We start from the raw sequence: 56277 nt of genomic DNA, 5'->3' as shown, positions 1-56277 counted from the left end.
ATCGCGGCAGTATCAATCTCGCCGATCCCGCCAACAAAGGCGCGGATCTGAGCCAGGTCGACTATGCCCTTCTGTGGAAGCCGGAGGCCGATCTCTTTCAGCGCGCGCCCAACCTCAAGGTCATCTTTTCCGGCGGCGCCGGCGTCGATTCGATGTTGAATATCCCCGGTCTTCCCGACATTCCCATCGTCCGCTTCGTCGACCGCAGCTTGACGGTGCGCATGACGGAATGGGTTGTGCTGCAATGCCTCATGCATCTGCGCGACGTCTTCGGTCACTTCAGGCACCAGCGCAAGCGCGTCTGGGGTCATCTTCCGGCGCCCGAGGCACGCGAAGTCACGGTCGGGGTCATGGGACTCGGCATTCTCGGCCTCGATGCCGCCGCCAAACTCAAGGTCATGGGCTTCAATGTCATTGGCTGGTCGCGGCAGAAGAAGCACATCGACGGCATGGAAACTTTCGACGCCAGCGAGCTTGATGCCTTTCTCGCGCGGACCGATATTCTCGTCGGCCTGCTGCCGCTGACGCCGGAAACGACGGGGCTTTACAACGGCTCGCTCTTTTCCAGGCTTCGTCGCGGCGGCGCCCTGGGCAAGCCGGTGTTCATCAACGCCGGACGCGGCAAGAGCCAGGTTCAGGCCGATATCGTCTCGGCGATCGAAACCGGCGTCCTTGGTGGCGCATCGCTCGATGTCTTCGATGTCGAGCCGCTGCCGATGGACGACCCGCTCTGGGGTCTGGAGAATGTCGTCATCACTCCGCATGATGCGGCGGTCTCCGAGGAGCATTCGCTGATGCGCCATATCGAAGAGCAGATCGCCCGCTTCGAACGCGGCGAGCCTCTGCAATATCTGGTGGATCGCAGCCGGGGCTACTGAGCGCCTTCGGAACCTTCCAGAGCCGCCTCCGTTTTCCAAAGAACGCCACCGCAAGGCGAATTTGGAAGGAGGCTGTCATGCCACGGAAGCTGGAAACCCATACGCATTGGGAGAATTCTGATCAGCGCCTGCATGAGGAAAAGGAATTGCCGGCGACCGAGGCCAAACAGGGGCATATGGGGCGCCGGGTATTGGCGGTGCTTCTTGTTGCGCTTGCTCTGACAGCGGTCGTCTGGGCTCTGGTGGAGCTATGGGGTAGCTACGAAGCCTCGCACACAGCACCCGTGACGGCGACCGAGAACCAGACCACGGCGCCGAAACCGCCGGTTCAAGGCAATTCCCAGCCGTAGTGAATTCGGCCATCGATCACGAGCTAGGCCCACGCTGCGGACCTCGGCAGCAGCGAGTTTAATTCAGTATCAATTTCCTTTCAGTGACTGGACTTTCGCTCAACATTTTTTGATAACAGGAGCATTATACCCGCCGCCAGCGCGCTGGCGGCGCGAAGCATGACGTCTGGGGCACAGGGAGACGGGCAGGAACGAGATGACGAAGACGGATATCGCCACCCGTGTCTATAACCATACCTGGAAGCTCGATCCGATCATCCGCAGCCTGATCGATACGGATTTCTACAAGCTTCTGATGCTGCAGATGATCTGGAAGCTTTATCCGGATGTCGACGCCACCTTCTCCTTGATCAATCGCACGAAGAGTGTCCGGCTCGCCGAAGTGATCGACGAGAAGGAACTGCGCGAGCAGCTCGATCATGCGCGCACCATCAGGCTTTCCAAGAAGGAGATGATTTGGCTGGCGGGTAACAGCTTCTACGGTCGCGCCCAGATCTTCGAGCCGGAATTCCTGGCCTGGCTGTCGAATTTCCAGCTTCCGGAATATGAGCTGTCCAAGCGTGACGGGCAGTATATTCTCGACTTCCACGGCTCGTGGAAGGAAACGACCATGTGGGAGATTCCGGCACTCGCCATCATCAACGAGCTCCGCTCGCGTGCCGCGCTGAAGGCGCTGGGTCCTTTCACGCTCGATGTCCTCTATGCACGCGCCAAGGCGAAGATGTGGGAAAAGGTCGAGCGGCTGAGGGAGCTTCCTAACCTGCGCATTTCCGATTTCGGTACCCGGCGACGCCACAGTTTCCTCTGGCAGCGTTGGTGCGTTGAAGCGCTGAAGGAGGGTGTCAGCCATGCCTTCACCGGCACCAGCAATGTTCTTCTCGCCATGGATTCAGATCTTGAGGCGGTCGGCACCAACGCGCACGAGCTGCCGATGGTGGCGGCGGCACTGGCCAAGACCGATGAGGAGCTTGGCAAAGCGCCCTACAAGGTGTTGCGCGACTGGAACCGCCTCTATGGCGGCAACCTTTTGGTGGTTCTCCCCGACGCCTTCGGCACGGCCTCTTTTCTGCGCAATGCGCCGGAATGGGTGGCCGACTGGACTGGTTTTCGCCCGGACAGCGCGCCCCCGATCGAAGGCGGCGAAAAGATCATCGAATGGTGGAAGAAGATGGGTCGCGATCCCCGCCAGAAACTTCTAATCTTTTCCGACGGTCTGGATGTCGATGCGATCATTGCGACCTATAAGCATTTCGAGGGCCGCGTGCGCATGGGCTTCGGCTGGGGCACCAACCTCACCAATGATTTCGCCGGCTGTGCGCCCACCGAAATCCATGGCCTCAACCCGATCTCGATCGTCTGCAAGGTGATCGAAGCCAATGGCCGACCGGCCGTCAAGCTTTCGGACAATCCGCAGAAGGCCACGGGCGAACCCGCCGAGGTGGAGCGCTATCTGAAATTCTTCGGCGCCGAGGATCGGGTCGATCAAGAGGTGCTGGTGTAAACATTCCCTTTGACGGGAACCAGCCGATGGTTCTTTACGCAAGGGGCTGGTACTATATTGTTGGTATCGGCGACCTCCGGAGAATTCGATGTCACCCGCTTTGAAGGCTAGTGTAGAAATTGATCCTGACGTGAACGAACGGCTTGAAAAGCTGGCTGCCAGCCGCCATCGTCAGCCGGATCGGCTGCTGAACGAAGCCGTCAGGCAGTATGTGGAGCGTGAGGAAAAGCGCGACTCTCTGTTGCAGGATGTGCGTCGTTCATTGGATGACTATCAGGCGACGGGCCTGCATGTGACGGGTGATGAAGTCATTGCATGGTTGGAGACTTGGGGCGATGAAGATGAGAAGGCCCCGCCTGAATGCCATCGGTAAGGCTGACGCAGCACGCTCTTCGTGACCTTGAGCGAATGCGGGCATTTCTGCGGTCCAAAAATGCCGCTGCTGCGAAGAAGGCATCGACAAAGATTGTTCAAACAATCCAGATGTTATCGAGCCAGCCCGATATGGGGCGGCCTATAGAAGATTCGCAGCGAGGATTACGGGAGCTTATCGTCAGATTTGGCCATGACGGCTATGTTGTTCTCTACCAATACATTGGCGAAGAAGTCCTCATAGCCGCCATCCGCCACGGCCGAGAAGACGGTTACAAATAACAAGGCCTCACTGCACGCTCCGCCCCACGGGGCGGTTCGATCTGCATGTCCGGCCGTTGGCTCCGCCGAAGAGCTTTTTCAAGAAGTTGAACACGCGATACATCCCCAAACGATATTGGCGCAAAGCGTAACGTGCCTCCGGTTCGCGTGCAATGCGGACGTCTAATTGATTGTATGACTTGCCTAAGTGCCTGCTTGTCCGCACTAAAAAGGCGTATAGTCTGCAAAAACAGGCTGATCGGGCCGATTGCGAGAAGGGCGGCGCAAATGAGTATTCTCGGGGATGGCAGGCGGTCGATTGCAGCACTACTTCTATGCCTTATTGCTTTTTCCGTGCCGGCCTTGGTCCGGGCGCAAAGTGCAGGCGCCCCATCGACGGCTGCGCCGCCGCCGGAGAAGGTCCGCGAACTCATTCAGTTGATGAATGAGCCCGACGTGAGGCAGTGGCTTGCGTCGCAGGTGAATACCAAGCCCCCTGCGGCAGACAATCCCGGGTCCGGCGGTGGCCAGATGTCGGAATTGTCCGACACGCTCGGCCATACGCGACGGCACTTGGAGATAGTGTCTGGTGCCGCAATGACATTGCCTTCCGAGGTGATGACAGCGTCCATGAGGCTTGAGAACGAAGGCGAGGCCGCCGGCCGGCTGCGCATCGGCATTCAGGCACTGGTGCTGTTTTTCTTTGGTCTCGTGGCTGAACTGGTGGTTGCGCGCCTGATCAATGCCAAACATATGCAGCATACCGAGAGGGCGGCGGGGATCGAGACCGAATTGCAGGCCGCGCGCTTCCAGTTCATGGGCGGCGTGGTGCCGGCCATCGTCCATGGCGTGGCGATACTGTTTCCGCTTCTCATCTTCGACTGGCCGCCGATCATCGAAAGTTTCGCGATCGCCTGCGTCATCGCGATCGTCTCCACCCGACTGGCGGTCTCGCTTGGCAGACTGCTGATGGAACTGATCGCGATGCGTCGGGCGAGCGATGTTCTCGATGAGGATGGCGGCGCCGGGCGGATCGCCGAGCGGCGCCGGATTGCGAAATACTGGTATAAACGAGGGACGCTGTTCGTCATCTATTTTGCCTGCGGCTGGGCGGTGATCCAGGCCATGGAACCGCTCGGCTTCTCCAACGGCGCCCGCGATCTTGTCGGTTATACGCTTGGCATCGGCCTGTTCCTGATCGCCGTCGAAGCTGTCTGGGCGCGCCCTGTACATGCTGGAGCAAATGGCAGAAAAGTCATCTCATGGCTGTTGACGATCTATTTCGCCGCGCTTTGGTGCCTGTGGGTGACCGGCTTGAATGGCCTGCTCTGGCTCGGCATCTATGCCATCCTGCTGCCGCGCGCGCTCTCGGTGTCGTCGCGGGCGGTGGAGGCGCTGCATGATGCGGCCGGCGGTGTTCTCGGCGCCGGCAAGCTTGCGTCGGTGATGCTGGACCGCGGCGTACGCGCCGTCATCATCGCACTTGCTGCCCTCTGGCTCGGCCACATGCTCGGTGTCGAGGCAGCCATGATGATGAGGCAGCCTGAATCCATGATCGACCGCGTGGCGCGCGGCATCATCGGCGGCATCGTTATCCTGCTCGCTGCCGATTTGCTGTGGCATCTGTCGAAGACCTACATCAATGCCAAACTGTCGGCGTCCGTGCCGCTCGTCAGCGACAGCGAGGAAATGAAGGCCCGGCGCGCCCGGTTGCATACGCTGCTGCCGATTTTCCGCAATATCCTTGCCGTGGTCATCGGCATCATCGCCATTATGATGGTGCTGTCCGGTCTTGGCATCGAAATCGGGCCACTGATCGCCGGCGCCGGCGTGGTCGGTGTCGCTGTCGGTTTCGGCGCGCAGACCATCGTCAAGGATGTCATCAGCGGCATCTTCTATCTCTGGGACGATGCCTTCCGCATCGGCGAATATATCGAAAGCGGCAACCACAAGGGCGTGGTGGAATCCTTCAGCCTTCGCTCCGTGAAACTTCGCCATCAGCGCGGTCCGCTGGCGACGGTTCCCTTTGGTTCGCTCGGGGCGGTCAACAACATGAACCGCGACTGGGCGATCGACAAGATCATCCTGAAAGTCACCTACGACACCGACCTGATAAAGATGAAGCGGATCATCAAGGAGATCGGCCAGCAATTGCTCGACGATCCGGAACTGGCGCCTGACATCATCCAGACGCTGAAGATGAAGGGCGTCGAGCAGTTCGGCGATTTCGCGATCGAGATTAGGCTGGCGATCACCACCAAGCCCGGCGAACTTTCCGTCATTCGCCGTACCGCCCTGGCGATGATCAAGCAGGCCTTCGATGAAAACGACATCCATTTTGCCTTCCCGACGGTGCAGGTTGCAAGCGAGAAGGATGCCGCCGCCGCGGCCGCTCGCCAGGTGATCGAGATGCGCACCGCAGGCATCGAAGGAGAGCAACAGGCGGGTTGACAGGGACGACCGGCCTCAGAAAGTTTCCTTATAGGGACGCAGGTCGATCTCCTGGGTCCAGGCGGAGGGATGCTGGCGGTGGATATGCCAGTAGGTCTCGGCGATGGCATCGATGTTGAGCAGTGCGTCGGCCTGCAACTCCGGCCGCCTTGACCGCAATCTTTCGCCGTCGATGCCGCCATCAATGATGGTGTGGGCGACATGCAGGCCGAGCGGCCCGAATTCCCGTGCCATGCTTTGGCTGATCATCCTCAAGCCCGCCTTGGCGGCAGCGAATTGCGCAAATCCGGCCTTGCCGCGCAGGCTTGCCGAAGCGCCGGTAAAGATCACCGTGCCGCGTCCGAGGGGCACGAGATGCCGTGCCGCTTCCCGCCCGACGAGGAAGCCGCCGAAACAGCCGATACGCCAGAACTCTTCGAATTCGGCAGCGGTGACATCGCGAAAGCCGATGTGACGGTTGATGCCGGCGTTGAAGACGATGAAGTCGGGCGGGTCTATATCATCCTGCGGCGCAAAGGCATGCTCGAACAGCCGCTTCACCGCTGCCTCGTCGGTCGCATCGGTTTCTATGGCTTCGGCGCTGCCGCCGGAGGCGTTGATGGCGTCGGCGACCTTGGCGATCTTTTCCAATGTCCGGCTGGCGATGAAGACGTGATAGCCCTTGTCGGCGAGCAGGCGGCAGAGGGCTGCGCCAAGACCCTGTTCTGCTCCCACTCCAACGATGATGGCGCTTGGCATACTCATTCCGCAGCCTCCCTGGCATCCAATGTCGGATAATCCGTATAGCCCTCTGTGCCGCCGCCGTAAAAGGTCGTGCGATGATAGGGATTGAGGCTCGCGCCGCGGCGAATGCGTTCCGGCAGATCGGGATTGGCGATGAACAGGCGGCCGAAGGCGATGGCGTCGGCATGACCTGCGGCAAGGGCAACCTCGGCGGTTTCGGGCTTGAAATTACCGGCGGCGATCAAGGTTCCGGACCAGGCCGGGCGGAAGAGTTCGGCCGCCGACGGCACGTTCTTGTGGTCGACTTCGGCCTGGCCCGCACCGCTGGCGCGCGGTTCGATCAGATGCAGATAGGCAAGATGCAGCCGGTCCAGCTCGCGGATGATATGGCCGTAAAGCCGCAGCGGATCATCCTCACCGCTGTCATTGGCAATGCCGAAGGGAGAGAGGCGGACACCGACGCGATCCGAACCCCAGACCCCTGACACTTCCTCGATCACTTCGAGCAACAGGCGTGTCCGGTTCTCGATCGATCCGCCATATTGGTCGGTGCGTTGGTTCGTACGGGCCTGCAGGAATTGTTCGATCAGGTAGCCGTTCGCGCCATGAATTTCGACGCCGTCGAAACCGGCCGCCTTCGCATTGGCCGCAGCCTGGCCATAGACTTCGATCAGCAGCGGCATCAGATCGGTATCGATCGCCTGAGGCGTCTCGAAGGGCACGCGCTCGAACGCTGCCGTGAAAGCATGTCCGGACGCGGCGATCGCTGACGGCGCGAATGGCAGGCCGCCGCCCGGCTGATGCGAGGAATGGGAAATGCGGCCGACATGCCAGAGCTGCAGAAAGATCCGGCCGCGCTTGGCGTGAACCGCTTCGGTGACGGCTTTCCAGCCGGCGATCTGCTCCGGCGTATGGATGCCCGGCGTTGCCGGCATGCCCTGTCCGGCCGGCGAAATCTGCGAACCCTCGGAAATGATCAACCCGCCCATCGATGCGCGTTGCGCATAATATTCGGCATTCATCGCGGAAGGCACGTTGCCCGGCTGGCTTGCCCGCATGCGCGTCAACGGCGCCATGACGACGCGATGCGCCAGCTCGTAAGGACCGACGGCAAGCGGCGAAAATAAGGTAGCTGTCATGAAATTTCCTGCCTGGAGCGGATTTGGCTCCCTGGGCGGAAGGGCCGGTCAGCGGCGGTTCGGTCTGGGGAGTATTTGAAATATGATGATCATCATTTATCTGAACAATCAGAAGCGCGCAACCAAATCCCGCACAAGCAAGATCTGGATAGATTCCGGGGTTATGCCCCGATCTTCCGAAGGAAAGTCAGCACCGCATCGTTGAACTGGGCCGGCCGCTGCAGCGGCGCGAAATGGCTGACGCCGGAAAGCACGATAAGGTCGGCGCCGGGGATGCTGCGGGCGAGATGGTCGGCGTGGTCGCGCTTGATGAATTCATCGTGCTCGCTATGGACGATTGCGACGGGTATGTGGATCGCAGCGAGATCGGCGGCGGAGTAGTTCGGCTCCGTGCGCTGCATCAGGCCGACCGCCTGGACGAAGGCATCGAATTGATCCGGCGTGGCCGACAGGGCGGCGTAGTCCTTCACATGCCGGGAAAAGCAGCGGTCGATGATTGGCGTAGGCACGAATTCTTTCGTGCCGCTGGGGTCCATGTTGCAGGCGAAATAGAAGACGCCCGCGATGCGCGCCATATTTGTCCTGCCGAGGATCAAACCGGTGCACGCCCCGTCGCTCCACCCGACGACCGCTGCTTTTTCGATGCTGAGCCTGTCCATCACCGCCAAGACGTCCGATGCCATCAGCTCATAACTATACGGCCGCAAATCGCGCGTGCTGCGCCCATGGCCACGGCTATCAATGACGATGGCCCGGTAGCCGGCATCGATCAAGGCCGGAACCTGATACCCCCAATTGCCGCTGTTCCCAAGGCCGCCATGCAGGAGGATGACCGGCATGCCGGAGCCATAGGCCGCGAACCAGATGCGGGCGCCGTCATGTTCGACAAAACCCTGGACATCCGTGGCCGGCAGCGCCGCCGCGCCTTCTGCCGCAAACTTTTCGAGATCGTCGTCCTGAAATTCCATGCTGATCCGCCTCCCTGAGGCCGCCCTTATATCGCATGACGCTGCGAACTCGAAGCCGGAAGAGGGGCTTTGCCGGCCGATGTCGCGCTAGAAGAACGGTCGAAGGGCCAGCTCCGCACCAAGTAGGATGAGGGCTATCAGAAACCATCGGCGAAATGTTGCGGGACTGACTCTTCGCCGCACCGCCTGGCCCAGCCACATTCCGAGCAGCGCCGGCGCGACCGCGAGAGAGGACATCGCCAGATTGTCGAGCTGAAAAGCACCGCGCGAGGCCAATCCGATCGCAAGCGCGATGGTCGAGATCGTGAAGGAAAGCCCGAGAGCCTGGATCAGATCGTCCTTGTTCAAACCAAGAGCCTGAAGATAGGGAACGGCGGGAATGACGAGGACGCCGGTGCCTCCAGTGACAGTGCCGGTCATCAGACCGACCACGGCCGACAGCCAGGGCTCCGCTCTCTTCGGCACGGCCACTTGCCGGGCAAACAGGGTGTAGCCGGCATAGATCATCAAGGCGATCCCGAGCGCCATCGTGGTCCATTGGGTGTTGCCGCTTGCCAGCATAGAGGAGGTGGCGACCGTACTGGCCAAGATGCCGAGCAGCATCGGCCATAGCCTTTCGGCGAGTGCGGCGAAACGCGGTCCGGCGAATAATTGCCAGACATTGGAGACGAAGGACGGCACGATCAGCAAGGCCGCCGCCGCAACCGGAGGCATGATCGCGCCCAGCAGCCCCATCGCGACCGTGGGCAAGCCCATGCCGGTGACACCCTTGACGATGCCGGCGAGGAGGAACGTCGAAACGGTGGCGAGGATCAGCCAGGAAGAATGATCGAACATGCCGTCATTTGTGGCAATTCCGCAGGCCGCCCGCAATGCGGATGATCCTAACTGAGCCTTAGGCTGTTCCGAAGGCTGGGGACATGATAGCCTTCCGGTCCATGCGTTTCGATCTCACCGACCTTCGCCTGTTCCTGCTCGTCGTCGAGGCGGGCAGCATCACCCATGGAGCAGCGCGCGCGAATCTTGCGCTTCCTTCGGCCAGCGAACGGCTGCGCGGAATGGAAGAGCTGTGCGGCCTGCGCCTGCTCGAACGAGGGCGCAGGGGAATCGCGCCGACGGCAGCCGGCGAGGCTCTTGCCCATCATGCCCGCATCATCCTTCGGCAGATCGACCATATGCAGGGCGAGTTGGGCGTCTATGCCAAGGGGCTGAAGGGCAATATCCGGCTGCTGGCGAACACGGCCGCCATTACGGAGTTTCTCCCCGAGGCGCTGGCGCCCTATCTCTCAACCCGTCCCCATATCGACATCGATCTGAATGAACGGCTGAGCAGCGAGATCGTGAAGGCGGTGGCGGGTGGTCTGGCGGAAATCGGGATTATTTCGGATGCGGTCGACGCCGGCAATTTGCAGCTTCTGCCCTTCGCCATCGATCGCCTCGTGCTCGTCGTGCCTGCCGATCATCCCCTTGCGTCGGCAAAAGCGCTTGCATTTGCGGAAATCGTCAAACAGGAATTCGTCGGTTTAACGATCGGGAGCCCCCTGCAGGAGCATATCGACGAGCACGCGGCCCGTGCGGGCCATCCCCTGAAGTTCCGCGTCCGGATGAGAACATTCGAGGGCATCTGCCGATTGGCGGCCAACGGCGTTGGCATCGGGATCGTGCCGGAAACCGCCGCAAAAAGATGGTGCCGATCGATGCCGATCCGATCCATCCGCCTGGTCGACGACTGGGCAACCCGCCGTCTCTTGCTCTGCATGCGCGCGATCGAGGAACTCTCTCCATTCGCCCGCGATTTGGTCGAGCATTTGAAGACGGTAGCCGAGGGCAAACCGGGTTCGCAGCCTGAGTTGTCGGCCTTTCCGGCCACTGCGGCAGCTCGCAAGCCATTGACGGCCCCGCAAGGGGAATAGCTCATAAAGTCGGTTATTCCCCGCTGAATTGCGACGGGCTCTGGTCCCGATGGTCGAGCCCGCCGTTTCCATATCCAGCCGTTCCACCGGGGATCAGGTTGGCCTTCATTGAACTCGTAGCAAGGAAGATCAGCACTATCGGTTTCGACGAGAACGACGCTATAGGCCCGAAAGCCTCGCGAATGGGAGTTCGCCACAACTCCGAAATCTTGTGAGTGGATTCAGCACATCTCTAACTGCCGGATGACCCGACATACCACATGCGTCTGAGCCCGCCATCGCGGCGAATGATTTGGTGGTACAGGGCCGCACCGGCATGGAACACCAGCAGTCCCACAAGCAAAAAGGCACCCAAACCATGAGGTGCCCGCGGCGGATAATTGGCGAAGTTGGGCAGCATCGCTCCAGGCGTTCCGAACACAGCAGATGCCGCGCCGCTCAAGATCATCATTCCGATGCCGCTGGCAGCCATGCCAAGAATGACGATGTAGAAGGTGATGTGAACCCCGGCTGCGACGCGCTCCTGCCAGAGAGGCGATCCCTTCGCGGGTATCGGCTTCCGATCAAGACGCCACCACCAGACAATGCGAAGTACGGTCAATCGGTAGTATCTGCCGTAGCCATCGGGCAGAATATCAAGTCATAAAGGAAAATTGATAGAATGGCGGACAGGGAGGGATTCGAACCCTCGGTACGCTTTCACGTACACACGCGTTCCAGGCGTGCGCCTTAAACCACTCGGCCACCTGTCCTTTGGCGTTTCGCAACCGGTCAGGAGGCAAATCGTCGGAACGGCCGCGATATATACCGATGAATTTCCTAGGATCAACCCGAATCTAACAGATTTTTGACTTCCCGACAGAAAACTCCAGACCTTTGGTCCATTGCGCTTGTCAGGCTCTCAACTTATCTAAGTAGAAGGATGGCGCAGAATGCGATCGGCTGCTCGTTTATGGCCGGTGGGTAATGAGTATGCGGAGGATTCGATGCGTTTCTTGTTGCGTTTTGCCAGCCTTGTTGCGCTGGTCGTCGCGGTGATCGCCGGCACCATCGATTCCATCCAGTCGGTTGCCGCCTCTGCCATCGTGGTGACGCCGATGGAGGATGCCTGGAATGATGTCAGCCCATCGTCGCTTGCGACCGTCCAGTCGCTGATTTCCTATTATATCCATCCGCGCCTTTATGATCTGGTCATACAGTGGCTATTGTTCCAGCCGGCTTTCGCGGTGTTCCTGGCGATCTCGCTGCTTCTGTGGATGATCGCCTATAAGAAGCCGCCTGTTGCAGGCCGCTTCAGCGTCTGACGCCGCCCGAATATAAAAATTAGTCACCGGAGACGGGAGAAGGACTTGCTTGATCACGACCTCGGCCCCTTCGGCATAAAGGCAGAGCGCTGGAATATCGCCGCCGGCCTTACCTACATACCGGCAACACCATTTCACCGTCTTGGAATTCATATCGGAGCGCCGGTCAACGCCTCCTGCCGATGCGACGGCCGGCAGCATCGTCGCCTTCAGGCTCATGGCGATATCGATATTGTTCCGTCGGGCCTGGACGGCGAATGGGAAGACGACGCCGACTGCACAATTCTGCGCCTCTGGATAAGCCCGGCCATCGTGCGCAGCGCGGCGAAGGATCTGGAGATCGATCCTGACAGCATTGCCGTCAGTCCGAGGTTTCAGCATCGCGATCCCGGTATCGAGCACATCGCCTTGGCGCTGGAGACACAAATGAGGACGGAGGAACCGGCTGATCGCCTGTTCGTCGAAAGCCTTGGGAAGGCGCTGGCGGTCCGGCTCATCGGTGGCCCACTCCGTCCGACCATCGCCGCCCGGCAAAAGCTTTCGTCAAGTCAGAGACGCAGGCTGATCGAGTTCATCGACTCCAATCTCGATCGGGATTTATCGCTGGCGCAATTGGCTGAGGTGGCGGCAATCAGCGTCTCGCATCTTAAGGTGCTGTTTCGCCGCTCCTTCGGGATGCCGGTTCATCAATATGTGATCCGCCGCAGGGTGGAGCACGCCAGAAGCCTGCTTGCGATCGGAGAGCTGTCGATCAGCCAGGTCGCCTTGGCCGCCGGTTTCGCCCATCAGAGCCATATGGCTCAGGCAATGAAGCGCATTCTCGGCGTGACCCCGGCTGGCATTTCGCGGTTGAGGCAATAGTCCGCGAAGGCCGACCGCTCCTTCGTCGGCACGGAAGCGATGATTTTGCTGTCCGTTTCTGCTCTTCATCGTCCGATCCTGTGCGACAGGACGTGTAAAAACAGCATGCTCTGCATCCGCAATGAAATCTTGGAGGATGAAGAGATGTTCGTAATTTTGGGTGCGACCGGAAAGATAGGGCGTGCGACGATCGCCGAGCTTCGTCGCCACGGCGCACCGGTCAGAGCCATCGTTCGGCGTCAAAACGGCGCTGATGATCTCGAGGCTATGGGCTGCGAGATTGCCGTCGCGGACATTCGGGATAATGCGGCTCTCTCTGAAAGCATGAGCGGCGCGGCCGCCGTACAGATCATCTGCCCCACAAGCATTCGAGCCGACGATGCGGCCGCAGAGATGAAGGACAGCATAAGATCAATCGTCTATGCACTCGACCGGAATAGGCCTAGCTCTGTTCTGGCAATCTCCGATTATGGCGCGCATCTCACATCCGACACCGGCATCACGCTGATTTTCCATCATCTCGAGTCGGAACTGAAAAAGCTCTCCGCCGCTTTGACCTTCCTGCGCTCCGCCGAGCATATGGAGAATTGGAGCCGCCAGATCGGATACGCGGTCGAGACCGGCGTGCTCCCAATCTTGCATCATCCGGTGTCGAAACTATTCCCCACGGTGTCGGCTCCCGATGTCGGCTTCATTGCGGGCGAATTGCTCTTATCCAACGCTCAAGCGTCTCTCCGCATCATCCATGCGGAAGGGCCAGAGCGTTATAGCGCGGAGGACGTCGCGCGGATTGCTGGAGAGCTCGCCGGCCGGAAAATTGTTGCTAGCGAGATGCCGCGTCCGGACTGGATGCCTTCGCTCGTTCGCGGAGGGCTGGGTGCAAGTTATGCCGAACTGGTTGCCGAGATGTATGACGCCCACAATGCCGGGCGGATCGATGTCGAGCGAGGGGCTGGAGAGGTTAGACGGGGCCGAACCAGTCTGCGTGAGGTTCTGGCTTCGATGACGACAAATATCTGATGTGGGAACTTCGGGCTGCGTTTCGGGCAATCGCGCTGATATAGATCACGAGGGTATCAAGACAACGGATCGCAAGCGTGGTAGGGCTCGACGCCGTTCCTGCGACCCCGATCGTCGGCCGTTGCTTGGCTAATAAAATTGCAGTTTGAGGGCGAAAATGTTCGAAAATCAGCTCCTTTGAGCGGGTTTTTGGCAATTCCCACAAATCTTTACCAACTGAAAAATTTCTCGTGAATTTTTCCTGCAGCCATGCAAGGATGCGCGCCAGCTTGACCTCGGGGGAGGTCGGCGGTTCCGCAGACATGTCCGGTCAACGGACTTGCGGGAGGACCCAACAAGATAGCAACAATAGGGCTGCAACTCATGAAAAAATCCCTTTTGACCCTTTTCGCCTTGGCTGCCATGTCGGCAACGGCGCTTGCGGCCGACATCAAGCCGGCGATCGTTTATGGCACCGGCGGCAAGTTCGACAAGTCCTTCAACGAAGCGGCCTACAACGGCGCCGAAAGGTTCAAGAAGGAAACCGGCATCGCCTATCGCGACTTCGAGCCGACCGGCGACACTCAGGGCGAACAGGCGCTGCGCAACTTCGCCAGCAAGGGCTTCAATCCGGTCATCGCCGTCTCCTTCGCCTGGACGTCCGCTCTGCAGAAGGTTGCCGCCGAATATCCGAAGACCGAATTCGTTCTGATCGACGACAGCCTCGATCTGCCGAACGTTCGCTCCGTCAAGTTCAAGGAAAATGAAGGTTCCTACCTCGCCGGCGTCATGGCTGCCATGGCTTCGAAGACCGGCAAGATCGGCTTCGTCGGCGGCATGGACATTCCGCTGATCCGCAAGTTCGAATGTGGCTATGAGCAGGGCGCCCACGCCGCCAATCCGAAGATCGAAGTCTTCCAGAACATGACCGGCACGACCGGTGCTGCCTGGAATGACCCGGTTCGCGGCGGCGAGCTCACCAAGAACCAGATCGACCAGGGTGCCGACGTGGTCTACGCGGCTGCCGGCGCCACCGGTCTCGGCGTGCTGCAGACGGCTGCCGACAATAAGAAGCTTTCCGTCGGCGTCGATAGCAACCAGAACTACCTGCATCCGGGTTCGGTCCTGACCTCCGTCGTCAAGCGCGTCGACCTCGCCGTCTATAACGCTTTCACCGACGCGAAGAACGGCAAGTTCACCGCCGGCACGCAGGAACTCGGCCTCAAGGAAGAGGGCGTCGGCGCTGCCATGGACGACAACAACAAGCCGCTCGTCACACCGGAAATGAAGGCCGCCGTCGACAAGGCGACCGCCGACATCATTGCCGGCAAGGTCAAGGTACACGACTACACGACCGACAACGCCTGCCCGAAGAGCTGATATGAAATAAGGGCGTATGACGCATTCAAAACGTCATACGCCCTTTTCTTATCCGGAAGTCTGATTTCTGGAGCTGCGTAGTGAGCCAAACGCCTGCCATCGAACTCGTGGGCATCGACAAGAAGTTCGGTGCTGTCCATGCCAACAAAGACATCAACCTGACCGTTGCCAAGGGTTCGATTCACGGGATCATCGGTGAGAACGGTGCCGGGAAATCGACTCTGATGTCGATCATCTACGGCTTCTATCATGCCGATAGCGGCGAGATCCGCATCAACGGCAACCCTATCGCCATCCGCGACAGCCAGACGGCGATTGCCGCCGGCATCGGCATGGTGCACCAGCATTTCATGCTGGTCGACAATTTCACCGTGCTCGAGAACGTCATGCTCGGCGCCGAAGGCGGTGCCCTGCTGGCCAAGGGCGTCACCGCTGCCCGCGCCGAACTCAAGCGGCTGGAGACCGATTACGGCCTCGACGTCGATCCGGACGCCTTGATCGAGGAGCTTCCCGTCGGCCAGCAGCAGCGCGTCGAGATCCTGAAGGCCATGTATCGCGGCGCCGAGATCCTCATTCTGGACGAGCCGACCGGCGTTTTGACGCCAGCCGAAGCCGACAATCTGTTCCGGATTCTCCGCGTATTGCGCGACCAGGGAAAGACCATCATTCTCATTACCCATAAGCTGCGCGAAATCATGGCCATTACCGATACGGTGTCGGTCATGCGCCGCGGCGAAATGGTTGCCACCCGCAAGACGGCGGAAACCACCGTCGAAGAGCTCGCCGAGCTGATGGTCGGCCGCCGCGTATTGCTCCGCGTCGAAAAAGGGTCTGCCCATCCGGGCGAGGTTGTACTTTCAGTCCGCAACCTGACCGTCAAGGACGGCCGTGGCGTGACCATGGTCGACAATGTTTCCTTCGAGGTCCGTGCCGGCGAGATCGTCGGCATCGCCGGTGTCGCCGGCAATGGTCAGTCGGAACTGTTGGAGGCGATCGCCGGCATCCGCAAGCCGGCCTCGGGCGAAATCTATCTGCATGGCGAGCCGATCGGCACCGCCGACCCGGCCGTTTTGCGTGAACTCGGCCTCGCCCATATCCCGGAAGACCGCCATCACATGGGTCTCGTCCTCAAGTTTGAGGAATATGAGAATTCCATGCTCGGCTATCACCGCGACACCAAATATGGGCGCGGCGGCATGCTCGATCTCGACGCCATGCGCAGGGATGCGCTGGAGAAGATCGAGAAATACGACATCCGCCCACCGAACGCGCGGCTGAAAACAGCCAATTTTTCCGGCGGCAACCAGCAGAAGATCGTCGTCGCCCGCGAGATCGAGCGCGATCCGAGGGCGCTGCTGATCGGCCAGCCGACACGCGGCGTCGATATCGGTGCCATCGAATTCATCCATCGCCGCATTATCGAGATGCGCGACGCCGGCAAGGCGATCCTGCTGGTGTCGGTGGAGCTGGATGAAATCCGCGCGCTTTCGGATCGGATCCTCGTCATGTTCGCCGGCCACATCGTCGGCGAGAAAACGGCTGACGCCGGTGAACAGACACTCGGCCTTATGATGGCCGGCATTGCCGCATGAGGCCTTGATGAGCACTGCTTCCGTTTCGCTTCCCAATTGGATCAATTACGGCCTGATCCCGGTCATCAACCTCATTATTGCCTTCCTGATTTCCGGCCTCGTCGTCTGGTTCATCGGCGAAAGCCCGCTGGATGCGCTGAACCTGCTCCTGCAGGGCGCGCTGGGCAGCGGTGAGGGCATCGGCTTCACGCTGTTCTATGCCACGAGTTTCATTTTCACCGGCCTGTCGGTGGCCGTCGCCATCCATGCCGGCCTGTTCAACATCGGCTCGGAAGGTCAGGCCTATGTCGGCGGTCTCGGCTGCGCGCTTGTGGCGCTGACGCTCGACAAATATGTGCCCTGGTACGTGACGATGCCTTTCGCGGTCATCGGTGCGGCCATTTTCGGTGCGCTCTGGGCTCTTATCCCCGCCTGGCTGCAAGCCAAACGCGGCAGCCATGTGGTCATCACCACCATCATGTTCAACTTCATCGCCTCTGCGATGATGAATTTCATCCTGGTGCATGTGCTGATCGTGCCTGGCAAGATGGCGCCGGAAACCCGCACCTTCCTCGCCGGCGGCCAGCTTCCGAAGCTGGACTGGCTGATGGGCATCTTCGGTTCGACGATCGGCGCGGCGCCCCTCAACGTCTCCTTCCTGATCGCGCTGGTCATGTGCTTCCTCGTCTGGGTGCTCGTCTGGCGCACCAAGCTCGGCTATGAAATGCGCACGCTCGGCCTCAGTCCGACGGCTGCCGTCTATGCCGGTATTCCCTACGCCCGCACGGTCATTATCGCCATGCTGCTCTCGGGCGGTCTGGCCGGCATGATGGCGCTCAATCCGGTGATGGGCGCTTCGGCCCGCCTGCAGGTCGAGTTCGTGCTCGGCGCCGGCTTCGTCGGCATCGCTGTATCGCTGATGGGCCGTAACCACCCGGTCGGCATCATCCTGGCGGCGATCCTGTTCGGCATTCTCTACCAGGGCGGTGATGCGCTTTCCTTCGACATGCCCAACATCACGCGCGACATGATCGTGGTCATCCAGGGTCTGGTCATCCTGTTTGCCGGCGCCCTCGAATATATGTTCCGGCCCGTGCTGGTGCGTACTTATCAAAAATTCGCCAGGACGTGAGGATCGGACGATGGAATATTATGAGCTCCTCATCAGCATACTTGGCTCGACCATCCGCCTGTCGATTCCGCTGATCTTCACAGCCCTTGCCGGCCTGTTTTCCGAGCGCGCCGGCATTTTCGACATCGGGCTCGAAGGCAAGATGCTGGCCTCCGCCTTCGCCGCCGCCTGCGTCGCCTCCGTCTCCGGTTCGGCCTGGGCCGGGCTCGGCGCCGGCATCGTCATATCGGTGGCCTTCGGCCTGCTGCACGGCTTCGCCTCGATCACCAATCGCGGCAACCAGATCGTCTCCGGGGTCGCGATCAACTTTTTGACCGCCGGCTTGACCATCGTGCTCGGCCAGGCCTGGTTCGGCCAGGGCGGGCGCACGCCGACGCTGCCGGCCGAGGCGCGTTTCGCCTCGATCACGCTGCCGGGCGCCAATGCCATTCATGACGTGCCCTTCATCGGGCCGCTCTATGCCAATGTCATCTCCGGCAACAATATCCTGACCTATCTCGCCTTCCTCGCCGTGCCGATTTCGTGGTGGATCCTCTATCGCACCCGTTTCGGCCTTCGCCTGCGCGCCGTCGGCGAAAATCCGGGCGCTGTCGATACGGCCGGCATCTCCGTCGAGTGGCTGCGCTATCGGTCGTTGATCGTCGCCGGCATTCTCTGCGGCTTCTCCGGCACCTATCTTGCCATCGCCCAATCGGCTGCCTTCATCAACAACATGTCCGCGGGCAAGGGCTATATCGCGCTCGCCGCGCTGATCTTCGCCAAATGGAAGCCGGTGCCGGTCATGTTCACCTGCCTGCTCTTCGGCTTCCTCGATGCTTTCGCCAATTTCATGCAGGGCAAAGCGGTGCCTGGCATCGGTGAAGTGCCGGTGCAGATTTTCCAGGCGCTGCCCTATATCCTGACCTGCATCCTGCTCGCAGGCTTCATCGGCGTCGCCAAACCGCCAAAGGCGGGCGGCGTGCCCTACACCAAGGAGCGCTGATCCATGTCGCATGATCTGTTCGAGGCCGCCCGCGGAGCGATGGCCTTTGCCCATGCCCCCTATTCGAAATTTCCTGTCGGCGCGGCAATCCGCGCCGAGGACGGCAAGATCTACGCCGGTGCCAATATCGAGAACCTGTCCTTCCCGCAGGGCTGGTGCGCCGAGCCGACCGCGATCAGCCATATGATCATGGGCGGCGCCAAGAAGATCGTCGAAATGGCCGTCATCGCCGAAAAGCTGCCGCTCTGCCCGCCCTGCGGCGGGTGCCGGCAGAAGATCGCCGAGTTCGCCAGCAAGGAAACGCGCATCTATCTCTGCGACGAAACAGGGGTGAAGAAGACCATGACGATGGACGAGATGCTGCCCTTCAGCTTCGAAACCGAGATACTCGGATGACCGCCGCCGCCGACCTCTTGGCCGCAAAGCTCGGTGATCTTCAGCCGCGCTACGCCATCATCCTCGGCTCCGGCCTTGGCTCGCTCGTCGATCAGGTGAGGGACGCCGTGCGCATGCCCTATGCCGATCTTCCCGATTTTCCCGTCAGTGCCGTCTCCGGCCATGCCGGCACTCTGGTCGCCGGTCACCTCGGCAACGTGCCGGTCATCATGCTGTCCGGCCGGGTGCATTATTATGAAAAGGGCGACGCCAACTCCATGCGCGTGCCAATCGAGACGCTGAAGGCTCTCGGCGTGGAGACGCTGATCCTCACCAATTCGGCCGGGTCGCTGCGCGAGGAAATGCCGCCGGGATCGGTGATGCAGATCACCGATCACATAAATTATTCCGGCATGAACCCGCTGATCGGCGAGGAAAGCGACAGGCGTTTCGTCGGCCTGACCAGTGCCTATGACACCGATCTGATCATGCGCATGCGCAAGGCGGCGGAAAAGGCCGAGATCAAGCTGTCGCACGGCGTCTATATGTGGTTCTCCGGCCCGAGCTTCGAAACTCCGGCGGAAATCCGCATGGCGCGCATTCTGGGCGCCGATGCCGTCGGCATGTCGACGGTGCCGGAAGTTATTCTTGCGCGTCTTTTCGACCTGAGGGTTGCAGCGGCCTCCGTCATTACTAATTATGGGGCTGGCATGACCGGCGCCGAGCTCTCGCATGAAGAGACGAAGGACATGGCCCCGGTCGGCGGCGCTCGCCTTGCCGCCATTCTGAAAGAAATGATTGCGGACGGAGGAAACGAACAATGACGAGCCATTCCCTCAGAGAAACGGCGGCCGTTGCGCTTTCCCTTCTCGATCTCACCAATCTTAAGGATGACTGCACACCGGCCCAGATCGAGACGCTCTGCGCGCGCGCCCAATCGCCCTATGGCAACACCGCCGCCATCTGCATCTGGCCGCGTTTCGTCGCCCAAGCCCGCGGCATTCTCGGAACCGACCATGCGGTAAGGATCGCGACCGTCGTGAACTTCCCGGCCGGCGACATGGAAGTGGCCGACGTCGCCGCCGAAGCGCGCGAGGCGATCGCCGACGGCGCCGATGAGATCGATCTCGTTATTCCCTATCGCGCACTGCTGGCCGGCAACGAGCAGGCCGTCACCGACATGGTCGCCGCCGTCAGGGCCGAATGCACCGGGCCGGTGTTGCTGAAGACCATTCTCGAAACCGGTGAACTCAAGGACGTGGCGCTGATCCGGCGTGCTTCGGAACTGGCAATAGAGGCCGGCTCCGATTTCATCAAGACCTCCACCGGCAAGGTCGCCGTCAACGCGACGCTGGAAGCGGCCGACATCATGTTGCGGGCGATCCGCCAGAGCGGCCGCAAGGTTGGTTTCAAGCCGGCCGGCGGCATCAGCTCCGTTGCCGATGCGGCTCTTTATCTGAGCCTTGCCGAAACCATCATGGCGCCGGATTGGGCGATGCCCTCGACGTTCCGTTTCGGCGCATCGAGCTTGCTGGACGATATCCTCAACGTGCTCGGCGGCGGGCAATCCACCGCGGCGGCCTCCGGCTACTGAGCGATGATTCCGCAAGAGATCATCCGGCGAAAGCGGGACGGCGGCACGCTTCACGTCACCGATATCGACGCCTTCATCGCCGCCCTTGCTCGCGATGAGCTGGCCGAAAGCCAGATCGGCGCCTTCGCCATGGCCGTCTGGTACAGCGGCATGACGCGTGAGGAAACCGTAGCGCTGACGCTGGCCATGGCCCGCTCCGGCGAGATGCTCTCCTGGTCGGGCATCGATAGACCGATCGCCGATAAGCACTCGACCGGCGGCATCGGTGATAACGTCTCGCTGATGTTGGCGCCAATCGCCGCTGCCTGCGGTCTTTCCGTGCCGATGATTTCCGGCCGCGGCCTCGGCCACACCGGCGGCACGCTGGATAAGCTGGAATCAATCCCTGGCTATGGCATCACCCCGCATGCGAGCCATTTCCGCAAGGTCGTGGACGAGGTGGGCTGCGCCATTATCGGCCAGACCGGGACCTTAGCGCCCGCCGACGGCAAGCTTTATGCCGTGCGCGACGTCACATCCACGGTCGATTCCGTGCCGCTGATCACTGCTTCGATCCTATCGAAAAAGCTGGCCGCTGGCCTTGAGACGCTGGTGCTGGACGTCAAGATCGGCAACGGCGCCTTCATGACCTCTCTGGAGGAGGCCGAGACGCTGGCTCGGTCGCTGGTCGAAGTGGCGAATGGCGCTGGCGTCAAGACCTCGGCTTTGATCACCGACATGAATCAGCCGCTGGCCGACGCCGCCGGCAATGTCGTCGAACTCCGCAATTGCCTGGATTTCCTGAGGGGTGGCAAGGTGAACACGCGGCTGGAAACGGTCGTGCTGGCCTTCGCCGCCGAGATGCTGACGCAGGCCGGTATCGCAAAGACATTGCTCGAGGCGGAGGCAAAAGCGCACGCAGCGCTCTCCTCCGGCAAGGCGGCCGAGCTTTTCGCCCGCATGGTCCAAGCCCTCGGCGGCCCTGCCGATCTGCTGGATCACCCGGGCAAATATCTGACCGCCGCTCCGGTGCAGAAGCCTGTTCTTGCGTCTTCGGATGGTTGGCTTGCGGCCTGCGATGCCCGTGCCATCGGCATGAGCGTCATCGATCTCGGCGGCGGTCGCCGTCATCCGCAGGACAAGATCGACCACCGCGTCGGCTTCAGCGATATTCTGCCGCTCGGAACAGAGGTCAACAAAGGCGATCGCATCGCAACCGTTCATGCCGCCGAAGAGGCAAGCGCTGAAAAGGCCGCGGCCGATCTCAGCGCAAAGTACGAGATCGGCGACGCTGCACCTGTTCTGCCGCCGGTGATCGTTGCGCGGATTTAACCGACAATTATTGCGTCAAACGCAGTGAGCCGTTTTCGGCACTGTAGGAATTGAGCTTTTTCAGGAAGCTCATGCCGATCAACGTCGTGCTCAATGCGCCGTCTTTTGCAACCACGGCGTCGACATCGCGGACCTTGATCGTGCCGATCTCAAGACGATCGAGCTTGACGAGAGCCACTTTGGATGGGCCGTTGGCTGTCTGCGTGGTGTAGCGATAATCGAGATCGTTGCCGCTGATGCCGAGACGGCGCGCTGTACTCTCATTGATCGCTACATAGGTCGCGCCCGTATCGATCATGCCATGAACCGGCCGGCCATTGACCTTGAAGTCGCCCTCGTAGTGACCGCCCGCGCCCGCTGGTAACAACACGCTTCCATATGCAGTCACCGGCGCCGCGGCTGGCTGCGGCGGCACCGCAACCTTGACTACGGGCGTCGAGCTTTCGCTGCTTGCCGTTTGCGTGCCCAGCAACGCCGGGACCTGTGTAGCCGCGGCGGCGATAATACCGGCAAAAACAAGAACGCGAACGAGCATCGGCGAGATCCCTCTTATGAGCTTCGTACGTCGAGCCCATTGATCCCTACTATTTAAAGCAGCTTCGCTGACAGGGCGCTAAACAGATCAATAAAAAGCCCAGCAGTTTGGGGGCTGCCAGGCAAAAAAAGCAATTATATCGGCAGGATTTATTTCGTGCCGTACATCCGGTCGCCGGCGTCGCCGAGCCCGGGGACGATATAGCCCTTTTCGTTCAAGTGACTGTCGATCGCCGCCGTGAAGACCGGGACATCCGGATGCGCCTTGCAGAAATTGGCGATGCCTTCCGGGGCCGCGAGCAGGCAGAGAAAACGGATATTATGGGCGCCGCGCTCCTTCAGCTTGTCGATCGCGGCGATCGAGGAATTGCCGGTTGCCAGCATCGGGTCGACGACGATGATCAGGCGCTCGGATATGTCGTCCGGTGCCTTGAAGTAATATTCGACCGGCTGCAACGTTTCATGATCTCGGTAGACACCGATATGCGAGACGCGGGCCGAGGGCACGAGGTCGAGCATGCCTTCCAGCAGGCCGTTGCCGGCGCGCAGGATCGAGGCGAAAACCAGCTTCTTGCCTTCCAGGATCGGCGCGTCCATCGGCTGCAACGGCGTCTCGATGGTCTCGATCGTCAGTTCGAGGTCGCGGGTCACTTCATAGCAGAGCAGTGTCGAAATCTCGCGCAGAAGCCGGCGAAAGCTTCCCGTCGACGTCTCCTTCTTGCGCATGATGGTCAATTTATGCTGCACGAGCGGGTGATCGATGACAGTGACGCCGTCCATGATTTCAGCCTTCCAATAATTCCGTGATATCTGATGTTTCTTCCACGGAAATCGCCTCTTGTGCAAGAAAATAGGCCGCATTTTGGAACGTCATCCCCAATCGACGACCTAAAATAATGCGGTCATAATCTGGCGAGCAGAGACGCCCGTGTCACCTCGTCCACAAACGCTGCCTCGACCGCAGTGCGGGTCATGGCATTGATCTCGTCGTCGCTGAAGCCAAAGGACGTGGATGCCAGCTCGTATTCGCGCTTCAACGAGGTGTGGAAAAAGGGCGGATCGTCGGAATTAATGGTGACGCGCACACCCGCATCGCGAAGCTGGCGCAGCGGATGCGCTGCGAAATCAGGAAAGACATTCAGAGCGACATTCGAGCCGGGGCAGACTTCCAGCACCGTGCCGAGATCGGCGAGACGTCTGACGAGGTCGGCATCCTCGATGGCGCGCACACCATGACCGATGCGCGATGGGCGGACCAACTCGACCGCATCGGCGACGCTGAAGGCGCCGCAGACTTCGCCGGCGTGGATGGTGAGGCCGAGGCCGGCTTCGCGGGCAATGTCGAAGGCACGCGCGTAATCGGCAACGCGCCCCATGCGTTCCTCACCCGCCATATTGAAGCCCGTGATCAGGGGATTGTCGCTTCTGGCGGCATATTCGGCGGCCTTGATGACGCGCTCCGGCCCGAAATGACGTTCTCCGGTAACGAGCAGCCGGGCGACGATGCCGCTCTTTTCCTGCGCCGCGCGAATGCCGGCAGAGACACCGGCCATATACGCATCCGCGCCAAGGCCGATACGGTCGCCATGATCGGGTGAGACGATCAGCTCGCTGTAGATCGAGCCGATCTCCGCAAGCTCTTCGAGATAGGTCTCGGTCAGCAGCGCGTAGTCTTCCTCGGTGCGATAGACCTCGGAAACCTTGTCGTAGCAGACGAGGAATTCGGTGAAATCCTTCCAGAGATAGATACCGTCACGCATGAAGGCGCTTGTGTCGACGTTGTATTTCCGTGCCTGTGCGAGCGTCAGCGCCGGCGGAGCAGCACCTTCCAGATGGCAGTGCAGCTCGACCTTCTTCAAATGCGATGTCACAGAAAACTCCTTCCATGCGGTCCTGCCGCAATTCCCAAATGGCGCGCGACGGTCTCGCCGATATCGGCATAGCTCTGGCGGACGCCGATCGAGCGCGAGCGGATGCCAGGCCCGTAAGCGATCACAGGCACGCGCTCCCGTGTGTGGTCCGTGCCGCGCCAGGTCGGGTCACAGCCGTGATCGGCGGTCAGGATAACGAGATCGCCGGGCTTCAGCTTCTCATGCACCTCCGGCAGCCTTGCATCGAAGGCTTCGAGCGCGGCCGCATAGCCGGCCACATCGCGGCGATGACCATAGACCATGTCGAAATCGACGAAATTCGTAAAGACGAGATCGCCATCGGCTGCCTCGTCCATAGTCCGGAGCGTCGCGTCCATCAGCTTCATGTTGCCGTTGGCCTTGATGACCTTGGAGATGCCCTGATGGGCAAAGATATCGCCGATTTTGCCAACCGCATGCACGGTACGCTCGGCTTTGACCAACCGGTCCAGCAGGGTCGGTTCTGGCGGCAACACGGAGAAGTCGCGGCGGTTGCCCGTACGCTCGAATGTGGCCTGCGTTTCGCCGATGAAAGGGCGGGCAATCACGCGGCCGATATTATAGGAATCAAGCAGGGTGCGGACGATCTGGCAGAGCGCAATCAGCCGTTCCAGGCCGAAATAATGTTCATGCGCGGCAATCTGGAAGACGGAGTCGGATGAGGTGTAACAGATCGGCTTACCGCTGCTTATATGCTCCTCGCCATATTTGGCAATGATCTCGGTGCCGGATGCGTGGCAGTTGCCGAGAATGCCGGGAAGGTCGGCCGCCTCGCAGATGGCTTCGACCAGTTCCGGCGGAAATGCATCGCCTTCGGTGGAAAAATAACCCCAATCGAACATGACGGGTGTGCCGGCAATTTCCCAGTGGCCGGATGGCGTGTCCTTGCCGCGCGACACTTCATTGGCGCAGCCATAAAGACCATAAAGCTTTTCCGGCTTCGGCATGCCGTCCGGATAACGGCCAGTAGCCGCCTTGGCGATCTCCAGCAAGCCGAGACCCGACATGTTCGGCAGCGACAACGGGCCGGAACGAAGGCCCTCGCGGTCGGCGGCGCCAGCCGCGCAGAATTCGGCGATATGGCCGAGCGTATCGGCCCCCTCATCACCATATGCGGCCGCATCCGGACCGCCGCCGACACCGAAGGAATCAAGAACGAAGAGAAAGGCGCGCGCCATGGTCCACCCGATAGGATTGCTCAACGCGCGACGCCCAGCGTCGAGCGCATTGAACGTCACCCATATAACGGCGACGTCAACTTGGCAATTTTCTGTTCAGCCTGGCAATATAGCAGGAATTCACAGGGATTCTGTTCAACAATCGCTGCAGGTAATCGCAGTTTCGGTGCGTGGGCGATAGAAATATTCGCGGCCGATGGTGATCTGGCTGCTGCCGGCCGGCAGGAAATCCGAGCCGAAACTAATGAGCTGATATGGAATGGCGAGCTCGGTGCGCACCAGAAACGTGCTTGGCTGATCAATGTCGCTGGGAACGGTGACGGCGCTGCCGGTCGAATACGGCTTGCTGCCATCCTGTGCCCAGGACCAGGCAACGGTGGCGTTGCTGCTTGCATCGAGCTGAATGCCGGTGATTTTTAGCGTCAGGCCGGTCGTGTCGTAGGGCGCGAAAATGGCGCCGGCAACCGAAGGCATGGTGGCGAGCACCGTCTTGCTGACGCTCGATTGGTGCGTCAGGATATCAGCAATGGATCCGGCCGACCGGCTGGCTCGTTTTTCGACGCTGAGCGCTACGGTAAGCTCGAAAGCGCCGAGATAGAGCATCAGCAGCACCGGGAACAGAATGGCGAATTCGATCGCGCCGATGCCCCGCTCGTCTCGGGCAAGGCGCCGCAGGGGAGCGCAAAACCTAGCCATCAGCTTCTTCCGACCCATCGCGACCCTTCTCACGGATAATTCTCGTTTTGGAAGGCCGATGTCGCGACGATGAGATAGGTCGTCGGCATCGAACCGTCAGATGGACGTATGGTGGTGAGATAAGGCCGCAGCAGATCGGTCATCACTTGCCAGCGATAGTAGGCACGCACCATGTTCTTCGACTCGGCACCGCCGGGCGCAAAAGTGAAGCCCGTCGTGTTCAGATCGGAATAAGGATCTGACGAGGTGCGCGGCACGGTTGTCGGCATAGCGGCGAAGGTCGCGTAGCTTTCGACATCGAGATAGAGATTGGTGGGCGTCGCCAGCTCAGCCGCCGAGCAGACGATGATCACCGAGATCTCGTTGCAGAAGGCCTGGCGAAACTGCGCCGCGGTCATGTCGGTCGTCGCGTTGTGATTATAGGTGATCTGCCCGGTTCTGATCTCGCGCGACACTGTATCGACCGCATTGGAAACCACTTGCTCGGCCGTGAAGGCAACGAAGGTTTCCAAAATTGCGAAGATGATCAGGAAATAGGGGATCGCCAGCAGAGCGAATTCGATGGCCGCAGTCCCGTCGCGAGAACGCACGAATTCGCGCAAGCGTCCGCAAGCACGTCGCTGTGCAAAAATCCTGCCCCCAAGAAGATCGTCATCTGGTGTCATACCGGAATCCGCGGCGATTTAAGTGGGGTAAGGCTAGAACTGCTTTCTTGATAATCCGTTTCGCATCTCTCTTCATATTGAAGGGATGCTTGGAATTATTTAAAAAAAAGAAACCTTATAAAGTATAGCTGAATATAGGGCGGGACCGAGGGCGCCACCGCTATGGAGTGGCGGATGCGGCGGCCGCGGTGTTGTTCTGTTGGGCGTGCTGCTCGCAGTTGGGCGTGCAGGACAGCACCGAACGGCTGGTCTGACGGTAGACGCGGACGGTATTGCCCTCATCGATCGAAACCAGGACACGTTCGTCGACGATCGCATTGCCGTCGGAATCGAGCAGGACGATGTTCGTGGTGCCGAAACTGCGGCCGGTCAGCACGATGGTCTTCGGATCGGCGACCGTTGCGTCGGCAACCTGCGAGTTGCCGACGATGACCTTGCTGACTGGACGATCAAGCTTCAATACGCGCGCATGATCCATATAGACACGCAGCATGCCGTCGTCGGCGGCGTGCGAAAACTGCGGCACTAAGCCCACTGTTGCGGCGACGCAGGCAAAGAATGCGATTCTGCCGCGGGTCGGCATGGTTTGGCCTCGTTAAGCTGATGGCAAAAATGATTGCCAGATAGAATGAGAAAGAATGGTGAATGAATAATTAAGAGAAGGGCTATTCGTTCAATTCCGGTGCAGCGCCGCCTCTTCCTCTTCCATTTTGGGATTTCCCTACGGGAGTTGCAATATACTGGGACAATTCCCGTTCATTGCTAATACATAAACCCCTAAACATTGCGAAGAGGCTGAAGATTTTCTTTAAAAATGCTCAGAAAGACATGAATTGACGTTAACTAGTCTATTTCCGCTTCGGAGTTTTCGATCTGTTAACCCACTTCCTTAAAGCGATGGAAACGGCCAGCAGCTACCGTGCAACTCATCCGATCAACGGCGAACAGTTGGCGGACGTGCTGTCAACAAAGTGAGTGGAGTTAACTTATGACCAAGCTTTTTTCGCGTTTCCTGAAAGATGAATCCGGTGCGACCGCAATTGAATATGGCCTGATCGCAGCGCTGATCTCCGTCGCCATCATTGCCGGCGCCACGACCCTGGGCAACTCGCTCAGCACCGTTTTCAATCGTATTTCGAGCAATATGACCACCGCTTCCACCGCACATTAATTAATTGCGGGTGCTGCGAAGACATGTCTTAGGCGAAAACCGCTCAGTATCATGAGCGGTTTTTGATTTTTATAGTTGAGTTGGGGATGTTTGATGCTTGAAGCCGCGACATTGCTGATCTTCCCACTGTGTCTGGCGGTCGCAGCCCTCACTGACCTGCTTACGATGACGATCCCGAATCGGGTATCGCTCATATTGGCCTGCTCCTTCATCGTGCTTGCGCCGCTCGTCGGCCTGACATGGCCTGACATCGGCATGCACTTCGCCGGCGCGGCCATTGTTTTCGGCACCTGCTTTGCGCTCTTCGCGTTGAACGTCATGGGCGGCGGCGATGCCAAGCTGCTGGCAGCTTCCGCACTCTGGTTCGGCTTCGATCCGTCGCTTCTCGCCTTTCTCATTTATGTCGCCTTCCTCGGCGGCGTGGTGACGATCGTCATCCTGATGATACGCTCCCAGTCGAATGCCATCATGGCGATGGGCCTGCCGCTGCCGAACTCGCTGATGATCGCCAAAAAGATCCCTTATGGCATTGCCATCGCTATCGGCGGCTTCCTGGCTTTTCCCTCGTCGCCCATGGTCGCCGCAGCGTCATCGCATATTATCTAAATTAGATATTTCTAAGTATTAACGGTATATTGCTCGTTTTATATTTTGTGTGACTTTGATCGCCATGATTAAGTAACTGTAAATGTAATATACCATTAACCATAATTACACCAATTGCAGGGCATTCTGCGGGGCGAAGAGTCGTATTCCCCAAGGAATGATCATGAAACCCGCTCGCTTAATGATACTCGCGGTGGCAGTCGTCGCGGCAGGACTTGCCGGACTGCTGGCGATGCGTTTGGCCGGCTCACGCAATGTCGTGCCGCATATCGAAGCAGTGGTAGAGAAAGAGGCGACGATCAATGTACTCGTCGCAGGCGCCAATCTTCCTGTCGGCTCGCGCCTGAATGACAAGTCGATCCACTGGATCGCCTGGCCGCAAAGCGGTGTCGTCAAGGGTTTCATCACCCAAACCGATCGCCCCGATGCGCTGAAAGACTTGAGCGGCGCAGTCGTGCGTCTGCCGATCTTTGAAGGCGAACCTATCCGCGAAGAGAAGGTCGCCGATTCCAACAGCCACATTCTTTCCTCGCTGCTGCCCTCCGGCAAACGCGCAGTCTCCACCGAAATCTCCGTTGCGACGGGTGCCGGCGGCTTCATTCTTCCCAATGATCGGGTCGATGTGATCATGGTGCGCAAAGGCGATACTCAGAAATTCGTGACCGAGACGGTGCTCAGCAATGTCCGCGTGCTCGCCATAGATCAGCAGGTCGAGGAAAAGCAGGATGGTACCAAGTCCGTCGTCGGCACGACCGCGACGCTTGAGCTGACGCCGGATCAGACAAAGGTGCTTGCGGTCGCCCAGCAGTTGGCGGACCGGCTGACGCTGGCGCTTCGCTCCGTCGCCGACGCCCAGCAGCCGGACACGACCGCCGCCGATTACCTGCTGGCCGGGGACAACGGCGGCGCCGTCGTCCAGGTCATCAAATCGGGCGCGATCGTCACCAATGGCGCAACCGCAGCCAAGACGCCATGAGAAGGGGCGGGACCATGTTCAAGACCAGCACACCGATCGGCCTCCTCTCGCTTGCGGCTCTCTCCTTTTCGGCCGCTTTCATCGGTCTGCCTTTCGCTGAGGCTCCCGCCTTCCTGCGGATGGCGACGGCCAAGGCCGACGGTGCCGACAGCATCGTTACGATTGCCGGCCTCGGCACCAAGCGCACGCTGAAGCTCGGCCTCAACAAGGCGCTGGTGGTCGACTTGCCGGCGGATGCCCATGATATTCTCGTCTCCGATCCCAAGATGGCCGATGCCGTGACGCGTACCTCGCGTCGCATCTATCTCTTCGGCAAGACGGTCGGCCAGACCAATATCTTCGTCTTCGGCGCCGACGGGAAGGAGATCGTCAGCCTCGACCTCCAGATCGAGCGCGACATTTCCACTCTTCAGGCCAATATCAAGCGCTTCATCCCGGACTCCGACATCAATGTCGAGATCGTCTCCGACAACATTGTCATGACCGGCACGGTGCGAACGCCGCAGGATTCGTCGCGCGCCGAACAGCTTGCCGAGGCCTTCCTCAAGGGCGGTGAGGCGACGACCCGCACCGAAACTGCAAGCGCCAGCGGCGGCGACAATTCCGTCGCCCTCTTCGCGGAATCACGCCAGACTTCGCAGATCGTCAATCTGCTGCAGATCGAAGGCGAGGATCAAGTGACGCTCAAGGTCACCGTCGCCGAGATCAAGCGCAGCGTGCTGAAGCAGATCGGCTTCGACAATCTTGTCAGCAATTCCTCCGGTGGGCAGTTGGTTGCCCAGCTCGGCAGTCCTGGCGCGGATGGGATTGCGGCAGCCGGCGGCGGCGGTCTGGCCAGCTTGTTCAAAACCGCCATCGGCAAGTACAATATCAGTACTTATCTCAATGCTCTTGAGCAGGCTGGCGCCGTCCGTACGCTGGCTGAGCCGACGTTGACGGCGATCTCCGGCCAGGCCGCTACCTTCAATTCGGGCGGTCAGACGCTATACGCCGTCACGAACAAGGACGGGACCGTCACGGTCACACCCTTCACCTATGGCATCAGTTTGGCCTTCACGCCTGTCGTGCTGTCTGCCGGACGAATCGCCTTGCATGTGCAGACTCAGGTTTCCAATCCTGTTGGCACGGCTAACGCCGGCACGGCAACCTACAACCAGCGCGCCGCCGACACTTCGGTGGAGTTGCCATCCGGCGGCTCGATCGCTTTGGCCGGTCTCCTGAGCGATTCCATCCAGCAGACCACCAATGGTACGCCGGGCGCCTCGAAGATTCCGATCCTTGGTGCTCTATTCCGTCAAAAGAGCTTTCAGCGCGACGAAACCGAGCTGGTCATCATCGCGACACCTTATCTGGTGCGGCCGGTGGCCCGTAGCCAGCTTGCTCGCCCGGACGACAATTTCTCCCCGAGCAACGATATCAGCGGCTTCTTCATGAACCGTGTCAACAAGATCTACGGGCACAAGGACGGGCCGCCGGTCGCCGATGCCGATTTCCACGGCACTGTCGGCTTTATCTACAAGTGAGGGGAGACGGACCATGACGCATCCCTTTTTAACCGGAACAACGAGAGACCAAAAAATGGCCAGCCTCGATCGCAATGCGCCCCGTATCACTAGGCCGCGATTTGCCGCCCTGGCCTTGATCATGATGGCTTCCGCCGTTACCGGATGTGCGGGTTCGCCGGATGGCATGACAACCAGCGCCGTTTCCGACGACTATCGTCAGCGCCACCCCATCGTGCTGACTGAGAAGGAACATCATGTCGACATTCCCGTCATTGCGGGCGACCGCCGTATAACGACCGGCGCTCGCGACACGGTTCGCGGCTTCGTGCAGGATTATAAGGCGCATGCTTCCGGCACTGTCGAGATCCTGGCGCCCGGCGGTTCGGCCAACTCGCCTGGGATTTCCGCAGTGCGCCGGCAGATCCGGCAGGAGCTTGTAGCAAGCGGTATCCCATCAGCGCGTATTGTCGAGAACTATTATCAAACCAGCGGTCCCGGCGATGCCGCGCCGATCCGTTTGCGCTTCATGGCGACGACGGCGACCACCAATGCCTGCGGCCAGTGGCCGGAAGATCTGTCGGCCAACGCCTTCGACAATCAGAATTACTACAATTTCGGCTGCGCCACCCAGAACAACCTCGCAGCGCAGGTCGCCAATCCAACCGACCTCATCGCGCCGCGCGCTGCGACGCCGATCGATGCCGACCAGCGCAGCAAGGTGATCGACAATTACCGCAGCGGCTCCGTCCCGACCAGCACGGCGACGATCGGCGGCTTTAGCAGCGGTTCCTGAGCATGAGGATAACCGGCCGGCGGAACAGGATAGAATCATGAGCGCTATCAACTACGATATCAGAAAGCCCGAGGTGGAGGCCGAGGACGCGCCCCGCACGGGCGATCTCGAGAACATGCGGCCATTGCCGCGCATCTCCGTGCATGCCTTTTGCGAAAGCGAGCAGTTGCAGCAGGTGATGGACCGATGCGCCAATGATCGGCGCATGTCCAAGGTCAGCCTGAGAATCACCAGCGGCAGCACGGCGGCGGCGGCAAACATGTTCGCCTCGACGCCGACGCCCAATCTGATCATTCTGGAAACCCGGGCCAATCCCGGCAATCTGCTGGCAGAACTTGCGCCGCTCGCCGCCGTCTGCGATCCCAGCACCAAGGTGGTGATCGTCGGCCATCACAATGATATCGGCCTCTATCGCGAACTGATCCGCAACGGTATTTCCGAATATATGGTCCAGCCGGTCGCCATGACCGATGTCATGGCGGCGATGACGGCGATCTTCGTCGATCCCGATGCCGAGCCGCTCGGCCGCAGCGTCGCCTTCATCGGCGCCAAAGGCGGGGTAGGGGCGTCAACCATCGCCCATAATTGCGCCTTCGGCATCTCGAACCTGTTTTCCACCGAGACGATTCTCGCCGATCTCGACCTGCCGTATGGCACCGCCAATATCGATTTCGATCAGGACCCGGCGCAAGGCATTGCGGAGGCGGTCTATGCGCCGGAGCGTCTCGACGAGGTTTTCCTCGACCGCCTGCTGACCAAATGTTCGCAACACCTGTCGCTGCTCGCCGCCCCCTCCATGCTCGATCGCGCTTATGATTTCGACGGTCAGGCCTTTCAGCCCGTGCTCGACGTTCTGCAGCGCAGCGCGCCGGTGAGCGTGCTCGACGTGCCGCATCTCTGGACGGAATGGACGCGCTCCGTGCTTTCGGCCGTCGACGAAGTCGTGATTTGCGCGGCACCCGACCTTGCCAATCTGCGCAACGCCAAAAACATGCTGGATGCGCTGCGCAAACTCCGCCCCAACGACAAGACCCCGCATCTCATCCTCAATCAGGTCGGTATGCCGAAGCGCCCGGAAATCGGTCCCTCGGAGTTCTGCGAGCCGCTGGAGATCGACCCGATCGCCATCATTCCCTTCGATATCAACCTGTTCGGCAATGCCGCCAACAGCGGCCGCATGATTTCGGAGACCGATCCGAAATCACCGGTCGCCGAGACCTTCTCGCAGATATCGCACATCGTTACCGGGCGCATTGCGCTGAAGAAGGCGAAGAAGGGCGGCCTGCTGGGTCTCCTCAAGCGGAAGTAATTGTTTGATGTCGCGTGATCTCGTTCGAAGGCCGGTTCGTGTTTTTGAGATCATGCTCTAGCGTAGAATTGGATCGACGGCATGTTTGGCAGACGCGGAAATGAAGGTCCTGCAAAGAGCGGCGGCGTGACGCCTCCGCCGTCGTCGCCGCGCGCACCGTCTGCTCCTGCGCCTGCGGCATCGACCGTGCTGGTGGAGCCGGCGCGCGAGGGATCGCAACAACGCCAGCAGGTGGCGCCGCCTTCGATGCAGACGCCGACACGCCGCCGGCCGGCGCGCACCGAAGAATATTACGACACCAAGTCGCAGGTGTTTTCCGCTCTGATCGATACGATCGACCTGTCGCAGCTCGCCAAGCTCGATGCCGAGGCGGCGCGCGAGGAAATCCGCGACATCGTCAATGACATCATCACCATCAAGAATTTCGCGATGTCGATCTCCGAGCAGGAAGAGCTGCTCGAGGATATCTGCAACGACGTGCTCGGTTACGGTCCGCTCGAGCCGCTGCTTGCCCGCGACGATATCGCCGACATCATGGTCAACGGCGCCGGCCAGACGTTCATCGAAGTGGGCGGCAAGACGGTGGAATCGGAAATCCGCTTCCGCGACAATGCCCAGCTCCTTTCGATCTGCCAGCGTATCGTCAGCCAGGTCGGCCGCCGCGTCGACGAATCCAGTCCGATCTGCGATGCCCGCCTGCCGGACGGATCGCGCGTCAACGTCATCGCACCGCCGCTGTCGATCGATGGCCCGGCGCTCACCATCCGCAAATTCAAGAAGGACAAGCTGACGCTCGACCAGCTCGTCCGCTTCGGCGCCATCACGCCGGAGGGCGCCACGCTGTTGCAGATCATCGGCCGCGTTCGCTGCAATGTCGTCATTTCCGGCGGTACCGGCTCGGGCAAGACAACGCTTTTGAACTGCCTGACCAATTACATCGACCGCGACGAGCGCGTCATCACCTGCGAAGACACAGCCGAACTGCAATTGCAGCAGCCGCATGTCGTCCGCCTGGAAACCCGCCCTCCGAACATCGAAGGCGAGGGTGAGATCACCATGCGCGATCTCGTCAAGAACTGCCTGCGTATGCGTCCTGAACGCATCATCGTCGGCGAAGTGCGCGGACCGGAAGTCTTCGATCTGTTGCAGGCGATGAATACCGGCCATGACGGCTCGATGGGCACGATCCACGCCAATACGCCGCGCGAGTGCCTGAGCCGTATGGAATCGATGATCGCCATGGGCGGCTTCAGCCTGCCGGCAAAGACGGTGCGCGAGATCATCTCCACCTCTGTCGACGTGGTCATCCAGGCCGCCCGCTTGCGCGACGGTTCGCGCCGCATCACACAGATCACCGAGGTGATGGGCATGGAAGGCGATGTGATCATCACGCAGGACCTGATGCGCTACGAGATCGAAGGCGAAGATGCTGGCGGCAAGATCATCGGACGGCATATGTCGACCGGTATCGGCAAGCCGAACTTCTGGGACCGCGCCCGCTATTATAACGAGGAAAAGCGTCTGGCGGCCGCCCTCGACGAAATGGAAAACAAGTCGAAATAGGACTTTCCCGATGTTCGGTGTCGATCCGGTGGTGCTTCTGATTGTCGTGCTCGCAGCCGTCTCCGCGGCCGCTGTCTGTTACGGTATTCTCTATTCCCGGATCGAAGCGCAAAAAAAGGCCGACAGTCGCGTCAACCGGATCAAATCGGCCGAGACCGACCGCGTGAAGGTCAAGGCGGCGCGCGACCGCGTGCAGGAAATGTCGAAACGGCGCAAATCGGTGCAGGATTCGCTGAAGGATCTGGAAAAGCGCCAATTGGAGAACACCAAGCAGAAGCAGTCGCTAAAGATGCGCCTCGGGCAGGCCGGCCTACCGGTGACACCAGCGCGCTTCTATCTCTTCAGCGTGCTGTTCGGCTTTTTCGTCATGTTTGTCGTCTTCCTGGTTGGCGCGCCGCTTGCCGTCGTCGCCGGCCTTCCTTTCGCCGCGGCCTTTGGCCTGCCGCGCTGGGTCATCGGTTTCCTCATCAAGCGCCGGCAGAACAAGTTCCTGGATGAATTCCCCAATGCGCTCGATCTCATCACCCGCTCGATCCGCTCGGGCCTGCCGCTCAATGACGCCGTGCGGCTCGTGGCGAGCGAGGCGCGCGAACCGGTAAAATCCGAGTTCCGCCGCGTCGTCGAAGCCCAACAGGTCGGTCTCAGCATGCCCGATGCCTGCGCGCGCATGAGGAACCATATGCCGTTGCAGGAGGTGAACTTCTTCTCGATCGTCATCGCCATCCAGGCGCAGGCCGGCGGCAACCTGTCCGAAGCGCTGGGCAACCTCGCGCGCGTGCTGCGCGAGCGCAAGAAGATGAAAGCCAAGGTCACCGCCCTGTCGATGGAAGCAAAGGCTTCGGCCGTCATCATCGGCTCGCTGCCCTTCATCGTCGCGACGCTCGTCTATCTGACCTCGCCGCAATACATGATGATCCTCTTCACCGATCCGCGCGGCCATTTGATCCTGGGGGCCGCCGGCATCTGGATGTCCTTCGGCATCTACATCATGCGCAACATGGTCAATTTCGAGATTTGACCGAAGGAGACGCCGAGCCATGTCCTCCGATTTCGCCAGTAGATTGACCGATCCCGGGACGATTCTCGCCGTCTTCGTCGCGATTGCCGTCTTCGCCACCTTCTACACGATTGCCGTGCCCTTCCTGGAGCGCGGCGATCTCAACAAGCGCATGAAGGCTGTGTCCACCGAGCGCGAACAAATCCGCGCCCGGGAACGCGCCCGCTTGAGCGCCGACAGCGGCAAGGCCTCGCTGCGCAGCCAGAACAACCGCAATGTCCGTCAGATCGTCGAGCGCTTCAATCTGCGCAATGCTCTCGTCGATGCCAATACGGTCAACCGACTGCGAGCCGCCGGGCTGCGCTCGGAAAATGCACTGAACATGTTCCTGGTGGCGCGTTTTCTGTTGCCGTTCCTGTTTTTGATGGTTGCCGTCATTTTCGTTTTCGTCCTCGGCTACTTCGCCGCCAAGCCGTTCGCGATCCGCCTTCTCGGCGTTATCGGCACTGCCTATCTCGGTTTTTATGCACCGAATATCTATATTTCCAATCGCGTGACCAAACGGCAGAAATCCATCAAACGTGCCTGGCCGGATGCGCTCGACCTGATGCTGATCTGTGTGGAATCGGGCATTTCCATCGAAGCCGGCATGCGCCGCGTCTCCGAGGAAATGGCGGAACAATCGGCGCCCCTTGCCGAAGAAATGGTGCTGACCACCGCGGAGCTCTCCTTCCTGCAGGATCGCCGCATGGCTTTCGACAATCTCGCCAGCCGCACGCAGATCGAAATCGTCAAATCGGTGACGCAGGCTCTGATCCAGGCCGAGCGCTACGGCACACCTATCTCGCAGGCGCTACGCGTGCTGGCACAGGAAGGCCGCGACGAACGCATGAACGAGGCGGAAAAGAAGGCGGCCGCCCTGCCGCCGAAGCTGACCGTGCCGATGATCGTCTTCTTCCTGCCTGTCCTCATGGCCGTTATCCTTGGCCCGGCGGCTATTCAGGTGATGGATAAATTCTGAGATAGAAAACTTGCCGCCGGCGTAGGAGGTGGCTAGTTTCCAATCCTGCGTCACGGGCGACGAGGTGCATGGTATCGGCGCGGGAGGAAAGCGCCGCTCGCCTCGGCGCTAGGTCGGGAGGATCTGCATGTCGTCCATAGCCATCTTTTTCAGCATCGTTGCTGCCGTTTTCATCGGGGCGGTCAGTCCCGGTCCGAGTTTCGTTCTTGTGTCCCGCATCGCCGTTTCCCGCTCGCGCAAGGCCGGCCTTGCCGCCGCTCTCGGTATGGGCGTGGGCAGCGTCACCTTTGCGACTTTGACCCTTTTCGGTTTGAACGCGCTGCTGATGCAGGTCGAATGGCTGTATCTTACCCTGAAGGTCGCCGGCGGCCTGTATCTGATCTATATCGGCATCCGCATTTGGCGGAGCGCCGCCCATGATCTCGCTCTCCACGCCCCGGCCACGCCGACCGGCAGCAGCATTGGGCGCAATTTTTTGTTCGCGCTGGGAACGCAACTCAGTAATCCAAAAACGGCCATTTTCTACGGCAGCATTTTTGCAGCGCTTCTCCCGGCCGAACCCGCTCCCGGGCTGATGCTCGCGGTGCCGCTGGCGGTCTTCGCCGTCGAGGTGAGCTGGTACACGGTGGTGACGATCGCCTTTTCGTCGAACCGTCCGCGCGCGCTCTATCTCGGCGCCAAGCGCTGGATCGACAGGATTGCCGGCGCGGTCATAGGCGCGCTCGGGGCTAGGCTCGTAGCGGAGGGCCTGCCGCGGCATATCTGGCGGTGAAGACTTAGTTGACGGCTTTCTTGGCGTCGCGGGCGGCGAGTTTCTGCCAGGAATTCTGCTGTGCCAGCATGGCGCGCAGATAGGCGACATTGGCGTTCGCCTGCTGCGGTGTCAACTCCTGGCGGGCGATCTGCTCGGCTTCGGGAAAGCGGCCCTGCAGCCCCACCACGAGAGCCAGGTTCTGGCGGACGCGGCTGTCGGCTGCCGGCTGGCTGACGGCGGAGCGAAGATAGGTCTCGGCCGACTTCAGATCGCCGGTCAGCACATAGGACATGCCGAGATTGGAAAGGATCGACGGCTCGTTCGGCTGCAACACCAGGGCGTCGCGATATTTGCCGCGCGCCTCTGTCGAGCGCCCGAGCTGATCGAGAATCGCGCCTTCGGCCGAAACCAGCCGCCAATCCGGCCGATCCGGCGTCTGTGCGCGGTCGATGGTCGAAAGCGCGTCCTGAAGCTGCCCCGCGGCGGCCTGCGCCTTGCCATAGGCAGCCAGCACGCCACGGTCATCGGGATGCGCGATCGCCACCTGCTGCATGACCGCAAGTGCCTGATCGTTGCGGCCGCTCATGCGCAGCGCATTGGCGTAATTGATGCCGGTGTCCCGGTCTTTCGGATTGGCGTCATAGGCCTTACCAAGGGTAAGGGTCGCCTGCGCGAGATCCGCACCGTTCATCGTGTCGACCGGCTTCGACATCGTCGGAATCGAGCCGGTTGTCGTCTTGTCTTTTCCGGTCGTCGAGCAGCCAGCGAGTGCGAGCGCAATGAGCGCCGCCGAAGCACCGCGGAGCAGGAAAGTCTTGAATGTCGACGTGGTTGACGAAGTGGCCATGGCGCCTATCCCGGAATGCCTGAGTCCTGCGCCTGGCCTCAAATCGGAACAGGGAAAGGTTTGACGCAATGTTCGCTCCAGCAATAATCTGTTAACCCTAACAGAGAGTTAATCCGCGATTCCCGGAAATCATTGCCAAAGGATAGTTATGGCCCCCTATCAGTACATCGAGCGTGCAAGCCCCTTCAATTCGAAGGGTGGCGCGACGCTGCCGATCTTTGCCGTCACTCCGGCACATATCGAGACCGGCACCATCGATCCCATCGCGCTCGATTGGGCGCGCAAGGCCGGCTATAAGGCCGACAGCGGCTCGTTGCTATTGATTCCGACCGAAGAGGGCCATCTCGGCGGCGCATTGTTCGGCCTCGGCTCCAACCCTTCGGAACAGCCTTTCCTCACCGGCAGACTGGCGCGCAACCTGCCGGCTGGCGATTGGCATATTGAGACGGCGCCGCTCACGGCAAACCGGCTTTCGCTCGGCTTCGGCCTCGGCAGCTACCGGTTCGAGCGCTACAAATCGGAAAAGGCAAACCCGCCGACGCTGATGATCCCACGCGATGCGGACGCGGCCGACATCAAGCGCCAGCTCGCCGGCGTCTTCCTCGCCCGTGACCTCATCAACACGCCGACGAACGACATGGGACCGGAACAGCTCGAAGCAGCCTTCCGGGCGCTCGCCGCGCACTACAAGGCGGATGTGTCCGTCATCGTTGGCGACGACCTCCTGAAGGAGAATTTCCCGCTAGTTCACACCGTCGGCCGCGCCAGCGCCGATGCGCCGCGCCTCTTGGAACTGCGCTGGGGCAAGAAGGGTCATCGCCGCATTACATTGGTCGGCAAAGGCGTCTGCTTCGACACCGGCGGCCTCGACATCAAACCGGCATCCTCCATGCTGCTGATGAAAAAGGATATGGGCGGCGGCGCCAATGTCATGGGCCTGGCTTTGATGATCATGGATGCCAAGCTGAAGGTCGATCTGCGCGTCATCATTCCGGTCGTCGAAAACTCTATTTCTTCCAATGCTTTCCGTCCGGGCGACATCTACAAGAGCCGCAAGGGCCTGACCGTGCAGATCGACAATACCGACGCCGAGGGACGGCTGATCCTCGCCGATGCACTGTCCTATGCAGACGAAGAGGCACCCGATCTGATGATCGACATGGCGACACTGACGGGCGCCGCCCGTGTCGCACTCGGCCCGGACCTGCCGCCCTTCTTTACCGACGACAACGATCTCGCCCGCGATCTCACTGAGGCCAGCCTGGAGACCGACGACCCCTTGTGGCGCATGCCGCTCTATATGGGCTATGACAAGGATATCCGTGCCAAATTCGCAGATATCACCAACGCCCCCGCCGGCGGCATGGCGGGCTCGATCACCGCTGCTTTGTTCCTCAAGCGCTTTGTGACGAAGACGCCGAGCTGGGCGCATTTCGACATCTTCGGCTGGGCACAGAGCGAACGCCCGCATTCGCCGGGCGGCGGCGAGGCGCAGGCGATCCGGGCGCTGTATCATTATATCCGGCAGAGCGTGCGGTAAAACTTACCCTCGCCCCAGCGGGGCGGGTGGCGCTCCTGAGTTTATCGAAGGGGCGCCGGGTGAGGGGGCGTCGCACCGTAATTTCTAATGATCAGCGTCTCTTTTCCCGGTAGCGCCCCCTCAACCCGCGCTCACGCGCATCCTTCTCCCCGCTGGGGAGAAGGTGATCCAAATACCCTTGAAACCGCCATGATCTTGGTCGAGACTGAAACGGTAGCGTAACGATCTCCGAGGTTGCCTTTGCCGCTTGAACTCTCTGCCTCGCAGGCTCTCGGCCTCTGGCAAGGCGTGGCGCTCGAGCAGGTGCGTCGCGAGGATCATGACCTGACGCTTCGGCAGATGGCGATCCTCCTGCAGATCTATCTCGTGCCGCCGCCGCATACGGTGCGGGGGCTTGCCGCAACGCTTGGCGTGACCAAGCCGGTCATCACCCGTGCCCTGGATACGATGGGCGATATGGGGCTGGTCGACCGCGTCCGTGACGAGCGTGATCGCCGCAACGTCATCATCAAGCGCACCGTCGCAGGCGCGCTCTATCTGGAAAAGCTTGGTGATCTCGTCATCGAGCAAGGCCGCAAACTACCAGTCTAGAGCAGTTCAGCGCTTCACGGAATCGCTGAACTGCTCTATCTCTTTGTTTTCACGCAATTCCGGGGGGAAAACTGCTACGCACTTTTCCTGGAATTGCTCTAGAGGACCATGCTCATGATGCTCGACCGCCGCCTCAATGCCTTTCGGCCCGATCTTGCCGAGGCCTCCCTTCGGGGCAAGGTCGAGGCCGGCCATTTTGTCGAGGGCACTAGGGCGCAGGTCGTCGCTCCCGTCGCCGCGCTTCGCCCGCAGCCGGATCTGGCGCGCGGCATCGATACCGAGCTTCTGTTCGGCGAAGAGGTCGACGTCTTCGAGCGCAGGGATGGCTGGTGCTGGGTGAAGGCAAAGTCGGACGGTTACGTCGGCTATCTTCCCGAAAATGCGATTCGAAGCGAACAGGCAGCACCCACGCATATCGTCGTGACACAGCGGACGTTTCTCTATCCGGAGCCAGAGCTCCGCAAGCCCCATACCGATGTACTCTCCATGGGTAGCCGCGTGCGCGTCACCGGCACCGCTGAGGCGCGGGGGAACCATTATGTCGTCCTCGAAGGTGGCGCGGCCATCTTCGCCAAGCATGTACAGCCGATCGGCTACAATGATGGCGGCGATTATGTTGAGGTCGCCTTGCGGTTTTTGGAAACGCCGTATCTCTGGGGCGGCCGGTCCGGCCTCGGTATCGATTGCTCCGCATTGGTGCAGCTCGCCTTGCTCATGACAGGCCGCGCCGCGCCACGCGACACGGACATGCAAGCGGCTGAGCTCGGCGAACCGATCAGCCGCGAGGAATTGCGCCGCGGCGATTTCGTCTTCTGGAAGGGCCATGTCGCCATCATGGAAGACGAGAAGACCATCGTGCATGCCAACGGCCATACCATGACCACGGCGCGTGAAGATTTCGCCGCCGCCGTCGAGCGTATCGGCTGGCTCTACGAGCAACCGACAGGCTATCGCCGCCTGCCGGATTGAGAGCCGCCCGGAACAGGCCTGAATCTAAACCGTTGTTTCCTTGATTGAACACCTTCTTGTTCGAGAGGAGAAGCATCATGCCGATCACGGCGATGGAACAGGTGATCAGGGATATTCTACGCGACACCCGTCTGAGGCGCGGTCGCAAGATCGATCGGCTGCTTGAGCTGCAGAGCGAGGCCCGCGGCATCCAGCGTGCCGGCAGCGAAAGCATGAGAACCATAGACGAGGGCTTGCAGGACGACCTGCGTGTCATCGAAAAGGCGTTGCGCGATCTCAATGCCGATATACACGAAAAGAATGCCACCACGCCGTAGGCGATGGCACTCCGAGCCCGCTTCGGTGGGCATGCCGAGAGCACTTCCAGGAAAAGTGCGAAGAGGTTTTCCGGCCGGGATTGGGTAAAAACAAAGAATTAGAGCGGGAAAGCGGTTCCGTGAAACGCAGAACCGCTCTAGGGTGTGCGTGGCCGTGCAATCCAGATCCCGCCGACAATGACCATACCGCCGAGGGCCTGTATCAGCGTGACGTTTTCGCTGAACAGGAACCAGGCGAAAAGCGCGGCGGCGATCGATTCCAGGAAAATGACGAGCGAGGAAAAGACGGTCGGCAGCCTTCCCAGTGCCACCGAAAGCAGCCCCTGTCCGCCTGCATGGCTGACAAGGCCGAGTGCCAGAAGTACGCACCATCCCGAGATCGACTGCGGCAATATCCGCGGTTCGAAGAAAAAGGCGACGAAGAACAGAATCGCGGCAGTGATGATACTGAGCTCGAGGGTGACGCGCGCGGCATTCGTCTTCGGACGCGCCGCGCCGACCGCTAGAAAATAGAGGCCGAAGAAGGCGCCAGTAATGATGGCCAGCGCATCCCCGACGGCGCGACTTGGATTGAATGCAAGGCTTTGCGCCACAAGTGCCGCGCCGCCTGCGAGGCAGACCAGAAGGCCAACAAGCGTGGCACGATCAACCCTCTGCCGCAGAAGAAGCCAGCCGAAGATGACGACCCAGAGCGGCGCCATGGTCGCAAAGAACGTCGCATTGGCGATGGTCGTCTGCATGATGGCGAGATGCCAGAAGAGCAGGTCACCCGTAAAGGCCATGGCGGCGAGAATAGTCGGTATCGTAAAGCTGGCGCGAGGTGCCTTGACATCCGCAATCTCCGCATATCGCATCCAGATCCAAAGAATCGGCAAAGCCAGGAAGACACGCCAGAATGCGCTGGCGAAAGGTCCGACATCGGCCAGACGCACGAGGCTTGGGGAGATGCTCATGGCCAGCGCCGCAAGGAGCATTGCCACGACCCCGAAAAGGAACTCTTTGGAGTCGTCGGAACCTACCTTGCCGGCAGCAGGGCGGCTTGCATTCGTCCTCGCGCCAAGATCTGCAGCGCGCATATCGTATTCGGTGTCCGGTTGTGACATTCTGGTGCCTTTGCAAGTCAGGTGATTTGTGGCGCAAAGCTAGTACAGGCGGACAGAGCATTTGGCTCCATTTTGACGGTTTTCATGCAATTTTGTTTCTTCGTTGCGGTAAGGATCTTTTGAAATGCGCAAACCCGCCGATCTCGATGAATTCGACCTGTCGATTCTCGAAATCCTCCAAAAGGACAACGCTGTTCCGCAGCGCAAGATTGGTGAACTGGTCAATCTGTCGGCGCCTGCCGTGCAGCGGCGCATCAAGCGCATGCAGGCCAGTGGCGTCATTCAGGCTGACATCGTCGTTGTCGATCCGGCAGCCGTGGGCTTGCCTATCACCATCATCGTCGAGGTGCATATTGCAAACGAGCGTTATGACCTTATCAATGCGATAAAGCGCAGCTTCCTGGAGGCGCCGGAAGTTCAGCAATGCTATCAGGTCACCGGCGAAGCGGATTTCGTGCTTGTCGTCGTTGTTGCCAGCATGTCCGATTACGAGGCGCTGACGCGGCGTCTGTTCTACGACAATCCGAATGTCACGAAGTTCAAATCCCTCGTCACCATGGACCGGGTGAAGATCGGTCTTTCCTTACCATTGGCACGGGATTAGCCGGCCATCTGTGCCTGCTTGTCATCACGTCCGCTTCGGCCAGTTCGTGACCCCTCCGGTCCAAGTCTCGAAGGTCTTCGAGAGTTTCAGCACCAGCATGTCGCCGAAACGCGGACCGACGATTTGCAGCCCGATCGGCATGCCGGAGCGGGAGAAGCCGCAATTGATCGACGAGGCCGGCTGCTCCGACATGTTCCAGGGAACGGTGAAGCAAATATGTTCGAAGGGCAGGGCCGGGTCGTTGGTGGGGGAAGCCCATTCGGCCGGATAGGAGACGATCGGGTTGGTTGGCGATAGCACCGCATCGATCTCGGTAAACAGCCTTCCGCAACTCCTGCGCATCTCGATCGTCTGGTTGAAGCCGCGCACTGCATCGACACCGCTGACATCGGCGCCGCCTTTCGCCCACGTGTAGATGTAGGGCAGGATCATCTCGCGGCGTTCCTCGCTAAGACCCACGATATCGCCCCAGAGACGCGCTCGCCAAAAAACATCCAGCCCGTCCAGCATTTCACGTGTCAATACCGGCGCGACGTCGATGACCACGGCACCTGCTTCTTCGAAGCGCTTGGCGGCGGCAACGACCGCATCGCGCACCTCGGCGTCGATGGGCAGGCCGCAGCCGGCATCCAGCATCAGGCCGATCTTCATGCCGCTGATCTCGATGTCGAGATCCATCCAGTCGATCGCATTCGGCGGCAGGCTGGTGCCGTCGCGCCAGTCGGGTCGCGACAGTGTTGCCATGGAAAAGGCGGCGTCCTCGACGCGGCGGGTCATCGGCCCGGCGCAGCGGCCGACATAATAAGGGTCGACGGGAATGCGGCCATGGCTCGGCTTGAAGCCGAAAATGCCGGTCCAACCTGCCGGTAGGCGCACCGAGCCGCCGATATCCGTGCCGATATGCAGCGGACCGTAGCCGGCCGCGGCGGCCGCCGATGCGCCGGCGCTGGAGCCGCCTGGGTTTTGCGTCGGGTCCCATGGGTTGCGGCTGAGCTTGTGGAAGCTGGACAGGCCGGAGGAAAGCATGCCGTAGTCCGGGCAGGTGGTCTTGGCGAAGATCACCGCGCCATCCTCACGCAAGCGGGCCGCGACCGGCGCATCCTCGGTGGCGGAAACGAGTTCGACGGCGGCCGTGCCGAGCGGCACCGGCTGGCCTTTGGTGGCGATCAGCTCCTTCAGCGTCACCGGAATGCCATCCAGCAGCCCGAGCGGCGCGCCCTTTGCCCAGCGCTCCGTGGACGCGGTCGCCTGCCTGCGGGCCTCCTCGGGGTCATAGGCATAAAGCGCTGATATCGTCGGCTCCCATGCCTCGATATGCGCTTCCACCGCCAGCCAGTATTCGCTGGGAGACAGGCTCTTATCGGCAAATTTGCACCTGAGTTCACGGATGGAAAAATCAGTCGCTTCGGTCATGATCCATACTCTTCATGTCATTACCAACGCCGCCCCTCACGGGGGTCGAGGAGATCGCGCAGCCCGTCGCCGAGCAGGTTGAAGCCGAGGACGGAGAGCGCGATGGCAAGGCCCGGCAGAAGAGCCAGCCACGGTGCGACCTGGAAATAGGTCTGCGCATCCGCAAGCATCCGTCCCCAGGTCGGCGCCGGCGGCGGTACGCTCAAACCCAGGAAGGCAAGTCCGGCCTCTGTCAGGATCGCCAGGCCAAGCTGGATCGTCGCCTGCACGATGATGCCACTGATGATGTTCGGCAGCACGTGTCGCAAGGTGATCGACAGGCGCGTATTGCCGAGGGCGCGCGCCGCCATGACATAATCCCTGCTCCAGGCCTGCAGCGCCGATCCCAAAGCCACGCGGGCAAAGACAGGAATCATGAAGACGGCAATGGCGATGATGGCGGTAAAGCGCCCGGTTCCGAGAAAAGCGCCGAGGATCATGGCCGAGAGGATCGGCGGCAATGCAAAGATAACGTCGCAGGCGCGCATCACAAGCGATTCGAACAATCCGCGCTGCGCAGCAGCGGCGATGCCGGTCACCGTGCCGATCGTGCCGCCGATTGCGACCGCCGACACGGAGATCGACAGCGAATTCCAGCAGCCGGCCATCAGCATCGACAGCACGTCATGGCCGAGCTGATCGGTGCCGAGAAGGCCGAAGCCGAAAGGCGGCTGCAGCTTATGGATGATCTGCATTTTCGCAGGCGGCACCGGAGTCCAGAAGAGCGACAGGATCGCGACACCGACAAGCGAGAGAATGATGATGGCGCCGACGATCAGATTGCCACGGCGCAAGGCTCGCAAACGGGAGCGACTGGGTGGGACGGGGGCGGCGGTTTCGACCGTAATCATCGCGCGCCCTCACTGCGCAATCGGGGATCGATGACGAGATACGAGAGATCCACCAGGAAGTTCACGACGATGACGAGGCCGGCAAAGAACAGCACGACATCCTGAAGCACGATGACATCGCGCTGGCTGAGCGCCTGATAGGCGAGGCGGCCAAGGCCGGGCAGAGTGAAGACGTTTTCGATCAGCACGGCGCCGGCAACCAGAAAGGTGAATTGCAGTCCGAGGATGGTCAGCACCGGCACAAGTGCATTCGGCACCACATGCCTCCAGAGCACGCGGCTGCGCGACAGGCCCTTGGCGACCGCCGTTCGGGCAAAATCCTCGTGCAGCGTTTCGAGCACGGCCGAGCGGGTGACCCGGGTCAATACTGCCGCCTGCGGCAGCGCAAGCGCGACGGCGGGCAGCACCAGGGATTTCAGGGCCGGCCACAATCCATCACCCCAGCCGGGAAAGCCGCCGGCCGGCATCCAGCCGAACGAAGTGGCAAACAGCAGGATCAGCAGCAGGCCCACCCAGAAGCCGGGCACGGCAATGCTCATCTGCGAGAACAGCGTAGCGACGATATCGAAGAAGCCGCCGCGCCGGGCCGCTGCCGCGACGCCAAGCGGCACGGCGATGAGCACGGAAAGGATGATGGCGAGGACAGCAAGCGGCAATGTGACAGCCAGCCGCTCAACGATGAGACCGGCGACTGGCACGCCATAGGTATAGGATTTGCCGAGATCGCCTGTCAGCACGCCGGCTAGCCATTGTCCGTAGCGGATGATCAGCGGCTGATCGAGGCCCATGCCGTGCCGCAATGCGGCAAGCGTCTCCGGCGTCGCCGAGGTGCCGAGCGTGATGGCGGCGGGATCGCCCGGCAGCAGGGCCATCACCGCAAAGAGCAGCAGCGAAACGGCGATCAGCGTCAGGAGAAGACTTATGATCCGACGGGTAAGAAGTATGACCATTGCATGTCCACCGCCGGCTCAAGTCCGGTATCGAAGCATTCCACGGCGGGCGAAGTGATCCGCCCTGCTGCATGTGCGGAACCGAGGAAGATCAGTCTTCCCAGGAGACGTTGGCTAGGACATTCGAGGGGATCGGCTCATTCTCCCAGAGCCCCTTCAGCTTCTTGTCCCAGACCCCGAGTTTCGGCATGACGAAGAGGAAGAGCGCCGGGACATCCTCAGCCAGGATCGCCTGCGCCTCGCCATAGAGCTTGTTCTGTGCCGTCGGATCGGCGGTTAGCTGGATCTTCTTCATCAGCTCGTTGAAGACCGGGTTCTTATAATTGAAATAATAGGGTTCACGCGAATAGATGTCGATGTCCAGCGGCTCGGCATGCGCGACGATGGTCATGTCGTAATCGCGGCCGGTGAAGACATCCTGCACCCATTTTGCCGGGAATTCCGTCGGCTCGATGTTCATGGTAACGCCGATATCGGCAAACATCGCCTGCATCACCTGGGCGCTTCTGGGAGCATATGCCATCTGCGGCGTCTTGATGGTGAAGGTGAAGCCGCTGGGATAGCCGGCTTCTGCAAGCAGCGCCTTGGCCTTGACCGGATCATAAGGCAGCGTGCCGGTCAGGTCCTGATATCCCGGGTCGTTCGGCGTGTAGTGGCTGCCGATCGCCGTACCGAAGCCCGACCAGGCGCCTTCGATTATGGTCTTGCGATCGAGCGCCATCATCAGCGCCTGTCGCACCCGCTTGTCGTCGAAGGGCTTGCGCGTATTGTTCATGCCCGCGACGACCTTGAGCTCGGTATTGCCGATCTTGGTCATCAGGCGCGCGTCGCCGCCGAAAGAACTCATCAGCTCGGGTGCTGCGAATTCCGGAAAGGCATCGAGGTCGCCGGCCTTCAGGGCCGCCGCTTCCGCCTGCGGATCGGAAATGAAGCGGAAGGTCACCTTGTCGAGCTTCACGTCGACGGATTTGTTCCAGTAGTCCGGGTTCTTCACGAGTTCGACATGGTCTCCCTTGGCCCAGGCCGAGAATTTGAATGGACCGGTGCCGACAGGCGTCGTCTTGTCGTCGTCGGCAGACTTCGAACCGACCATGACCGAGGACGGCCAGCCGAGCCAATAGAGCAGGCTGCCGGTCGGAGACGAAAGATGTAGCACCAGCGTTTCGGGATCGGGCGTATCGATCGAGGCGATGGTGGCGAAGAACCGTTTCTGCGGATTGACGGATTTGCCGTCGCGGGCGCGATCGAGTGCGAATTTCGCCGCCGTCGAATCGAAGCCCTCGCCGTCGTGGAATTTGACGCCGGTCTGCAGCTTGAATGTATAGATCAGCCCATCGGGCGAGATGTCCCAGCTCTTGGCGAGCTGCGGCACGATCTTGCCGCTCTCATCGATGGCAACCAGCCCTTCATAGATATTTTGCCAAGTTACCTGACCGATGGCAACGGGCGCGGCGATCGTCGGATCAAGGCCGGTAGGCTCGACGCTCATGCCGATATTCAGAGTCGTCTTGGCCGCTTGCGCCGGCGTCATGCCCAGCATCAGCAGCCCGGCCGACATCGCGGCGCCATAGGCCAGACGGCGAGCCAAATCCCTGAGGCCCGGACGTAAAATGTTGATCATCTCATTTCCCTTGCTGCAGCTCGCAATCCCGGTTTTCCTCCGGCATAGGGCCAATTTTTCAAAATAGTGTCATCCAAGGTCAAAATAGATCAGTGCGCGGCTTTGCATGGGCAAATCCCAGCTACACCATTTGGTCCGCAAAGCGGTCCCGCCAGGCCGGCAGCGCGCCCTGGACCGGCAGCGCCGTCGCCTCGTAGACGCCGCGGGCAATGGCGCGCGCCATGACGATGGTGGCGAGATGGCAGAGTTCCATGAGGCTTTGCAGGTCGTCTCTCTGGTGTTTGCCGGTCGAAGCGGCAAAAATCGTGTCGCCGTCGAGCGGCAGATGAGTGGGCAAGAGCGCACGGGCAAAGCCGTCATGGCCACAGATCGACAGCCGGTGGGCCTCCGCCTTGGTCAGCGCGGCGTCGGTGACGATGGCACCGATCGTTGTTGCCGTAACATTCGCGCCCTTCAGCCTGAGGCGGGTGTCGATGGTTTCAGGCATGCCGAGGCCGCCGAATTCTCCGCCGATCTCAAAGGGTGCGGCCCAGAAATGCGGCCCTTCGCCGATGGTGGCCGAACCCAAAGCATTGACGGCGACGATGGCCGCGATCCTATGTCCCTGGCTGCTGACGGCGCTGGCCGAGCCGAGGCCGCCCTTTACGGTTGCGGTCGTTGCACCCGTGCCGGCGCCGACCGTGCCGAGCGGGAAGGCGCCCTTGCCTGCGGCCTTAAAGGCAGCGTAACCCATGTCACGATAGGGCGAATGCAGGCCCCAATCCTTGTTGCCGCCGTTGATGAGATCGAAGAGGATCGCCTGCGGCACCAGCGGCACGCGGGCGGTGCCGACCTGCAGACCGCGGCCGATGTCGCGCAAGCCCGCCTGCACGCCACCTGCCGCATCGAGCCCGAAGGCCGAGCCGCCCGACAGCACCAGACCGTCGACCACGCTGACCGTCATCGCCGGATCGAGCAATGCCGTGTCGCGTCCGCCTGGCGCGCCGCCGAGCACGGAGCAGGAGGCCACCGCCGGCTCATCGAAGATGATGGCCGTGACGCCGGAGCCCAGCGCAGGATCGGTGCAATGACCGACGGAGACGCCGTCGATATCGGTCAGGAGATTGAGGAGATCAGCCAATGAAAAATCCTTCGCCTTTCGAAGCGCGAGGTCGTCATGGCGATAGGATCGCAAAGAAGGGGAAAAGACAAGATGGGTTTGTTGAAGGGCAATGCTGTTGGGGCCGACCCTCTCGGTTCGAGGCTTCGGCATTCCGCCTACGCACCTCACCATGAGGGCGGAGAGACCCTGACGATCGGACGAAGAGGCGTGCTGCTGCTTAGTGCGAGAGACCAGCCCTCATGGTGAGGAGGCCTATAAGGCCGTCTCGAACCAGGAGGGCGGGTGATGTCGGAAAACAGCCAAACGGATCCATCAAACGTGGATCGGCTTGGCCTGTTGGCGGGTGAGGAGATCGCGGATGGCGAGCTTGACCTCGTCCGCGCTTCTGAAACGCTGCTCGTCCAGATCGTGGACGTGGTACTTCACTGCGATGAACTTCAGCCGGTCTTCATCCGGGATGACGATGCCGACGGGAACGCCAGCATATTCGATGACTTGTTTCTTCATAAAAAATACTCCCTCCGCGCCCAAGCGGCGCAGACATGGCGAATTGACTGTTTGAATCCGATAAGGGGACGAACGTCACATTCGACAGCGCGGGCGGGAGAGTACGCCCGAGCGGTCATGGCCAAGCACGGACCGCCCAAGGATCGAAGCGATGACGACAGAGTTCAGCATGTCACTTCCTTAGTTGGCGTTGCACTTGTGTGGGCTCCGACTGCGGAACCCGCGATCTGGTATGTCATTATCTACAAACTTAGTAGAGAATAACAATTTCATCCTCAGAAACATATTCCGAAAGATGTCAAAATGTCGGCGACCAGGAAAATAAAATTCCGAATCAGGCTAAGTTGCGAGAAAGACTCTATCAACTTCTCGCGACCTCCCTTCCCGGTGCGGCATTGCCAATCACCGTCAGACAGATAGGAATTGCGATGAGATTCGACAATGCCCCCGGAGGATTAAAATCGCTCCGTCACTAAATCACCCCAATGGTTAACGGCAGGGATGACGAGCCTAAAAGCCGTCATTCAGCGCCTTTTCCAGGGCTTTGACGAAGAAATCGGCGCTCTCAGCCGAGAGGCAAAGCGGCGGCTTTATCTTCAACACATTCAGGTGATCGCCGGTCGGCTGCATGATGACGCCAAGCTCGAGCAGCCGTTCGCAAATTGCCGCCGTCTCCTCCGTAGCGGGCGCCAGCGTCTCGTGATCCCTGACGAATTCGACACCGAGATAGAGGCCCATGCCGTGTACGGCACCAATCAGCGGAAAATGGTCCATCAATCCGATAAGCCCAACCTTGAGGTGGTCGCCAATGATGCGCGCATTCTCCTGGAGGCCCTCGTCCTCCATGATGTCCAGCACGGTGAGGCCGACGACCGAGCTCACCGGACTGCCGCCGGCCGACGAGAAGAAATAGCCCTCTTTCTCCAGTGATTCGGCAATCTCCCGCCTCGTGATGACGGCGCCGAGCGGATGGCCGTTGCCTATGCCTTTGGCGACGGTGATGATATCGGGCACGACATCCTGGCTCTCGAAGCCCCAGAAATGATGGCCGAGCCGCCCGTAACCCACCTGCACCTCGTCGGCGATGCAGAGGCCGCCCCGTTGCCGGACAGCGGCGTAGACATCGGCAAGATAGCCGCGCGGCAAGGCGATGCCGCCGGCGTTGCCGTAGACCGGCTCCGCAATGAAGCCGGCAAGACCCTCACCCTTCTCGTCGATGGTCTCCAGCAGGGTGGTAACGCCGGCCACGTAATCCGCAGCCGAATCCGGACCGCGGAACGGGCCGCGATAGGTGTTGGGCGACACGAGCGGATGCACCCAGTCCGGTCGCGTCGTCAACGCCTGAGGATTGTCGGCAATGGAGGTGGAGACGGCATCGCTCGCCAGCGTCCAGCCATGATAGGCCTCCAGCAGACACAGCATGTTTTTCTTGGCCGTATGTGCCCAGGCAAGCCGGATGGCGAGATCGTTGGCCTCGGAACCGCTGTTGACGAGGAAGACGCTGTCGAGACCATCGGGCGCCAAGTCTGCCAGACGCTCCGAAAATTTGGCGACGGCGGCATAATGGAAGCGGGAATTGGTGTTGAGCTGCGACCATTGCCGCTCGATAGCGGCTGTCAGCCGTGGATGGGCATGGCCGAGCATGGTCACGTTGTTGACCATGTCGAGATAGGCGCGGCCTTCCGTGTCGAACACGAATTCGTGCCAGCCGCGCTCGATCTGCGGCGGGGCGTCGTAATAATGCTTCTGCGGCTTGGCAAAATGCGCTTGGCGGCGCGTGAGAAGTGCGGCGCTGTCCAGCCGCGGCGCTTCGCAGGCCTGATTGAGAAGGGCGGCCGGCGAGGGGCAGATGGACGACCAGCCATCAGCCTGATGGGCCGTGGCAAAGAGCGGCGGCACCATTCCCTGAATGCGGCAGAGCTGCACGCGCAGCCCGCCGACGGCCGAGCCTTCGCTACCGATCGCGCCGATGATCGCTCCTTGCTCTACCCCGGCACCCTCTTCCAACGCGCACTCGACGCCATCGAGATGCAGGCTGACGGCTTCGCCGACCAGAACGAGATGCTGGCCATGCCATTGGATGCGCCCGGCAAATGGCGCTGTGACCGTCGTGCCGGCCGGCAGGCAGATATCGCTGTGCAGTGCGAAGTTATTCGGCGGCGTCATGCTGAGAAGATCGGCATGCGACAGACGGAATTCGCCGTAGCGGGTAGCAGCCGAACCGGAGGCGATCGCCGCCTTGGCAAGCAGCCGCCAGTCCATGTCGGGCTTCAGCCAGTTGCCGTCGACGAAATGTGGGCTGGTTGCGGAAAGATCGACGGCGGCAATATGATCCGAAGCGATGTCCGGCAGCAAGGCGGACCAGCCTTCGGTGGCGAGCGGAGCGATATCGAGGCCCGCAGCCCGCAGGATCGCCGCTTCCATCACGTCCGGTTGCGCGCCAGTGGCGACGTCGAAAATCTTGCGCTCGAATTCGAGATTGCCGCGCACATAATCATTGTCGGGATCGATGGAGAGCTGTTGCTCGCCACTCGCAGCGAGAATCACCGCACGGGCGACGATCAGCGGCCAGAGCGCCTTCAATTCGGCTTCCCTGAGCGGATAGATCGCCTGATAGGCCTTGATGGCAGGAATGATGTAGAAGGGATCGCCTTCGGCATGGTGGAGCAGTGAGGCGCAGGTGACGGCGAGGTCGCCCACAAGCCACCCCTGGATGATGTCGCCGAAATCGATCACCCCGTCCGGGATCGGCTGCCCATGTGCGTCCGGGTGGCTGACCACATTGTCGTCGGTGACGTCGTGATGGACGGGCTGCACGCGAAGCCCGCTCGCAAGCGGCTGGATACGCTTCACGGCCGCAACCATCGCCTTGGCGATGCGGTCGCGGGCCTCATGATCCGATATTGCCGACAGAAGCTGCACGGCAACCGGTCCGGCGCGGCGCAGGTCCCATTGCAGGCTGCGATGAAGGCCAGGGTGGTCGAAATCGGCGAGGTCGCGGGCGAGCCGGCCCGAAAGGGCGCCCAGCGCCGAGACGGCGGCGGCGGGCAGATGCTTGCGCCGCATCAGCGATTGACCGGGAAGATAGCTGAGCAGCCGAACGAGATAATCCTGCTCACGAATGGTAACGACAAGGATGTCCCGGCCGTTCAGCGAGGGCACGATATTGGGCACGCGCGGCGCGTCCGATTTGGTATGCAGATGGCGGATAGCGGCGTTCTGCGCCTCCAGCTCGACCGCAGCGTATTCTGTCCGGCAGATCTTCAGGACATAGCTGTTGTCGCCCGCGTCGATGCGGTAGTTGCGGTCCTGCTGGCTGCCGAGTTCGGTGATCGTTCCGGTCAGGCCATAATGCGTCTGCAAGATCTCCGCCGCCGCCTCCGGCGTCGTATCCGGTCTTGGCAGTTGCATACGATTGACGAGCGCGGCGTCGGTCATGGCACCCCCGGATGGTTCATCTGCGTCGACACTAAACCATTCCGTCTAAAAGAAAATCACCGAAAACGAATAGGGTGACCTAACGATAAGACGGAACATAGGCTCCTGATCCTGATTACGCCTGCCTAGAGTGCCACATAGGCGGCTCTAGCTTTTTTGAATTTTGATGCTGACCTCACTCAACCTCGATCGAATAGCTGCAGCCGGCGAGCGTCTTGCCGGGATGATAGATATCGGTCGAGACGTCGAGGGCGATGCGCGAGTGCAGGACCGTGTCGGAATTCTCCAATTGCTCCTTCTTGGAGAATATCTCCTTCTCGGCGAGGAACTTGTCGAATCTGTCGACCGCGGCGGTGACACCGAGCTCCTTGGCAATAGGATGCGGATCGGCCTCGTCGAGAAGGGCAAGCGGCCCGGAGGAAGCGAAAGCGATCCTGTCGGTCTGTCGCCCGAAGACGGTAATCGGCTTTGCCAGCTTGAATTCCCGCAGCAGAAGGCTGTTCGACGGCTGCTCGGTAATTCCGAACCTTTTCATCGCCTCACTGGTTTCCGGTCCGGTCAGCCACATGGCAAAGCTGTTATAGCTTGGCACGTCGTATGTCGTGCATTCGATCAGCTTGGCGAGATCGATCTTCGAGGGATCTTCTTGCGAGATCATCGCGGCAGTCGACACCTGCGTGCCCAGCAGCATGGCAAGGGCCGAGAGCGGCAGGATTTTATCCAGATATGATCGCATTTTCCTCCCCCGCAACCTCCAAGCGACTCGATATCGGCCGCATTAAATCGCAATTTCGCGGGAAAAGGAAATGGGGTCGTTCAGACCCCAGCCCCTAACCGAAATGTGGAATATTTTCTCTCGAAAATATCTCTGGCAAAACTTCGACTTTGCGGGTGGGTTTTGCGGTAGGATCCGCCTAGCGGGAAGCAAAGCGCTTCTTTGCTTCTTCTGTGGCCGGCATATAAAGCGAAACGGCGTTGCCATCCGGATCGCGAAACTGGAACGTCGTATTGCCCCAAGGCATCGTTTTGAGTTCATGCACAAGGGGTACTCTGTCTTTGAGCCGAGTATATTCCGCCTCGATATCGTCGACCTGAAACTCCAGAACAAGGCTGCGATTGGCACCGGGTTCGGCGCTGCCTTCCTTCCACAGCATAACCGTTTCCGAAGCGCCGATCGCCAACACTGCGCCGGGCATGACGATTTCGGCAAAGACGGGCGCCAGCCATTGCGCTTTAACGCTTGCGATCATCTCATAGAAGGCGACCAGTTGCTTTATGTCCGCTGTGATGATGCGGGTCGATGCGAATTTCATTGAGGGCTCCTTTGTGGCTGTTGCGGTATTGGAGCTTGTCGCACAGTCCTGCTGCCACCATTATGGCAGCAGGAGTCAACATAAATGCGTCGAGCCGACCGACTGTTTCAGATCATTCAAATCCTGCGCCGGAGCACCCGACCGGTGACGGCTGCCGCCATTGCCAAGGAACTTGAGGTCTCGAAACGCACCGTCTACCGCGACATTGGCGATCTGATCGGCCAAAGGGTTCCGATCTCGGGCGAAGCAGGCTTTGGCTACCTGCTCGATCCAGCCTATGACATGCCGCCTCTTATGCTGACCCCGGATGAAATTGAAGCGGTTGTGCTGGGCGCGCAATGGGTTGCCAGCCATGGCGATGCGCTCATCGCCAACGCCGCCCTTGATGTCATTGCCAAAATTGAAGCGGCAGTTCCTGAAAATTTGCGCCCGTTCATCGCCGAGCCAAGCGTGGGTGTGAAGCCCGGATTGCGTCCGCCAGCGGAAATCATTGACGTTGCCAACATCCGGGAAGCGATCCGCCAGAGGCGCAAACTTGCGCTGACTTATCAGGCGGAGAAAGGTGAGATCACGAACCGCATCGTGTGGCCGGTCATACTCGGCTATGCGGAGAGTCACCAGTTGCTCGTGGCTTGGTGCGAACTAAGGCAGGATTTCCGGCACTTCCGCTGCGACAGGATCACCGCTGCAAAACTGTGCGACGAAGCCATCGGCTTGCGTGCCGGTGAGCTTCGTCGGAAGTGGCAGCAATGGCGTGCGGAACAGTTCAAACTATTCCAGGGGCCGGGCCGCTGATTGCGCATGCGGCGATCCCGGCCCTTCAAAAGGGCTCATGGCCTCGATGCTCGAAACGGCCCGCTGGGTCGTTTCATCGGCTACGCCGACCGCATCTCACCCCATCCTCTCGGATGCATAGCTTCCGGGGCTTGCCGGGAAGACGATGGTGCGGTTGCCGTTGAGGAAGGTGCGGTAGTGGATATGGGCATGGATGGCGCGCGCCAGCACCTGGCTTTCGACATCGCGGCCGATCGACACATAGTCTTCCGCCGACTGCGCATGCGTGATGCGGGCCGTGTCCTGCTCGATGATCGGACCTTCGTCGAGATCACCGGTGACGTAATGCGCCGTCGCGCCGATCAGCTTGACGCCGCGCTCATAAGCCTGCTTGTAGGGATTGGCGCCCTTGAAGCTCGGCAGGAAGGAATGGTGGATGTTGATGATCTTGCCCGACATCTTCTTGCACAGCGCATCCGACAGCACCTGCATGTAGCGGGCAAGCACGATGAGTTCCGTGCCGGTCTGCTCGACGAGATCCAGAAGCTGGGCTTC

58 protein-coding genes and 1 tRNA gene (1 of these 59 only partly in view) are annotated in these 56277 nt (G+C 60.5%); 34 read left to right on the top strand and 25 right to left on the bottom strand.

All coding sequences use genetic code 11. The annotated features are described in order from the left end of the window. From K290_RS0125180 to K290_RS0125155, 6 genes are all read left to right on the top strand, one after another. On the top strand, nt 1–878 hold the 3' portion of the coding sequence (locus K290_RS0125180; RefSeq protein ID WP_028754418.1) for a 2-hydroxyacid dehydrogenase. 82 nt of this gene lie to the left of the window's left edge; the window shows 878 of its 960 coding nt (coding positions 83–960); its start codon lies beyond the left edge, outside the window; the stop codon is at nt 876–878. Nucleotides 879–955: 77 nt separating this feature from the next. Next, nucleotides 956–1228: a hypothetical protein gene (locus K290_RS34960; RefSeq protein ID WP_051264209.1), complete on the top strand. Its 273-nt coding sequence runs from the start codon at nt 956–958 to the stop codon at nt 1226–1228. 196 nt (nt 1229–1424) lie between these two features. Next, nucleotides 1425–2729, top strand: coding sequence for a nicotinate phosphoribosyltransferase (gene pncB, locus K290_RS0125170; protein WP_028754417.1), 1305 nt, complete (start codon nt 1425–1427; stop codon nt 2727–2729). An 88-nt stretch (nt 2730–2817) separates the two neighbouring features. Then, nucleotides 2818–3102, top strand: a complete 285-nt coding sequence (locus K290_RS0125165; RefSeq protein ID WP_028754416.1) for a CopG family ribbon-helix-helix protein — start codon at nt 2818–2820, stop codon at nt 3100–3102. Further along, on the top strand, nt 3090–3383 hold the full coding sequence (locus tag K290_RS0125160; protein ID WP_028754415.1) for a type II toxin-antitoxin system mRNA interferase toxin, RelE/StbE family: 294 nt from the start codon (nt 3090–3092) through the stop codon (nt 3381–3383). Before K290_RS0125165 ends, K290_RS0125160 begins: the two co-directional genes overlap by 13 nt. 267 nt (nt 3384–3650) lie before the next feature. Next, on the top strand, nt 3651–5813 hold the full coding sequence (locus K290_RS0125155; protein WP_028754414.1) for a mechanosensitive ion channel family protein: 2163 nt from the start codon (nt 3651–3653) through the stop codon (nt 5811–5813). A gap of 15 nt (nt 5814–5828) precedes the next feature. Here the strand turns inward: K290_RS0125155 and K290_RS0125150 are convergent, their stop codons facing one another. The 4 genes from K290_RS0125150 to K290_RS0125130 form a co-directional block, all read right to left on the bottom strand. After that, on the bottom strand, nt 5829–6557 hold the full coding sequence (locus K290_RS0125150; RefSeq protein WP_028754413.1) for an SDR family NAD(P)-dependent oxidoreductase: 729 nt from the start codon (nt 6555–6557) through the stop codon (nt 5829–5831). Beyond that, the gene (locus K290_RS0125145; RefSeq protein WP_028754412.1) at nt 6554–7675 is read right to left on the bottom strand and encodes an alkene reductase; all 1122 of its coding nucleotides are present in this window, start codon (nt 7673–7675) and stop codon (nt 6554–6556) included. The genes K290_RS0125150 and K290_RS0125145 overlap by 4 nt, the downstream gene beginning before the upstream one ends. A gap of 161 nt (nt 7676–7836) precedes the next feature. Further along, on the bottom strand, nt 7837–8643 hold the full coding sequence (locus K290_RS0125140; RefSeq protein WP_028754411.1) for an alpha/beta fold hydrolase: 807 nt from the start codon (nt 8641–8643) through the stop codon (nt 7837–7839). Nucleotides 8644–8730: 87 nt separating this feature from the next. Next, a complete protein-coding gene (locus tag K290_RS0125130; RefSeq protein WP_028754410.1) occupies nt 8731–9480 on the bottom strand; it encodes a sulfite exporter TauE/SafE family protein in 750 nt (249 codons plus the stop codon). A gap of 83 nt (nt 9481–9563) precedes the next feature. Here K290_RS0125130 and K290_RS34955 point away from each other — a divergent pair, with 83 nt between their 5' ends. Next, nucleotides 9564–10556, top strand: coding sequence for a LysR substrate-binding domain-containing protein (locus tag K290_RS34955; protein ID WP_065091673.1), 993 nt, complete (start codon nt 9564–9566; stop codon nt 10554–10556). Between the two features lie 232 nt (nt 10557–10788). On the opposite strand, the gene K290_RS34950 is transcribed toward K290_RS34955, so the two are convergent. Both K290_RS34950 and K290_RS0125115 read right to left on the bottom strand, forming a co-directional pair. Then, nucleotides 10789–11157: a cytochrome b gene (locus K290_RS34950; protein WP_245276667.1), complete on the bottom strand. Its 369-nt coding sequence runs from the start codon at nt 11155–11157 to the stop codon at nt 10789–10791. A 61-nt stretch (nt 11158–11218) separates the two neighbouring features. Further along, nucleotides 11219–11308, bottom strand: a tRNA-Ser gene (locus K290_RS0125115). 234 nt (nt 11309–11542) lie between these two features. Here K290_RS0125115 and K290_RS0125110 point away from each other — a divergent pair. From K290_RS0125110 to deoA, 11 genes are all read left to right on the top strand, one after another. Further along, nucleotides 11543–11860 carry a hypothetical protein gene (locus tag K290_RS0125110; protein WP_028754409.1) on the top strand — a complete coding sequence of 106 codons (318 nt, stop codon included), beginning with the start codon at nt 11543–11545 and terminating at the stop codon, nt 11858–11860. A 45-nt stretch (nt 11861–11905) separates the two neighbouring features. Beyond that, entirely contained in the window at nt 11906–12721 is an 816-nt protein-coding gene (locus tag K290_RS0125105) for a helix-turn-helix transcriptional regulator (RefSeq protein ID WP_028754408.1), read from the top strand. 144 nt (nt 12722–12865) lie between these two features. Then, nucleotides 12866–13741 (top strand): NmrA family NAD(P)-binding protein, encoded by an 876-nt coding sequence (locus tag K290_RS0125100; RefSeq protein ID WP_028754407.1) that lies wholly within the window; start codon nt 12866–12868, stop codon nt 13739–13741. A gap of 363 nt (nt 13742–14104) precedes the next feature. Next, nucleotides 14105–15100, top strand: a complete 996-nt coding sequence (locus tag K290_RS0125095) for a BMP family lipoprotein (protein ID WP_028754406.1) — start codon at nt 14105–14107, stop codon at nt 15098–15100. An 80-nt stretch (nt 15101–15180) separates the two neighbouring features. Further along, the gene (locus K290_RS0125090) at nt 15181–16692 is read left to right on the top strand and encodes an ABC transporter ATP-binding protein (protein WP_028754405.1); all 1512 of its coding nucleotides are present in this window, start codon (nt 15181–15183) and stop codon (nt 16690–16692) included. Between the two features lie 7 nt (nt 16693–16699). Continuing rightward, entirely contained in the window at nt 16700–17803 is a 1104-nt protein-coding gene (locus K290_RS0125085) for an ABC transporter permease (protein WP_028754404.1), read from the top strand. A gap of 10 nt (nt 17804–17813) precedes the next feature. Continuing rightward, nucleotides 17814–18785: an ABC transporter permease gene (locus tag K290_RS0125080; RefSeq protein ID WP_028754403.1), complete on the top strand. Its 972-nt coding sequence runs from the start codon at nt 17814–17816 to the stop codon at nt 18783–18785. 3 nt (nt 18786–18788) lie between these two features. Next, entirely contained in the window at nt 18789–19181 is a 393-nt protein-coding gene (locus K290_RS0125075) for a cytidine deaminase (protein ID WP_028754402.1), read from the top strand. Further along, the gene (locus K290_RS0125070) at nt 19178–19984 is read left to right on the top strand and encodes a purine-nucleoside phosphorylase (protein ID WP_028754401.1); all 807 of its coding nucleotides are present in this window, start codon (nt 19178–19180) and stop codon (nt 19982–19984) included. Before K290_RS0125075 ends, K290_RS0125070 begins: the two co-directional genes overlap by 4 nt. Continuing rightward, nucleotides 19981–20754: a deoxyribose-phosphate aldolase gene (gene deoC / locus K290_RS0125065; RefSeq protein ID WP_028754400.1), complete on the top strand. Its 774-nt coding sequence runs from the start codon at nt 19981–19983 to the stop codon at nt 20752–20754. The genes K290_RS0125070 and deoC overlap by 4 nt, the downstream gene beginning before the upstream one ends. A 3-nt stretch (nt 20755–20757) precedes the next feature. Then, nucleotides 20758–22065, top strand: a complete 1308-nt coding sequence (deoA, locus tag K290_RS0125060; RefSeq protein ID WP_028754399.1) for a thymidine phosphorylase — start codon at nt 20758–20760, stop codon at nt 22063–22065. A gap of 7 nt (nt 22066–22072) precedes the next feature. On the opposite strand, the gene K290_RS0125055 is transcribed toward deoA, so the two are convergent. From K290_RS0125055 to K290_RS0125025, 7 genes are all read right to left on the bottom strand, one after another. After that, the gene (locus K290_RS0125055; RefSeq protein WP_028754398.1) at nt 22073–22600 is read right to left on the bottom strand and encodes a TIGR02281 family clan AA aspartic protease; all 528 of its coding nucleotides are present in this window, start codon (nt 22598–22600) and stop codon (nt 22073–22075) included. A gap of 149 nt (nt 22601–22749) precedes the next feature. Continuing rightward, on the bottom strand, nt 22750–23379 hold the full coding sequence (gene upp / locus K290_RS0125050) for a uracil phosphoribosyltransferase (RefSeq protein ID WP_028754397.1): 630 nt from the start codon (nt 23377–23379) through the stop codon (nt 22750–22752). A gap of 122 nt (nt 23380–23501) precedes the next feature. Beyond that, nucleotides 23502–24470, bottom strand: coding sequence for an adenosine deaminase (locus K290_RS0125045; RefSeq protein WP_028754396.1), 969 nt, complete (start codon nt 24468–24470; stop codon nt 23502–23504). Continuing rightward, nucleotides 24467–25687, bottom strand: coding sequence for a phosphopentomutase (locus K290_RS0125040; RefSeq protein WP_028754395.1), 1221 nt, complete (start codon nt 25685–25687; stop codon nt 24467–24469). Before K290_RS0125040 ends, K290_RS0125045 begins: the two co-directional genes overlap by 4 nt. Nucleotides 25688–25822: 135 nt before the next feature. Continuing rightward, nucleotides 25823–26401, bottom strand: a complete 579-nt coding sequence (locus K290_RS0125035; RefSeq protein ID WP_037136231.1) for a TadE/TadG family type IV pilus assembly protein — start codon at nt 26399–26401, stop codon at nt 25823–25825. Nucleotides 26402–26412: 11 nt separating this feature from the next. Next, entirely contained in the window at nt 26413–27048 is a 636-nt protein-coding gene (locus K290_RS0125030; protein ID WP_028754393.1) for a TadE/TadG family type IV pilus assembly protein, read from the bottom strand. Between the two features lie 160 nt (nt 27049–27208). Next, entirely contained in the window at nt 27209–27631 is a 423-nt protein-coding gene (locus K290_RS0125025; RefSeq protein WP_028754392.1) for a pilus assembly protein N-terminal domain-containing protein, read from the bottom strand. Nucleotides 27632–28036: 405 nt separating this feature from the next. Here K290_RS0125025 and K290_RS0125020 point away from each other — a divergent pair, with 405 nt between their 5' ends. The 10 genes from K290_RS0125020 (at nt 28037) to K290_RS0124975 (ending at nt 37761) form a co-directional block, all read left to right on the top strand. After that, nucleotides 28037–28219 carry a Flp family type IVb pilin gene (locus K290_RS0125020; RefSeq protein ID WP_028754391.1) on the top strand — a complete coding sequence of 61 codons (183 nt, stop codon included), beginning with the start codon at nt 28037–28039 and terminating at the stop codon, nt 28217–28219. Between the two features lie 93 nt (nt 28220–28312). Continuing rightward, the gene (locus K290_RS0125015; protein ID WP_028754390.1) at nt 28313–28825 is read left to right on the top strand and encodes an A24 family peptidase; all 513 of its coding nucleotides are present in this window, start codon (nt 28313–28315) and stop codon (nt 28823–28825) included. A 163-nt stretch (nt 28826–28988) separates the two neighbouring features. Beyond that, complete coding sequence (cpaB, locus tag K290_RS0125010; protein WP_028754389.1) at nt 28989–29801, top strand: Flp pilus assembly protein CpaB; 813 nt, start codon at nt 28989–28991, stop codon at nt 29799–29801. A gap of 14 nt (nt 29802–29815) precedes the next feature. Continuing rightward, nucleotides 29816–31324, top strand: coding sequence for a type II and III secretion system protein family protein (locus K290_RS0125005; RefSeq protein ID WP_028754388.1), 1509 nt, complete (start codon nt 29816–29818; stop codon nt 31322–31324). 55 nt (nt 31325–31379) lie between these two features. Further along, nucleotides 31380–32099 (top strand): CpaD family pilus assembly protein, encoded by a 720-nt coding sequence (locus K290_RS0125000; RefSeq protein WP_028754387.1) that lies wholly within the window; start codon nt 31380–31382, stop codon nt 32097–32099. Between the two features lie 37 nt (nt 32100–32136). Beyond that, nucleotides 32137–33408, top strand: a complete 1272-nt coding sequence (locus K290_RS0124995) for a CpaE/TadZ family protein (protein ID WP_028754386.1) — start codon at nt 32137–32139, stop codon at nt 33406–33408. 81 nt (nt 33409–33489) lie between these two features. After that, nucleotides 33490–34971, top strand: a complete 1482-nt coding sequence (locus tag K290_RS0124990) for a TadA family conjugal transfer-associated ATPase (protein ID WP_028754385.1) — start codon at nt 33490–33492, stop codon at nt 34969–34971. 10 nt (nt 34972–34981) lie between these two features. After that, on the top strand, nt 34982–35989 hold the full coding sequence (locus K290_RS0124985) for a type II secretion system F family protein (protein WP_028754384.1): 1008 nt from the start codon (nt 34982–34984) through the stop codon (nt 35987–35989). A gap of 19 nt (nt 35990–36008) precedes the next feature. After that, on the top strand, nt 36009–36989 hold the full coding sequence (locus K290_RS0124980) for a type II secretion system F family protein (protein WP_028754383.1): 981 nt from the start codon (nt 36009–36011) through the stop codon (nt 36987–36989). 127 nt (nt 36990–37116) lie between these two features. Beyond that, on the top strand, nt 37117–37761 hold the full coding sequence (locus K290_RS0124975; RefSeq protein WP_028754382.1) for a LysE family translocator: 645 nt from the start codon (nt 37117–37119) through the stop codon (nt 37759–37761). Nucleotides 37762–37765: 4 nt separating this feature from the next. On the opposite strand, the gene K290_RS0124970 is transcribed toward K290_RS0124975, so the two are convergent. Then, on the bottom strand, nt 37766–38590 hold the full coding sequence (locus K290_RS0124970; protein ID WP_028754381.1) for a tetratricopeptide repeat protein: 825 nt from the start codon (nt 38588–38590) through the stop codon (nt 37766–37768). Between the two features lie 148 nt (nt 38591–38738). Here K290_RS0124970 and K290_RS0124965 point away from each other — a divergent pair, with 148 nt between their 5' ends. The 4 genes from K290_RS0124965 (at nt 38739) to K290_RS0124950 (ending at nt 42007) form a co-directional block, all read left to right on the top strand. Next, the gene (locus tag K290_RS0124965) at nt 38739–40130 is read left to right on the top strand and encodes a leucyl aminopeptidase family protein (protein WP_028754380.1); all 1392 of its coding nucleotides are present in this window, start codon (nt 38739–38741) and stop codon (nt 40128–40130) included. Nucleotides 40131–40370: 240 nt separating this feature from the next. Then, nucleotides 40371–40721, top strand: coding sequence for a MarR family winged helix-turn-helix transcriptional regulator (locus K290_RS0124960; protein ID WP_028754379.1), 351 nt, complete (start codon nt 40371–40373; stop codon nt 40719–40721). Between the two features lie 114 nt (nt 40722–40835). Then, nucleotides 40836–41690 carry a C40 family peptidase gene (locus tag K290_RS0124955; RefSeq protein WP_028754378.1) on the top strand — a complete coding sequence of 285 codons (855 nt, stop codon included), beginning with the start codon at nt 40836–40838 and terminating at the stop codon, nt 41688–41690. Nucleotides 41691–41767: 77 nt separating this feature from the next. Next, on the top strand, nt 41768–42007 hold the full coding sequence (locus K290_RS0124950) for a hypothetical protein (protein ID WP_028754377.1): 240 nt from the start codon (nt 41768–41770) through the stop codon (nt 42005–42007). A gap of 137 nt (nt 42008–42144) precedes the next feature. On the opposite strand, the gene K290_RS0124945 is transcribed toward K290_RS0124950, so the two are convergent. Continuing rightward, nucleotides 42145–43083 carry a DMT family transporter gene (locus K290_RS0124945; protein ID WP_245276663.1) on the bottom strand — a complete coding sequence of 313 codons (939 nt, stop codon included), beginning with the start codon at nt 43081–43083 and terminating at the stop codon, nt 42145–42147. Nucleotides 43084–43234: 151 nt separating this feature from the next. On the opposite strand from K290_RS0124945, the gene K290_RS0124940 reads away from it, so the two are divergent. Further along, complete coding sequence (locus K290_RS0124940) at nt 43235–43714, top strand: Lrp/AsnC family transcriptional regulator (RefSeq protein ID WP_028754375.1); 480 nt, start codon at nt 43235–43237, stop codon at nt 43712–43714. A 24-nt stretch (nt 43715–43738) separates the two neighbouring features. On the opposite strand, the gene K290_RS0124935 is transcribed toward K290_RS0124940, so the two are convergent. The 9 genes from K290_RS0124935 to K290_RS0124895 all read right to left on the bottom strand — a co-directional run bounded on the left by K290_RS0124935 (nt 43739) and on the right by K290_RS0124895 (nt 54948). After that, nucleotides 43739–45127: an amidase gene (locus K290_RS0124935; protein ID WP_028754374.1), complete on the bottom strand. Its 1389-nt coding sequence runs from the start codon at nt 45125–45127 to the stop codon at nt 43739–43741. A gap of 20 nt (nt 45128–45147) precedes the next feature. Further along, a complete protein-coding gene (locus K290_RS0124930) occupies nt 45148–46017 on the bottom strand; it encodes an ABC transporter permease (RefSeq protein ID WP_028754373.1) in 870 nt (289 codons plus the stop codon). Beyond that, nucleotides 46014–46967 carry an ABC transporter permease gene (locus K290_RS0124925; RefSeq protein WP_028754372.1) on the bottom strand — a complete coding sequence of 318 codons (954 nt, stop codon included), beginning with the start codon at nt 46965–46967 and terminating at the stop codon, nt 46014–46016. Before K290_RS0124925 ends, K290_RS0124930 begins: the two co-directional genes overlap by 4 nt. Nucleotides 46968–47058: 91 nt before the next feature. After that, nucleotides 47059–48588, bottom strand: a complete 1530-nt coding sequence (locus K290_RS0124920) for an ABC transporter substrate-binding protein (RefSeq protein ID WP_028754371.1) — start codon at nt 48586–48588, stop codon at nt 47059–47061. 121 nt (nt 48589–48709) lie between these two features. Continuing rightward, complete coding sequence (locus tag K290_RS0124915; RefSeq protein ID WP_028754370.1) at nt 48710–49708, bottom strand: P1 family peptidase; 999 nt, start codon at nt 49706–49708, stop codon at nt 48710–48712. A gap of 294 nt (nt 49709–50002) precedes the next feature. Beyond that, on the bottom strand, nt 50003–50197 hold the full coding sequence (locus K290_RS0124910; RefSeq protein WP_028754369.1) for a hypothetical protein: 195 nt from the start codon (nt 50195–50197) through the stop codon (nt 50003–50005). A gap of 510 nt (nt 50198–50707) precedes the next feature. Next, a complete protein-coding gene (locus K290_RS0124905; RefSeq protein WP_028754368.1) occupies nt 50708–53635 on the bottom strand; it encodes an aminotransferase in 2928 nt (975 codons plus the stop codon). Between the two features lie 175 nt (nt 53636–53810). Next, nucleotides 53811–54371, bottom strand: coding sequence for a hypothetical protein (locus tag K290_RS0124900; RefSeq protein WP_028754367.1), 561 nt, complete (start codon nt 54369–54371; stop codon nt 53811–53813). A 178-nt stretch (nt 54372–54549) separates the two neighbouring features. Beyond that, nucleotides 54550–54948, bottom strand: a complete 399-nt coding sequence (locus K290_RS0124895) for a VOC family protein (RefSeq protein ID WP_028754366.1) — start codon at nt 54946–54948, stop codon at nt 54550–54552. A gap of 84 nt (nt 54949–55032) precedes the next feature. Here K290_RS0124895 and K290_RS0124890 point away from each other — a divergent pair, with 84 nt between their 5' ends. Further along, complete coding sequence (locus tag K290_RS0124890) at nt 55033–55743, top strand: helix-turn-helix transcriptional regulator (RefSeq protein WP_028754365.1); 711 nt, start codon at nt 55033–55035, stop codon at nt 55741–55743. Between the two features lie 96 nt (nt 55744–55839). On the opposite strand, the gene K290_RS34945 is transcribed toward K290_RS0124890, so the two are convergent. After that, on the bottom strand, nt 55840–56277 hold a 438-nt coding region (locus tag K290_RS34945), incomplete at its 5' end, for a formyltetrahydrofolate deformylase (RefSeq protein WP_037136227.1).

It is taken from the genome of Rhizobium leucaenae USDA 9039 (assembly GCF_000426285.1).
Lineage (GTDB): Bacteria > Pseudomonadota > Alphaproteobacteria > Rhizobiales > Rhizobiaceae > Rhizobium > Rhizobium leucaenae.
Note: the sequence above shows the minus strand (reverse complement) of the source record. Positions and strands in the feature narration are given on the sequence as shown.

Excerpts from the sequence above, each read along its gene's own strand:
- K290_RS34960 (WP_051264209.1), top strand. The coding sequence starts at position 956 with ATGCCACGGAAGCTGGAAACCCATACGCATTGGGAGAATTCTGATCAG.
- pncB (WP_028754417.1), top strand. The coding sequence starts at position 1,425 with ATGACGAAGACGGATATCGCCACCCGTGTCTATAACCATACCTGGAAG.
- K290_RS0125165 (WP_028754416.1), top strand. The coding sequence starts at position 2,818 with ATGTCACCCGCTTTGAAGGCTAGTGTAGAAATTGATCCTGACGTGAAC.
- K290_RS0125160 (WP_028754415.1), top strand. The coding sequence starts at position 3,090 with ATGCCATCGGTAAGGCTGACGCAGCACGCTCTTCGTGACCTTGAGCGA.
- K290_RS0125155 (WP_028754414.1), top strand. The coding sequence starts at position 3,651 with ATGAGTATTCTCGGGGATGGCAGGCGGTCGATTGCAGCACTACTTCTA.
- K290_RS0125150 (WP_028754413.1), bottom strand. The coding sequence starts at position 6,557 with ATGAGTATGCCAAGCGCCATCATCGTTGGAGTGGGAGCAGAACAGGGT.
- K290_RS0125145 (WP_028754412.1), bottom strand. The coding sequence starts at position 7,675 with ATGACAGCTACCTTATTTTCGCCGCTTGCCGTCGGTCCTTACGAGCTG.
- K290_RS0125140 (WP_028754411.1), bottom strand. The coding sequence starts at position 8,643 with ATGGAATTTCAGGACGACGATCTCGAAAAGTTTGCGGCAGAAGGCGCG.
- K290_RS0125130 (WP_028754410.1), bottom strand. The coding sequence starts at position 9,480 with ATGTTCGATCATTCTTCCTGGCTGATCCTCGCCACCGTTTCGACGTTC.
- K290_RS34955 (WP_065091673.1), top strand. The coding sequence starts at position 9,564 with ATGATAGCCTTCCGGTCCATGCGTTTCGATCTCACCGACCTTCGCCTG.
- K290_RS0125110 (WP_028754409.1), top strand. The coding sequence starts at position 11,543 with ATGCGTTTCTTGTTGCGTTTTGCCAGCCTTGTTGCGCTGGTCGTCGCG.
- K290_RS0125100 (WP_028754407.1), top strand. The coding sequence starts at position 12,866 with ATGTTCGTAATTTTGGGTGCGACCGGAAAGATAGGGCGTGCGACGATC.
- K290_RS0125095 (WP_028754406.1), top strand. The coding sequence starts at position 14,105 with ATGAAAAAATCCCTTTTGACCCTTTTCGCCTTGGCTGCCATGTCGGCA.
- K290_RS0125085 (WP_028754404.1), top strand. The coding sequence starts at position 16,700 with ATGAGCACTGCTTCCGTTTCGCTTCCCAATTGGATCAATTACGGCCTG.
- K290_RS0125080 (WP_028754403.1), top strand. The coding sequence starts at position 17,814 with ATGGAATATTATGAGCTCCTCATCAGCATACTTGGCTCGACCATCCGC.
- K290_RS0125075 (WP_028754402.1), top strand. The coding sequence starts at position 18,789 with ATGTCGCATGATCTGTTCGAGGCCGCCCGCGGAGCGATGGCCTTTGCC.
- K290_RS0125070 (WP_028754401.1), top strand. The coding sequence starts at position 19,178 with ATGACCGCCGCCGCCGACCTCTTGGCCGCAAAGCTCGGTGATCTTCAG.
- deoC (WP_028754400.1), top strand. The coding sequence starts at position 19,981 with ATGACGAGCCATTCCCTCAGAGAAACGGCGGCCGTTGCGCTTTCCCTT.
- deoA (WP_028754399.1), top strand. The coding sequence starts at position 20,758 with ATGATTCCGCAAGAGATCATCCGGCGAAAGCGGGACGGCGGCACGCTT.
- K290_RS0125055 (WP_028754398.1), bottom strand. The coding sequence starts at position 22,600 with ATGCTCGTTCGCGTTCTTGTTTTTGCCGGTATTATCGCCGCCGCGGCT.
- upp (WP_028754397.1), bottom strand. The coding sequence starts at position 23,379 with ATGGACGGCGTCACTGTCATCGATCACCCGCTCGTGCAGCATAAATTG.
- K290_RS0125040 (WP_028754395.1), bottom strand. The coding sequence starts at position 25,687 with ATGGCGCGCGCCTTTCTCTTCGTTCTTGATTCCTTCGGTGTCGGCGGC.
- K290_RS0125035 (WP_037136231.1), bottom strand. The coding sequence starts at position 26,401 with ATGGGTCGGAAGAAGCTGATGGCTAGGTTTTGCGCTCCCCTGCGGCGC.
- K290_RS0125030 (WP_028754393.1), bottom strand. The coding sequence starts at position 27,048 with ATGACACCAGATGACGATCTTCTTGGGGGCAGGATTTTTGCACAGCGA.
- K290_RS0125025 (WP_028754392.1), bottom strand. The coding sequence starts at position 27,631 with ATGCCGACCCGCGGCAGAATCGCATTCTTTGCCTGCGTCGCCGCAACA.
- K290_RS0125020 (WP_028754391.1), top strand. The coding sequence starts at position 28,037 with ATGACCAAGCTTTTTTCGCGTTTCCTGAAAGATGAATCCGGTGCGACC.
- K290_RS0125015 (WP_028754390.1), top strand. The coding sequence starts at position 28,313 with ATGCTTGAAGCCGCGACATTGCTGATCTTCCCACTGTGTCTGGCGGTC.
- cpaB (WP_028754389.1), top strand. The coding sequence starts at position 28,989 with ATGAAACCCGCTCGCTTAATGATACTCGCGGTGGCAGTCGTCGCGGCA.
- K290_RS0125005 (WP_028754388.1), top strand. The coding sequence starts at position 29,816 with ATGTTCAAGACCAGCACACCGATCGGCCTCCTCTCGCTTGCGGCTCTC.
- K290_RS0125000 (WP_028754387.1), top strand. The coding sequence starts at position 31,380 with ATGGCCAGCCTCGATCGCAATGCGCCCCGTATCACTAGGCCGCGATTT.
- K290_RS0124995 (WP_028754386.1), top strand. The coding sequence starts at position 32,137 with ATGAGCGCTATCAACTACGATATCAGAAAGCCCGAGGTGGAGGCCGAG.
- K290_RS0124990 (WP_028754385.1), top strand. The coding sequence starts at position 33,490 with ATGTTTGGCAGACGCGGAAATGAAGGTCCTGCAAAGAGCGGCGGCGTG.
- K290_RS0124985 (WP_028754384.1), top strand. The coding sequence starts at position 34,982 with ATGTTCGGTGTCGATCCGGTGGTGCTTCTGATTGTCGTGCTCGCAGCC.
- K290_RS0124980 (WP_028754383.1), top strand. The coding sequence starts at position 36,009 with ATGTCCTCCGATTTCGCCAGTAGATTGACCGATCCCGGGACGATTCTC.
- K290_RS0124975 (WP_028754382.1), top strand. The coding sequence starts at position 37,117 with ATGTCGTCCATAGCCATCTTTTTCAGCATCGTTGCTGCCGTTTTCATC.
- K290_RS0124970 (WP_028754381.1), bottom strand. The coding sequence starts at position 38,590 with ATGGCCACTTCGTCAACCACGTCGACATTCAAGACTTTCCTGCTCCGC.
- K290_RS0124965 (WP_028754380.1), top strand. The coding sequence starts at position 38,739 with ATGGCCCCCTATCAGTACATCGAGCGTGCAAGCCCCTTCAATTCGAAG.
- K290_RS0124955 (WP_028754378.1), top strand. The coding sequence starts at position 40,836 with ATGATGCTCGACCGCCGCCTCAATGCCTTTCGGCCCGATCTTGCCGAG.
- K290_RS0124950 (WP_028754377.1), top strand. The coding sequence starts at position 41,768 with ATGCCGATCACGGCGATGGAACAGGTGATCAGGGATATTCTACGCGAC.
- K290_RS0124945 (WP_245276663.1), bottom strand. The coding sequence starts at position 43,083 with ATGCGCGCTGCAGATCTTGGCGCGAGGACGAATGCAAGCCGCCCTGCT.
- K290_RS0124940 (WP_028754375.1), top strand. The coding sequence starts at position 43,235 with ATGCGCAAACCCGCCGATCTCGATGAATTCGACCTGTCGATTCTCGAA.
- K290_RS0124935 (WP_028754374.1), bottom strand. The coding sequence starts at position 45,127 with ATGACCGAAGCGACTGATTTTTCCATCCGTGAACTCAGGTGCAAATTT.
- K290_RS0124930 (WP_028754373.1), bottom strand. The coding sequence starts at position 46,017 with ATGATTACGGTCGAAACCGCCGCCCCCGTCCCACCCAGTCGCTCCCGT.
- K290_RS0124925 (WP_028754372.1), bottom strand. The coding sequence starts at position 46,967 with ATGGTCATACTTCTTACCCGTCGGATCATAAGTCTTCTCCTGACGCTG.
- K290_RS0124920 (WP_028754371.1), bottom strand. The coding sequence starts at position 48,588 with ATGATCAACATTTTACGTCCGGGCCTCAGGGATTTGGCTCGCCGTCTG.
- K290_RS0124910 (WP_028754369.1), bottom strand. The coding sequence starts at position 50,197 with ATGAAGAAACAAGTCATCGAATATGCTGGCGTTCCCGTCGGCATCGTC.
- K290_RS0124905 (WP_028754368.1), bottom strand. The coding sequence starts at position 53,635 with ATGACCGACGCCGCGCTCGTCAATCGTATGCAACTGCCAAGACCGGAT.
- K290_RS0124900 (WP_028754367.1), bottom strand. The coding sequence starts at position 54,371 with ATGCGATCATATCTGGATAAAATCCTGCCGCTCTCGGCCCTTGCCATG.
- K290_RS0124895 (WP_028754366.1), bottom strand. The coding sequence starts at position 54,948 with ATGAAATTCGCATCGACCCGCATCATCACAGCGGACATAAAGCAACTG.
- K290_RS0124890 (WP_028754365.1), top strand. The coding sequence starts at position 55,033 with ATGCGTCGAGCCGACCGACTGTTTCAGATCATTCAAATCCTGCGCCGG.